Raw genomic sequence first — 57671 nt, forward strand, 5'->3', positions numbered from 1 at the left:
CGTCCGGCACCGGGTTATCCGGCATGCCCCGACCACACGGTGAAAGAGGATATGTTCAAGGTGCTGCAAGCTACCGAGATCGACATGCAGCTCACCGATAGCTACGCCATGCTGCCAGCGGCAGCAGTAAGCGGCTTTTATTTTGCGCATCCTGAGTCCAGGTATTTCAGTGTGGATAAAATAGGCAATGACCAGCTGGAGGATATGGCGAAACGGCGCAATGTGGATAAGGATTGGCTGGAGCGGTGGTTAGCGCCAAACTTGGGTTAATGTATGTTGGGTCGAATGAAAAGGGCGTGCTGAGAGGTACGCCTTTTTTATTTGATGCGCTGGGAAGGTAATTCTTTAGTGTTTTGTTTTGGTGTCGGGATTGGGATCGGTTGCTTTTCGCCTTGATGGCGAGTCACTTTCTGGTGCTTGCCCCCCAGAAAGTAACCAAAGAGGAGGGCACCCAGCCATCACGGCCTAAAGGCTCCCTTGCGTTGCTCGGCAAAGTGGGCGTCCATCGAAACTCGCCCTGACAAGCCACACAAAACGTGGCTTGTTGCGGAACTCGAACAGCCGATGGCCGAAACCTCCCACTTCGCCTCCGCTACTCAGCGTGATGGAATGGGATTTATCTCACCAAACTCACAGCGTAGAAATTTAAACGATTCAAAAAACACATTGGTTTATGAAAGTAACAAATGGTGGCATCCGGCGGATGTTTTGGGTCCCTATCTGCCGCGCCGAGTAGCGCAGCCAAAATAAGGAGAAAGGGAGCGACTGTCCGAATCCCGCAGTAGCTCACGTCGTGTGTGAGCTACCAGGTTGAGTTTCGTGACCGCTTATTTTGGCGAGCAACGCAGGAAACAAGCGGAAGCTAGGGTGTCTTGTTCTTTGCCTTCTTTCTTATGGACAAGCATAAGAAAGAATGGTCGCCGAAAGGGCGAAAAAAATCGCCACAATAATGAGTGTGTATTGAAGTGCTCATTAGTACTTCGCTAAAGAATTACTTTTTTAATAGCGGCTCAATTGCTACCATCAATCTCTGTGTCGTCCCTCTATGCTGCAACGTAAATCCCTTCGCTGCCTGCGCCATGGCTTGCACTTTCATGCTATCCGCTGCCAGGGCCGCAATCATGCCATGCAACTCAGCCACATCACTTAATTGCACCGCGGCATTCGCCGCGACCGCCGCCTGCGTCACTTGCGCAAAATTAAACATATTCGGCCCCAATATCGTTGGCACGCCCATGGCCGCTGCTTCAATCAGGTTCTGCCCCCCCAGCGGCTGCAAACTGCCACCCATCACCGCGAAATCACTCGCGGCGTAATAGGTGTACATCTCACCCATGCTATTGCCCAGCACCACCTGTACATCGTTATTCAAGGGTTGCACCAGTTCTGTACGCAATACATAACGCAAGCCGCGTGCCTTTAGTAGTGATTCCACTTCGGCAAAGCGTTGCGGGTGGCGCGGCACTAACAGCGTGAGCACGTCCGTGCCTTGCACGGCATCGAGGATTAATGACTCTTCACCTTCACGCGTACTGGCAGCCATGAACACGGTGCGGTCTTTACCTAGCAATTGGCGCAGCGAGGCGCCTTTTTCTGCACTGTCTGCGGGCGGCGTGACATCGAATTTCAAATTACCGCAGATGATGGGATGTTGTGCCCCCAGTACTTGCAGGCGCTCGGCATCGGCAGCCGTTTGTGCGGCGACCAGCGAGAGTTGTTGCAAACCGCGGCGTGTCAGGCCGCCGAGTTTGGCGTAGCCAGCGGCCGATTTGGGTGAGAGGCGGGCACTCAGCAATGCCATGGGGATGCCTAGCCGCGTGGCCTGATTAATGAGATGGAACCATAGCTCGGTTTCCATTAACAAACCTAAGTCAGGGTTGAAGTGCGCCAGAAAACGTTTGCTGGCACCCGGCGTATCTACCGGCAGGTAGGCTTGCAGCACACGGCCATTGGCAATTTCCTGCTTAAAGAGCTGACTGCTGGTGTCGCGGCCGGTGGGCGTGCCGTGGGTGATCAAGAGCTGGTGTTGCGGATAGTGTGCCAGCAGGGCTTGAATCAGTGGTTGTGTGGCGCGTGTTTCACCCACCGAAACACAATGCACCCAAATGACAGGTGCATTAACGGATTGTGTGTAAAAGCCGTAGCGTTCACCCACATGCTGGCGGTATTCAGGTTGCTTGAGGCCGCGCCAGAATAGCTTGAGGGGCAGCAGGGCGGCTACCGCGAACATGAGCAGGGTATAGACGAATCTTGGCATGGCGTTATTCTCGCATATTTGCGCTGACATCTTGTTGGCACGCACCAATGAAATGCATGCAAAACACGAGAGTGATGACTCACCTATGCCTGAGGCCTTGTAGTAAAAGTGATTGCAAGAATGCAAGCAATACGCACCAAAAAAAGGCGTAAAAAATGGGTTGACGTCAACAAAATATAGGCATAAATTACTGCCACCAACACAAGATGTTGTGTTTGATTGGGGCTGCAACACAAGCCATCGTGTGCGGCAAAATAAGCCCGCAAATGCTTGTTTCAAGCCAATCTTCGTGCCAACGCGTTGTCAGCCGCAGGGGTTTTTTCCGGTTCACAGCGCGTTATCAATTAATAAGAATCACCAAAGGTGGGAGAACTCAATGCTGAAAGCCGTTGAACAAAAGAAAGTCCATTCAGAAGAGGTCGCCGTCGATATTCCGGTGCAGCCTGTCTCGCTTGATATTTGGGACAAGAAATACCGTCTCAAAACTAAATCTGGTGAGCATGTTGATCAAGACATGGACGACTCTTACAGCCGCGTGGCACGCGCATTGGCTGATGTTGAAACCACCGAAGCCAAAAAAGCCGAATGGCACGAAAAATTCCTGTGGGCATTGCGTCGTGGCGCGATTCCGGCAGGCCGCATTACCTCCAACGCTGGTGCGCAAGAGCACAAGCCAGCCACTTCTACCATTAACTGTACTGTTTCCGGCGTGGTCGAAGACAGCATGGACAATATCCTGGGCAAAGTACACGAAGCTGGCCTGACCCTTAAAGCCGGTTGCGGTATCGGTTACGAGTTTTCTACCTTGCGTCCAAAAGGCGCATTTGTGGCCGGTGCCGGGGCTTATACTTCCGGCCCGCTGTCGTTTATGGATATCTACGACAAAATGTGTTTCACCGTCTCATCTGCCGGTGGCCGCCGTGGTGCACAAATGGCCACCTTTGATATTTCGCATCCTGACGTGACGGACTTTATTAAAGCCAAACGTGAAAACGGCCGTCTGCGCCAGTTCAACCTGAGCTGCCTGATTACCAAAGAATTTATGGAGGCCGTGAAAGCCGATGCTGAATGGCGTTTGGCCTTCCCGGTCACCGAGAAAGAAGCCATTATTGATGGCCTCAATGTGAATGACGAGTCACAAGTGGTGTGGCGTGACTGGCCGATCAAAGGCAAATACCTGACCAAAACTGAAGGCCCTGAGGCCGGTAAAGTCGCTTGCCGTATCTACAAAACCATCAAGGCGCGCCGTCTGTGGGACGTGATTATGTCTTCCACCTACGACTTTGCCGAGCCAGGCTTTATCCTCATCGATCGCGTCAACGAGATGAACAACAACTGGTTCTGCGAAAACATCCGCGCCACCAACCCATGTGGCGAGCAACCATTGCCACCTTACGGCGCCTGCCTGCTGGGTTCCGTCAACCTTACCAAGTTTGTACGCCAGCCATTCACCGACGACGCGCATTTTGACTGGGACGAATACCGCGAAGTGGTCGGCGTGTTCACCCGCATGCTGGATAACGTGGTGGAAATCAACGGCCTGCCATTGGAGCAACAGCGTCAGGAAATCGCCCGCAAACGCCGTCACGGCATGGGCTACCTGGGCCTGGGTTCAACCCTGACCATGCTCAAAATGAAATATGGTGAAGAAGACTCAGTGAAATTCACTGAAGAAGTCACCCGCATCATGGCCGAAGTGGGCTGGGAAGTTGGCGTGCAACTGGCTGAAGAAAAAGGCCCGGCACCGATCATGGACGAGAAATTTGAAGTCACCGCCGACATGCTGCGCGTACGCCCGGAAATGGCCGCCGATGGCATCAAGGTTGGCCAGAAACTTGCCGGTAAAGTGTTGCTGGGTAAATACAGCCGCTACATGCAGCAATTCCCTGAAGGCCTGCGTAACCAGATCGCGACCAAAGGCGTGCGTTTTACCCACCACAGTTCCATCGCGCCAACCGGTACGATTTCACTGAGCCTGGCCAACAACGCCAGTAACGGTATCGAGCCTAGCTTTGCCCACCACTATGCCCGTAACGTCATCCGTGAAGGCAAAAAGTCCAAAGAGAAAGTAGATGTATTCAGCTACGAGCTGCTGGCTTATCGCGAACTGGTGAATGCCAACGCCATGCCGTTCAGCGACAAGCCGGAAGAGCAATTGCCGGATTACTTCCTCGATTCATCCACCATCATGGCGAAAGCGCACGTCGATATTCAGGCCGCCGCACAAAAATGGATTGATAGCTCCATCTCCAAAACCATTAACGTGCCGACCGATTACGACTTTGAGGATTTCAAAAACATCTACCTCTACGCGTATGACAAAGGCCTGAAAGGTTGTACGACTTTCCGTTTCAATCCTGAGGCATTCCAGGGTGTATTGGTGACCGAGAAAGACCTCGAAAGCACCACGTACAAATTCACCTTGGAAGATGGCACTGAGATTGAAGCCAAAGGTAATGAAGAGATTGAATACGACGGAGAAATCCACACAGCGGCCAACTTATTCGACGCCTTTAAAGAAGGCTATTACGGAAAATTTTAGTGTTTGCCTGCTGCGCTCGCCATTGCGGCGTTAAAAAGCAGTTTTAAATCCTCATGTACTATTTGTACACTCCGGTTTAAAACCGCTTTTCGCCTGGCACTGGCTTCGCTCGCAACGGCAACCATCTAAAATTTGAGAATGTTAAAAGATTGAATTTATTGAAAAATTAAGCTCCAATAGGGAGAACAACATGGCAATCAAAATCGACAAAAAAATCACCGCCTACAAACTGGTGACCGATGAAGACAAAAAAGCAGCCGAGGCCGCAGCAGCGCCTGTCGCAAACATCATTCAAATGGGTGAACCATTGAGCCGCCCAGATATGCTCGTGGGTAACACCTACAAAATCAAAACGCCGGTGACTGAGCACGCGCTCTACATCACCATCAACGACGTCATCATGTACGAAGGCACGCCACAAGAGCACCGCCGTCCGTTTGAGATCTTCATCAACTCCAAAAACATGGAGCACTTCCAGTGGATAGTCGCGCTGACCCGCGTCATGTCCGCCGTGTTCCGCAAAGGTGGCGATGTCACCTTCCTGGTAGAAGAATTGAAAAGCGTGTTTGAACCTTCAGGCGGTTACTTCAAAAAAGGCGGCAAATTTGTGCCTAGCCTGGTAGCAGAGATTGGTGAAGTAGTGGAAAAACACCTGCAAGAAATCGGCATGTTGAAAAAGCCAGGCTTAGACGAACATCAGCAAAAACTGGTGGAAGAGAAAAAAGCGGAATACCTGGAAAAACACGCCAAATCAGGTGAAGAATCAAACGACGAAGGCTTCCCAAAAGGTGCGCAGCTTTGCAAGAAGTGTAATACCAAAGCCAGCATCCTGATGGATGGATGCATGACTTGCTTGAACTGCGGCGATAGTAAGTGCGGTTAATCGTTAATTAAATAAAAGGAGCTTCGGCTCCTTTTTTATTACCTATGCATAAACCATTAATAATCTACTTGGATAGTTCTGATATATCCAATTTATCTGACGATACGAGACGTACTCGAGAGTTAGTAGAAATTGAAAAAGAGCTTTTTTCTTTAAAAGATGAGGGGTTAATAGAATTCAGATTTAGCCATGTACATGTTATTGAGGCCGCGCCAACAGAGCCCCTGTATGTTGACTTAGCGCATAAGCGATTTTCTTATATCAAGAAATTATGTGGGTACAAATGCTTCGTTACTCCTATAAAAATTATAAAAATGGAAGCATTGAGATTAGGTGCAACTAATGAGTCCTTGATTGAAATATTAAATGATGAGGGAGTTTGGTTTCCCCCGCTTGATATGGAAGATGGATTTGTGGATTTTGCAAGCGAGTTTAGACAGAGAATTGCATCTGAACCGGATCGCAAGAACCGGAGAATAGCAGAGAGAAAGTTTTTCGAGAAAAATGGTAATTTCACTGCGTTTGCAAAAAAAACTATCAAAGATGCAGCACCAGCATTCGTAGAAGAGCTTTGCTCTAAATATCCTTTGCGGCCAGAAAATATTGAGCGCGCCAATAAAGTTTTCTTAGAAACGGGTTCAATTAAGTATTTATTAAATGAGGCAAAAAAGTCGTTAGTTGATATGGAATCTATTGGTCATTGGTATGCTAAACAATGGGATTTGTTAATACCAAACTCAGCGTATCTTCGAGAAATTGGAATGAATTTAAAAGAGCAACTCGTAGACTTTAATAGAAACCTTAAATCTTCAAATGATAATCTGAAGAAGTTGGCTTTGAAGAGTATTGATACAGCTAAAATGGCAGAAGAAAACTTTTCTAAGCTCTCTCAGAGTTTGCCCTTGAGCATTGCACAGAAAATTGCGAGTGATCAGAAAGTCGAATTATCCCAAATTCCAAATTGGGACCTTACGCCATCATTGTTATCTATGACTTGTACCTATGTAAGCTTAATTAAATCAATCGTACAAAGTGGTCAAAAGCCAAGAGCGAGTGATTTTGGTGATGTTTACCATGCTTCATTCGTTCCACATGTTGATTTTTTCCGTGCTGATGGAGCGATAGCTTCCGCTATAGCCAAAGCAAAAATGCCTTTGAAGACTGTTATTGTCCCCAAGCTTGAAAATTTGCCAGAACAAATACGATTGAAGTTAAAAAACAAATGAATCCTGATGTTTGTAAAATCAACTGTTTAAGGAAAAGTGATGCAAGATTTTTTAGATAAGCTGACATCCTATAATTTATTCAACAATTTATTGCCTGGAGTCATTTTTTTGACATTTTTCAATGAGTTGCTGAGTATTGATTTGTTGGGGGAAAACCTCGCAAAAGCTTTTTTTATTAGCTATTTTGTCGGGCTGATAATTGGCCGAATCGGTTCTCTAATAATCGAGCCCATTTTAAAGAAGGTTGGCTTTATAAAGTTTGCTTCCTATGAGAACTTTGTTGAAGCATCTAAGAAAGACCCTAAAATCGATATTCTTTCTGAGTCCAATAATATTTACAGAGTAATAATCGCAACCTTCGTTCTAATCCTCATCGCAATTGGATATGAAAAATTAGCAAATGAGTGTGTATGGTTTTATGAACACAGATTAATCATTTTTTCAGTTGCTGTTTTATTACTATTTCTATTTTCTTATCGTAAACAAACTGCATACATAAATAAAAGAGTTGCTTCTGCTAAGTAAGGGGAACGTAGTTATGGCGGATTATTTTGAGATTGATTTCCTTGGAGTAGAGACGGCGAAAAGTGGAGATGCAATCACTTTGCGCTACTCTGTAAACGGTGCTTCGGCTATTCATGTGGTTGATGGTGGATACGTCGAAACAGGAGATCAAATTATTGAGCATTTAAAAACATACTATGGCACTACTGTTGTCGACCATGTAGTCCTAACTCATCCAGATCGTGATCATGCAAATGGTTTAAGGGCAGTGTTGGAACGATGTACAGTTCGCAATTTATGGATGAATAGGCCATGGATTTATGCGGACAGGTTGATTGAGCAGTTTGAGGGATACAGTTCTGTTGATGCGTTAAGAAGAAAGTTACGCTCAACTTATGATGCTACAGCTACGTTAGAAGACATTGCTATGGCAAGGAATATCCCGATACATGCCCCTCTTCAAGGGCAAGCGATTGGCGCATTTCTTGTGATGGCTCCTACTTTGACGAGATATTTAGAGCTTATTGTAGATTCGGAAAAAACACCGGAGAAAGTGGATGAGCCTATTTTTGACAGTGCTGTAAACGGGCTTTGGGGGGCGGTAAAGAAGGCAACGAGCTATGTAAAATCATTGTGGGGAGAGGAGTATTTTCCACCAGAACCTACAAGTCGTGAAAATGAAATGAGTGTAGTTCAGGCGGCGTATTTAAATGGCAATAAAATTTTATTGACTGGCGATGCAGGAAGGGAGGCTTTGCAAGAGGTCATTGATTATGCGCCTTATGTTGGACTTACTTTACCTGGGATAGATAAATTTCAAGTGCCGCATCATGGTGGCCGACATAATGTCTCTACTGAAATACTAGATCAGCTAGTTGGGCCCAGGTTGAAATATCAAACAGGTCAATCAACGTGGAGTGCTTATTGTAGTTCCGCAAAAGCAGATAAAGATCACCCTAAAAAGTCGGTACAAAGGGCTATGATGCATCGAGGCGGAAATTGGTTTGAAACTGAGGGTAAATGTGTCAGAACTGGCGTGGGGATTGAACGAGCGGGCTGGGTTGCTATTCAACAACCTGCTTATCCGGAAGACCAAGAAGAATAACCACCCTAAGGACTTAGCGGTTAATGATGGTTCAGTTAAACGGTTGGAGTTAAAAGTTCAGTGTGTAATAGCGCTTGGAATAGCCTGCGAATATCAACTAGTACAACAGAGTCAGAGCGATACTTAGTAAATTTTGCAAGAAAAGTATTTTTATCTTTGTGGAGCTTTCCAAATGTCTATACAGATGAGGGAAAGCATGGCAAAGGTAATGGAAAAGAGCTTTGTGATTTATTAGTGGTTTTTGGTAATGACATCATTCTTTTTTCTGATAAGGCTTGCAAATTTACTCCTCACAGTGACATAGAGATTGCTTGGTCTAGATGGTTTAGAAAAGCAATTGAGAAGTCTGCAAAACAACTGAGTGGGGCAGAGTCATGGATAAGGCGTTTTCCAGATAGACTGTTTCTAGATCCTGCCTGTACATCTACCTTACCTGTTCAATTACCAAGGCTATCAGACTGCAGAATTCATTTAGTGGCGGTCGCTCGTGGATCACGTGAATATGCTAAGAAGTACTGGGGAGAAGGAGGCTCTAGTAGCTTATTTATTAATACGACATTAGTTGAAGATGACCATAAAAACTCACCATTTTGTATCGGTTGGTCTTTACCTAATAAACGATTAGTACATGTTCTAGATGAAACAACACTAGATATCCTTTTAAATGAATTAGATACGATATCTGACTTCGTTAGTTACTTAACCAAGAAAGAGAAGATTTTTTGTAATCATGAGCTAGATTTTATTGTTCCTGGTGAAGAGGAGTTGTTGGCCTTTTATCTTTCTCATTTCGACTATAAGAAAAATGAACATCATTTTCCTGAGATACCTGATGGCGCCTTAGTTGCACTGAATGAAGGGGATTGGCAGCGATTTATTAATAGCAAAAGTTATGCATCAAGATATGAGGCTAATGAAATTAGCTACATCTGGGATGCTTTAATTGAATTTCAAAATCGACATATTATTGACGGGAGTGCTGAATCTCTTACTGGTGATGATTCACCGGAAGTTTATGAACGCGTGATGCGTATCATGGCTTCGGAAAATAGATTGACTAGAAGGGTATTGGGTGAGAGTTTCTACATAGCAAATAATCTTGATAAGAAAGGCAAGCGGTACACACGCACAGTTATGAGTTCCGCCAAAAGTGGAAGAGCTTATATTTTTATGGCGCTATCAAGCCCAGATGGATGCAGTGTTTCAGATTACAAGGCTATGAGAAGGTCTGAATTGATGCTCTATATCCAAGGTTGTAAGTTAAATTATAAGAAAGTTGATGAAGTTTTAGGTATTGTTTTTGAGCCTGGGCAAAAGCATCTTAGTTCCGTTGATTTTCTTTATGTAAACTTTGGACTCGATGAAATTGACACTGATTTTGTGAAAGAGATTAAACGAGACTTAAAAGACTTCAATATGTGGCAAACGGGAGCTATTAAGTTAAAAATGATACGTAACTTACCTTTCCCTCATATTGAATCTCTAGTTTTAAGAAGAGTCCTTTGGTTTATGAGTCGATTGAATCAAACAATTAGAAACATATGGAATAGAATTCAAAAGCAAGAGTGAGAGTTTTTTGAATTGAATGATCTTATCTTTCACTTATCACATGGAGATCAAGATATGTTGAGTTCAAAAACGAAAGATGCAGCAGAAGAGAAAACGCTAAACGACCCTCGCTGGCAACAAGTGCTGGCGAGAGATACTCAGGCAGATGGTCAGTTTTATTATTCAGTCAAAACCACGGGTGTTTATTGTCACCCATCATGTGGCGCTCGCCCGGCATGACCTAAAACGGTCGAGTTTACTTGACCACCGATGCAGCAGAAGCTGCCAGGTTTAGAGCCTGCAAACTTTTCAGGCTTATTCGTACTTAACACCCTTGTAGTTGCTGACTTTTACACTGTGCCGCCAATTGAGTAGCAGAGGCCTCTTGCTCATCGGTCATTTGCGCCAAAAGATAATTAAGCATTTTGGTGTGGCGATTCAACAAGTGCTTGTCTTCGTTTTGCGTCGCCAGCAGTAACCACATCGCCGCTTTAACGGTATCTTGTCCCACCCCAACCCCTTGCTGGTATAAGTCGGCTAGATAACCTTGCGCTTCACTATTGTTGTTGCTTGCGGCCAGGCTTAGCCATTGCACGGCGGCGGGTATGTCTTGCGCAATCACATCACCGCGCAAATATAGCATGCCCAAATTAAGCTGCGATTTCACATGCCCTTGCTTGGCCGCTTGCTCGTAATAAGTCACCGCTTGAGGGTAACTGATGCTTTGAATCTGGCGCTGAAACACCAGTGAGGCCAGCGTGTATTGCGCCTCTTTGTAATTTAACTCTGCCGATTTTGTGTACCACTTGACCGCTTCGTCCATGTTTTTGGCCACGCCATCGCCATCTTGATACATCAGGCCCAGGTTGTAGCAGGCTTTGGCATCGTTTTTATTAGCGAGTGACAGATAAATCGCATGGGCACCGGCATAGTCTTTTTGCGATAGCTTTTGTTTGGCTTCTTCTAAGGTGTTTGCCTGCGCCAGGTTGGCCGAACACAGCGCGAACAGCACCACTCCAGTGAACATCGTTTTGGTGAGTAACTTTGCCAAAAAGCCGCTTTCTATTTGCGCCATGCCTGTTCCTTGTGTGTGGGTATGCGTCGAATGAATAATCTCAGACTTGAGCGCTTTTGATAAGTGCTTTATTCAGCCAAGCCCATCCATTCTGCTGCGCCACGTGCCGAGGCTTGTACGGCTTGTTGATAGGTCGCTGTGGCTGGCAAATGGTCAGCCAGCTGGTTTAGCGAAATATAGCCGGGGTCTAAGCGGACATCTTTTTCGCGGAAGATGCTGTGCTCTTTAGCGTAGCTTTCCGCAAGCGCCCTGAGCGATTCGGCCAGAGGCTTGTTCGGGTCGCTGGGGGTAAAGTCGCCCAACAGCCACAGGTGCACATCTTCCTCTTGGGTATAACCCGCTTTCGGGTCTGCCAGCATAAATGCATGGTCTATCCTGGCTTGGTTTTCTACCTCTGCCGGGTCGCCATATGCTACTTCGTAATACTTCACTTCATTTGTTAATAGTGAGGTGGGGCAGTCAATTGGCACGTTGCCAACGGCATAATAGCCAGCAATGGCGCGCAGGCTTTGTAAATGATGCTCTTTGCCCACAAAGTGGATGGTTTTACCGCGTGTCTGTAGTTCTTTAATGCCCGTCGCCATGTCTTTAGTGGCGGCGTAAATAAGCGCTGCATAGCTGGGGAAGGAATGATTGTCGGCCTCTTTTTGGGCCAGGCTGTAGTTGATCATGGCTGTGCCATTGTCATACAACTCCAGTGCGCTGGTGGCGGCCACTTCTTTCTGCGCATCCAGCACTACCGAGACCGCCATTTTTGTACCATTCTCATTGCCACCACCCAAAGCATTGAGCCAGTTTTGCACTTGCTCTGCAGGCCATTCGGGATACTGCTCTCTGGCAAGCGCAAATACTTGCGGCAGCAGCCTGGTTTGTTCGTCCACGCTTAGATTTTGCAGTCTCAGCGTGGTGTATGTTGGCGGCAGGGTAAAGTCGTAGGCCATCTTTTGGGGCTCGCATTGAATCATGAGAGTGCGATCTGCCTGAGCGATTGAGAAATCCAAGATTGGATCATTAATTCGCGACTGCGGACACTTCAGACTCTTCGCTTATTTTGATTTCACCGCATTTATTCATCTTGGCAGTGGCACAGGCGTATTTTTCTGTTTTTGCTAACTCTCGTGCTTTTGACATATACATATCACCAACCGCATTATTCTGCATGCCGTACGCGGCCTGCGCCAAGTAGTAATAGGAGAGGTCAAACATGTAGTTGATGTTAATGACTTTATGCACTAAACCTCGCCAGTCTTGTTTGCTGTGCAGCCCCTTTAAGTCACTTTGATTCATATAAAACTTAAGCCCACAGGTTTCGCATTTCATTTCGAGCGTGCCTGCCTTAAAGGCTTCAAAGTCACTGGAATAAAATGCGATGGCCTTGGTGGCGTCTATGGCTGGTGGGTCAACCAGGCTGGATTTGCCTTCTTCAATGACCCTGACATTAGATGAGTTTTCCAGCCAATCATTTTTGGCTGTTCGCACATAGATGTACTCAGATTTGTAGTCAGCATATACCGGCAATCTATCTGTATAAATTTTCAGCATGGGCTCTTGCAGTGCTTTTAATGCTTCGATGCGGTTAGGTGGGGAGGGGTGTGTGCTTAAAAAATCGCCTTTGCTTTTATTGCCGGTGGCCTCCATCATTTTTTCCCACAATGTGACTGAGGCGGCCGGGTTGTAACCTGCCTGTGCAGCAATTTCGATCCCCAGCTTATCTGCCTCGGTTTCTGCGCCACGACTGTTAGGCAGCGTCACAAATGCGCCACCAGCAAGAATGGCTAACTGGTTGGCTGTTTGCACATTGTTATTATTTTGTTGTTGCGTGCCGTTGCTCGATGCGGCGACCGCCACGGTGACTGTTGCGACGGCAATTTTGGTCAGGATATCGACCGACATTTTTTCTGCGGTGTGGTTAGCCAGTGCATGTGCAATTTCGTGGCCCATGACTTGCGCTAACTCGTCGTCGGTTGGTTTGACCTTCTCAAGCAGGCCGGTATAGACCGCCATTTTGCCGCCAGCCATGCAAAACGCATTAATCTCGTCGGACTCAACCACGTTAACTTGCCATTTCCACTTTTGTGATTCTGGCTTATATAAAACGGCACGCTCCACCAGCCGGTTAGTGATTTTTTGCACACGCTGATTCGTTTCAACGTCACCACTGAGTTTCTTTTCTTTATCGTAAGCATCAATCATTGAGCTATACAGTGAGGAGCTTTTATTGATGGCTGCATCTTCAGACACAATCATCAATTGCGATCTGCCCGTCATATTATTAGTAACGCAGCCCGAAAGAAGCGTGACTAAAGCAAACAAACACCCGACTGAAATAGCTTTCATTCATTAAGCCTTATAAGGATTTTTTAAGAACTATAACTAAATCTGATTGAAATTAAAATGCCGCGAAATAGTCAGGCATTTTTATGCAGTTTTGATCACTGCTCAATGATGGATAAGCAGAGGTGAGTGGAAGAGATGTTCAGTGTGAGGTAGAAAGTTTTTAGGACTAATGGAGATAGTCGACAGTGGGTAATTGAGCGTCAAATGCACGAGGTTTTCTGGGAGGAGGCTCCTTGTTATTTAGCTCGAACCTTATTGGCGCAATCACTACCGACTGACGAAATACATCATCTAACGATGCAGGTGAAAATTTCCAGCTTTGAGCTGATTGAATAGCAGCCTCATTTAAATTGTTATTGGTCGATTTATATATCAAAGCATCAATAACGTCCCCTGTTTCACTGATTAACAGAATGACCTCAACACGGCCCTCCTGCCCAGAGCGCCTTAATTCTCGTGAGTATACGGGGGCGCTGACAGAGAGCATCTTTGGGGATTGATATTTCTTATTAGCTTCTTCTGGATCGGGAAGGTTTGTTGCATTTGGAAAGGTCTTTTTGTTACTTGCAAATAACTTTGCTAACTTTTCGCTTTGATTGATTTTCTTATCGTAATCCGCACTTGTCTCATCAAATTGAGCTTTGTCGAATATTAGCTCGGCCTCCGCTTTCGCAAAGCCTAGAATCATGAAGGCAACGATGAGTATGATGATATAAGGCATTAAGAAGATATTTTTATTTAGATTTTTTCGGATTTACTTCGCATGCAACCTGGCATTCAACTGATCTATCACCTCTGCCCAGTCAGCATCTTTCAAAATCTCTTCACGCAAAAAGGCGGCTTGTGCTGGTGTCCAGTATGGTGCGTCAGCCAGTGAAATGTAGCCTGCCAAATGACTGTGCGTTTGAATAAAGCTTTCGATTTCGGCATCAGTATTCGGCAAGCCGAGTTGGGCGAATAGGTTGTTCAGTGTGTGTAATGAAGCTTCCATGATGCTGACTCCTAAGGTCGTTATTTCAAAGTAACTCTTCCACGTGCTTTTGAATGTTTGCGGCCATTTTTGGCGTGGGCAAATCATTGGTATCGGTGCCAAACGGGTCTTCAATTTCTTCGGCGATCAGCTCCAGGCTGGCGAGTACATAGAAAATAAACACGACGACCGGAATCACGTAATAGCCGAGGCTGAATACAAAGCCAAACGGCAGCGTCATCACATAAAAGAAGATGAATTTTTTGATAAACGCGCTGTAAGAGTATGGAATAGGCGTATTTTTAATGCGCTCGCAGACGCCGCATACGTCGGTAAACGATTTGAGTTCTTCGTGAATAATAAAAAACTGGTCGCCAGTGATTTTGCCGCTGGTGTAGAGCTCATTGGCTTTTTGGAAGATACGCTGCGCGATCTGGTTGGGGTGGTGTTCGTGGTGGTCGATTTCTAAATCGAGGCCATCAAATAGCATTTTGCTGACGTCTTCATTCATTAAATGTTTCGACAGCACGGCGGCGTAGGTCGGGATGATTTTTTTAAAGAAATCGCGGTCGTTTTCGTCGGTCAAATAAGCCGATAGTTTGATCGACAGGTTGCGGCTGTTATTGACCAGCGCACCCCAGGCTTTACGGCCCTCCCACCAGCGGTCGTAGGCGGTGTTGGTGCGGTAGGCGAGCAATAATGAGAGTACAAAGCCAACAGTGGTGTGGATTAATGAGAGGTTTTTCACATGGCTGCTGTCGGCCAGCTTCCAATACTCGATTTCAAGGTAGGCAATGCCACCGGCATAAGCGCCGATGAGCGCCATCATGGGCATGAGTTGGCGGAAGGTATCTGACTCGTGAAAGCGGAAGATGAAGGTGAGCCAGTCTTTGGGGTTGTATTGAATCATGGTTGTTGCTTGGTTGAATAATGGACTTGAGTGTAGCACGACAGGCGGGCAAGGCCGGTCACTGCGATTGAACTGACGCTGAAATGTTGTGTTTAAGGCAGGCTACGCTGATAAGCGGCAGGGTCGTGCCCGTTTAAAAAGGCGGCAAAGTCATCCGGTGACAGCGGTTTGGCAAACAGGTAGCCTTGCAGCATATCCGCGCCTAGCTCGCGGCACAGGCTGGCTTGTTCCAGGGTTTCTATGCCTTCTACAATCACGTCGAGATCCAGGCTTTTTGCCATGACAATCAGTGCTTTGAGGATGCGGCTGTCGGCTTCACTTTCTGGCACGTTTTGCACAAAAGAGCGGTCTACTTTCAACACAGAGGCGGGCAGGCGTTTTAAATAAGACATGGATGAGTAGCCGATGCCGAAGTCATCGAGCGCGACCTGTACGCCTAAGGCTTTGAGGTCATTTAATACGGCAGACGCTTTTTCAAAGTCTGATACCAGTACGCTCTCGGTGACTTCTATGGACAGGCATGCGCCCGGCAGGCCTGTGGCTGCCAAGTCATTTTGAATGTCTTGGTACATGCTCTCTTGCTGTAGCAGTTGTTCACTGGCATTCACCGCTAATACAAACGCATGGTTGATGAGCCCGTCGTTGCGCCATTGCGCGACCTGCATGCACGCCAGCCGCCTGTTTTGGGCGTCAATAGCCGCTAAAAAGCCAAGTTCCTCAACAATGTCGATAAACGCAATCGGCGGTAGCAGGCCTTTGACCGGATGGTTCCAGCGCATCAGCATTTCAGCGCCGCACACCTGGAAATTTTTTGCATCGATGACTGGTTGATAATATTGCACCAGCTGGTTTTGCAGGCGTTGCGAACGCAGTTCGCTTTCAAGCATGATTCTGTGCAGAATCTGGTCTTGCAGGTCTTCGCTGTAAAAATGAAAGCCATTACGGCCTTCGCGTTTGACCTGGTACATGGCCAGGTCGGCGTGCTTTTGCATGTCTTCTGCAGTGAGTGCACACTTGGGGTAGGTGGCAATGCCTATGCTGCAGGTGACAAAATGTTCGGTGTTGTTGATGATAATCGGCTCGCGCACGCTTTCGAGCACACGTTGAGCCAGCGCGCCGACCGAGGTTTCGGTATCCAGGTCGTGGACGACGATGGCAAATTCGTCACCGCCCAGGCGGCACACCACATCGCCGTCGCGCACGACAGCCAGTAATCGCTGTGCAATCTGCTGCAATAGCTGGTCGCCAGAGTCGTGGCCTGAACTGTCATTGATCAGTTTAAAGTTATCAATATCGAGATAAATCAGGCCGAGCTGGAAATTCAGGCGATGCGCGCGCTGAATTGCGCCGCGCAAATGCTCTTCAAAATAATAGCGGTTGGATAGCCCGGTCATGGGGTCGTTTTCGGCCAGGTATTTGAGGCGTTTATGGGTATCAATAAGTTTGCTGTTGAGGGCATGGCGTGCCTGCGCGTGTACCAGGGCCTTGGTCAGGTGCCGCTCAGACAACTCTTTTTTCAGCAGGAAGTCTTGCGCGCCGGCAAAGATACAGTTGCGCTCTATCACTTCGTTATCTTCCATGCCGGTGAGGATCACGACGGCGGCATGCTTGTCGGTGTGTTGCGTGAGTTGATTTAAGACATCCAGGCATTCCATGTCTGGCAGGCGGTAATCGAGCAGGACGACATCAAAGTGATTTTCATCATAAAGTTTGAGCGCTCTCACAGCGGTATTTGCCTGCACGATGTCTTTAACCAGCTTGGGGTTTTGCAATACGCGGATTACCGCCATCCGATCCAGTTCATCGTCATCCACAAGTAGCAATCGCATTGTTATTCCTTTGTGACCGGGAGTTCGACCAGTCGCCAGTAGTGCTCAATAAAGCCGATGACTTCAAGAAAATCCCGGTCCATATGTTGTTTGAAGACATAGCCTGCGACGTGATTGCGATAGGCAGCGACCAGGTCTTCGTCGGATTTCGAGGTGGTGAGCACAAAGACCACAGCATGGGTCAGCAAAGGGTCGGTGCGCAAGGTTTGCAAAAACTCGAGGCCGTTCATGCGTGGCATATTGAGGTCTAGCAAAATAATATAGGGTGCTGGCACGGCACCAGTACGCAATAACTCCAGCGCTTCGCGGCCATCACGCGCCCGCAGCACGGTGTTTAATAGCCGCAGCTTGCGCAGTGCACGTTCCAGGGCGATGGCGTCAATGTCATCGTCATCCACAATAAGCAGGGTGACTTCTTTATAGTTTTGCTTCTGCAAGATTTGCACGCGTCAGTCTCTCTTCTATATTGATGGGCCAGGTAAAACGGATGGAGCAACCACGGATACCGTCGGACGCAATGCTGGTCTGGCCACCGTAGGTTTCCACAATCTTTTTCACTAGCGCTAATCCCATGCCGCTGCCTTCTACCTCATCGCGCGGCCGCAGGGTTTGAAACATGATGTAGACGCGCTCCTGGTATTCTGGCGAAATGCCTGGTCCGTCGTCGGTCACGCTGAATTCATAGTAGTTTTTACCGGCAAGTTTCCAGCTGAGTTGGATGCGGCCTTGCGACTGATCATGGTGTTTGATGGCATTGGTAAATAAATTACGCAGCACTTGCTCTAATGGCGTGGCGAGGGTGGTCAAGGTGGGCAGGTCTGTGGCGACTTCAAGGGTAAAGCCTTCTGGCGGGGCTTGCAGCTCAAAAATGTTTTGCGCCCATTTGCCGAGGTCAACCTGGCTGACGCTACCTTCCATGCGCCCGGCGCGTGAGTAAGCCAATAGGTCATCCAGCAAGCGTTCCATCCGGCGCAGGCGCCCGCGTAACAAGTTCATGTGTTGTGGAATCGCGTCGACCTGGCCATTGTTGAGATCTTCTTCTATCCAGTGTGAAATCTGGAAGATGCCGCGCAATGGCGATTTCAGGTCATGTGAGGCGACATAGGCAAAAGTTGCCAATTCTTTATTGCTTCGCTCCAGCTCATCACGGTGCTCAGCCAGTTTTTCACTGGCTTTCACGCGGGCAGAAATATCGGTAATGGCCGAGAGTACTTTGACCCCATCATCGGTTTCAATCGGGTTGAGGCCGACCTCTACCGGGAACTCGCTGCCATCTTTGCGGCGGCCGAATAGGTCGCGGCCGGTGCCCATGGCGCGCGGGCTGAGGTCAGAAAAGAAAGACGCTCTGTGATGCGGGTGCTGGTGACGGAAGCGCTCAGGTAACAAAATGTCGATGGTTTTGCCCAGTAACTCGTCACGGCTGTAGCCAAAAATGCTTTCCGTCTGGTTGTTGACCATTTCGATGATGCCGGTTTTATTCACCATCACCATGGCATTGGGAGCGGCTTCTACCACCTGGCGGAAGCGCTCTTCCATGCGCTTGCGGGCGGAGATGTCGGTAATGGCTGATAGCACCTTGATGCCATCATCGGTTTCAATTGGGTTGAGGCCGACCTCTACCGGAAACTCGCTGCCATCTTTACGGCGGCCAAATAAATCGCGGCCGCTGCCCATGGCGCGTGGGCTTAAGTCAGAAAAGAAGGAAGCGCGGTGATGTGGGTGCTGGCGACGAAAACGTTCCGGGAGCAGGATGTCTATCAGTTGGCCCAGAAGCTCGGCCCGGCTATAACCGAAAATGAGCTCGGTCTGGGTATTCACCATTTCGATGACGCCGGTGTTGTTCACCATCACCATGGCGGTCGGCGCGGCTTCCACCACCTGGCGAAAGCGCATATTTGCCCGTTCAATATCCCCAATGTCATCATGCATGACAGACCCCTTTTGAACCAACAAAAACTTGTCTGACGAGTGTGAATTTAACTGCGAATGTTGCTGAAAAACGTGTTACGGATACTTTATTCTATTGATGCTCAAGTATATCCATGTCATCGTTGGAAATGCAATGCGCTGGCCATTGTTTGCCGCGAATTTTTATTAGCAGGGGCGTGCCTGACAGGGGGATTAGGGAATGCCAATAATCTTTAAATACTCTTCCAGGGTCAGGGTGAGCTCCTGTAACGAGTTATTCACTTCGTCCAGGTGCGCATTGCCGTTGAGGTGCAGTTTTTCTAGCAGCGCTTTGTGTTTATCTACAGCTTCTAGGTGCGCTTCCAGTTTGGCTTCTTTGAGTTCGTTGCTCATGATGCATCCCCTTTACAAGATGTGTTTACTCTAACAGGCTTTGACCGGCTGTGTTTAGCTATATCAAGGCCTTGAAGGTTGGAGTCATTTAAAGGCTGCAAAGTTTGCGGCGTGTGTGTCACTTGGCCACAAACAGCACGTCTGGGTTGTTTCAATGATGATGGCTCTTTAAAATGGCGGCATGTCTGCTGCATTGATTCAACAATATCTCCCCGGTTATCCCGCTCATTTGCGCGCGCAAATCACACAGTTGCATGCGCAGGGGCAATTGGGGACGTATATTCAACAGCGTTATCCGCAGGTGCATGCGATTCAAAGCGATAAGGCTTTGTATGATTATTGTATTGAACTCAAACAGCGCTATTTAAAAAATGCGCCTTTGCTCGACAAAGTACATTTCGATAACAAACTGACAATTGAAAAGCAGACCTTGGGATTGAATACGGCGATTTCACGTGTGCAGGGCGGCAAACTCAAGGCCAAGAAAGAAATCCGTATTTCTGCGTTTTTTAAAACGGCACCGCTGGAGTTTTTGCAGATGATTGTCGTGCATGAACTGGCACATTTGAAAGAGCGCGACCATGACAAGGCGTTTTACCAGTTGTGCTTGCATATGGAACCCAACTATATGCAATATGAATTTGATTGCCGAGTATATCTGTTGTCGCTGGTATTGAGTAAGAGTGAGTGACCACTTATGTATTGGCGGTGGCACTGATTAACTGTAGCAGAGTGTCACTTTCAATAGTCGGTTTGTTTACCAGTAACCAGACAGCGGCAATTCTGTCTGCCTGCGCATAAGCGGCTGTAGCCAGCTCCTCGCCAAAAATATCCGGGTCTATTTCTGTGTATTGATAAGTGCATCCTGCGATTTTGGTACTGTGTTTGACTGCCTCTATGAATGGGTCATGCCCGTGAGTGATGGCGACACCGGTATAGAGCATGAGGATGCCGCCCGGTGCCAGCCGGGCTAATGCCGCCTCAACAATATCCAGCGAAAGTTGTGCACCCAGGGGGCCGTGACCATGCCGGTAAGCGCGGGCGGATGGGTCGACCAGGTAAGGCGGATTGGCGATCATGAGGTCAAACTCACCTGGCAGGTCATGCAACAGGTCGCTATATTGGAAATGCACATTGCTAATGCGACAGGCTTGCGCATTGATGGCGGCAAACGCCAATGCCTTGGGATTAATATCTACGCCTATGCTCTCTGCATAGGGCAATGCTTCGGCCAGCAAAATGGCGCCGACACCAGCGCCAGTGCCAATGTCGACACAGCGCCGCACTTTGTCTTGCAACGTGGAGAGTGCACCATACATGGCATGGATAAAACGATAAGTGTCCGGGCCGAAAAATACGGCATCGGCGGCGTCAGTCGGAAAGCCGGAATGTAAAAACAGCTTGTCTTGAATGCTTGAAACGCGCACTTGCGACTGCCAGCCTTGTTCCACTGGCCGCAAAATATCGGCTTCTTGCATGCGTGCAAATAGCCCTGCGTCTAGCGTTTCTCGCTTGAAGGGCCTGTTCCAGCCGAAGATATCCTCAATGCTTTCTGCCCATGCATTGCCTCGCCGCTGGTTTACCAGGTGATGGGTTGCTGGCGTCACCGTCACAAAGCTGTAGTGGCGGTCGTAGAGCGCCAGCAGTAACTGTTCTAATGGGGGATGGAGATGTTTTTCCACGATGCCGTCCTTTAGAGGTGAGTGTTAGTAGCTTAACAGAATGTTACTTTCTGTTTAATCGGCGAATTCCTACATGACGCTCATACATCGTCTGATAGAGCGTTTGATCATATCTGCGTAACTTATGTGTTTTCTACTTGCTATTCCATTTGGGGCTATTCCATCTGGCAGGTTAATGCATTGGAGACCGCAGCGATGTCAGTCATCAGCAAACACATCGGGAAGCATAAGCAAACAGTCCAAGACTGGTCTGCCAAGTCTATGTATTTTTCACTCTTGGCTCCTTCCGGTTTTAGCAAGGGCCGGGCAGATAGTCTGGGTTTTCTGGCTGCCAATTTACAGGAAACCAGCCATCATTTTACCAATGTGCCCACACACCCTGCGCAACTGGAGGCGTGGTTGCTTGAGCAACATGCCGCGGTCGGCCAACAGTACCAGGAGTATCTTGCTGCCAGAAAAGCAGGTGAACCACGCTGGTATTTCAGTAGCAAATCGCACGCCTTGTATTTTCTGCGCGCAGTCGCGCCCACAAAGATGGTTGATGGTGCCTGGTTATATGGCTTTACGCGCCACTGGCAGGACACGCGTTTTACCTCCTTGTTAAAGATTTATCTGGAAGAGTTGGGCAATGGCATTGAGGCCATGAATCATGTGGCGCTATACAGCAAACTGCTGAAAGTGAATGAATGTGATGACTGGCGTACGCTGGACGACAAGTTTTTCACGCAAGGTGCGGTACAGTTGGCGTTGGCGGCAAATGTTGAAACGCATCTGCCGGAAGTGATTGGTTTCAATCTCGGCTATGAACAGTTGCCACTGCATTTGCTGATCACGGCATATGAGCTCAAAGAGCTGAATATTGACCCCTACTACTTTACCTTGCATACCACCATTGATAACGCCCATAGCGGGCATGCCAGGGCGGCGATTGATGCCGTCAGCGAGGCGATGCCTACGTTTGGCTCCGTACACAACTATATGGCGCGGATTGTGGCAGGCGTTAAATTAAATAACGCTGGCCTCGGTACGCTAGACCTGATCAAACATTTTGACCTGCTGGCTGAAGCAGTCCGCGTGTTGCAAAGCAAAGCCAGCATCGGTCAGTATATGCACTCGAATCGTTGTGAGATTGAGGGAAAAACCATCAACGAATGGCTGGCTGATCCTGATCAGGTGGCGAGGTTGCTATACGTCATGCAAAAAACTGGCTGGATTAAACGCCATCAAGACCCTGAGCAGAGCCGTTTCTGGCAAATGATCACGGCGGATAAAGCGCCGATGTTCGGCGTATTCACTGCTTATGAGCGGCAAGTGCTCTATGACTGGATTGCGGGTGAGGCGCTTGAGCGCTTGCCCCGTCTGGCGCGATTAGGCGCGCCTTGGCGGATGGCTGAGAAACCACCTCTGCCCCAAATGCCTGAAGGACGCCTGCATGGCAATATTTATGACTTGCGCTCAGGTCGCCGTGTTGCCGAGGCATTGCATGCGGATAATGACTTTCACCAGGACCAATTGTCACTGGAGCGCTATCTGCATAGCTTGGGGCAAAAGCGTATGGATTTCCTGATTGACTGGTTATCCCCTGCCAAGCACCACACGACACTGGGTTTGTGTGCGACACGTTATTTCAAGGCTTACGTCGAGGGCCCATATGGGCAAGCTGGTGATTGATCAAAACCCATTTGCCTAATGCTGTTGAAAGGCGCTTCAGGCATTAACCAAACAAATCATCCAGCGGGTTTTTGCCGCCGGTCGTGGCAGTCTTGCCGGAGACGCGCCTGGCAGTGAATTCCTCTTCAATATTGTCGCGGTAGTAACTCCAGGGGGTACTGGCGTTTTTTAAGTTGCGCCACAGGCTTTCACCGACATTGGCATATTCCAGTGCACTGCCGTCTTCGAGTTCAACGCGCAACATACGCCTGGCCGTGTCGTAACCCATGGCGCGCAGTTTGCCAGAGTGGGTGTTGATCATTTCCATGCCAAGCCCTTAGCAGCAGCCCCCGGTTTTGCAGCCGCAGGATTTGCCTGCTGGTTTCAAGCCTTTGTTTTGCCAGGCTTTTAAAAAGGCTTCTTTGCTCATGGGCTGGATATTGAGCGATTGTTGCAGTGCGTCATCGACGACTTGTGTCTGGTAGTGTTGAAAGTGCGCCAGGTATTTGGCATAGGCGCGGTCGGCACCACGTATTTTCTGCCATTGCGTCCAGAGCCATTTTTTCAGTGCAAACATACAGCCTCCTGCGAGTTTATTGCGTGACTGACGACATATTAAACTAAATTTTGCCGTCAATTTAATGTGCATAATGATTAGAGCCTGTTTGTTTAGTCGAGTTCATAACGCGTGGCCTGGATGCGTCTGACGGTGGCGGGAATCTCGCTGGCGGGCAGTGGTTCTGAAAATAGGAATCCTTGAGCGCCATAGCAGCCCATGGCGACGAGTTGTTGTAAGCAGGCAACGGCGTGTATGCCTTCGGCAATCACTTCTATCTGCAGGTTTTTTGCCAGCTCCAGCGTCGAGCGCACGATGGCCAGGCTGGAAGCGTCGTGGTGCATTTCGCGGATAAATTGCTGATCTATTTTGAGGTAGTGCAAAGACAATTGTTGCAAGTACAGCAGTGAGCTATAGCCGGTGCCATAGTCGTCAATACTGATTTTGACGCCGAGGGCAATCAGCGCTGACAACAGCTTTTTCACGCGCCTGGGGTCGGCAATTGCGCTGGACTCGGTAATTTCAACCTCTATACGGTTGGCAGGCGTAGCATGTTTTTCCAGCGCTTGTGCCACCTCTTTTTCCAGGTCAAAATTCATCAGGTCGCGGGCGGTGACATTCAAGGCCATGGTGAGGTCCAACTGCTGTTGGTGTCAGTGTTGCCACTGCCGGGTAGACTCATGAAGCACCAGTTTGAACAGGGTATGGATGAGGTCGGTGTTCTCAATCTGCGGCACAAACTCGCCAGGCATGATCAGTCCGCGCACCGGGTGTTGCCAGCGCACCAGTGCTTCTACGCCCATCACTGTGAGTGTTTGCAAACGTACTTTGGGCTGGTAGTAGACCACAATCTGCCGATAATAAATGGCTTGCCGAAACTCACTGATCACCCAGCTTTTGTCGTTTGTTTTATCGCGGATGGCTTGGTAAAACTCTACTTGCGATTGGTTTTCTTTCGCCCATAGGAGTGCACGCTCACTTTCTCTTTGCATATTGGAAAACGTATGTTTGGTGAAAGAGTCTGCGATGGAGATGCCAATGCTGCAACTGACCTTGGCGGTTAAGCCATTGACCACAAAAGGTTGCTCAAGTAAGTGGTGAATGTGCCAGGCCTGGTGTTCAACCATGGCTTTTTCAGGCACATTGAGCATGAGTAAAATAAACTCATCCCCGTCGACGCGGGCAAAGTGGTCACCGTGGATTTTGCTATCATGATGTAGCCTTTTTGCCACCGCTTTTAAAATCAGATCGCCCAGGCCAAAGCCGAAAATATTGTTAAAAGCCTTAAAGCCGTCTATGTCCATCAGCAACATGGCGTTCAGGCTGTGCGGCAATGCGCGCGTGGAATAAAGGCTGTTTTCAACCACCTGCTCAAGATAGTTGCGGTTAGGAATGCCGGTCAGGTAGTCGGTGCGATTTTGTTGTAGCAGTTGCTGTTTCACCTCGATGATATTGCGCATGGTGGTTCTGAGTTGATACCAGCCGATGATGAACACAATAAAAAATCCCAACAGAATGCCGATGGTGGCCGGATGCAGCGCCTGGAAATAGCGCAGCAGCAAGGCGACTGGAAACAGCATTGCCAGTGGTAAGAGTAGTGTCAGGATATGGTTGGCATGACGGTCGTCTTCACTGGCGCGTGGTTGGCCAAGTTGCGCCAGCTCTGGGTGTAGCGCGACACTGCCAAAACTGACATAGCCCAAGAGCCAGAACATGAGGTTGATGTCGTGCGGCACCGCCAGGCTGTTGCTGGTGCCATGAAAAATGCATTCGCCGATGGCAAAAAAAAGGATGGCCAGGCAGAGCTGTATAAACACCCGTGACGCATAGGCAGCACTACTGATCCATAGCCACAGCAACATGCCCAGTTCTACAAATGACAGCGATGGATATAGCATGCGAAAGACCTGTGGCCGGTCTAGCGAAAAGCCATGTTGCAGGATGGTAGGTAAAAACAAAAACTGCCAGCCGATCAGCATGAGGCTGGTGGCCAGAATCCAGCCCTGAAAAAAACCATGGCGCGGAAATTGTGGCTGTTGATGACAGGCCAGCAGCCACAAGCTATTGACCAGCGTCAGGTGCCCGGTGAGCAAGCATATATCTGCCAGCGATAGCTGCATGCCAAAAGCGCCACTGGCGTCGGTGTTGGCTTCTATGAGTCCGCCCAGGCATTGGGCGCTAATGGCGATGGAAAACTGTTGCCATGGCCGGGAGGGCTGCGGGCGTTGTTGCCAGATGCCTAGCCAGATCGCAGCTGCGCTTAATAAAGCGATAAAAAAATACCAGCTATCCCTGAGTCCCAACGGGCTGAGGAGTGGCAGGCAGCCTGTTGCTAGCAGGCCCAGCAGCCAGAAGAGCTTCCAGTCTAACTTCATGGCTGCCAAATACTGCGGCATGATGACTCCCGGTGGTTGGTGCGCAATAGGATAAGAACCTTGGAGCCGCTATTAAACACTGCTTTTATAACATATGTAAATATATGTTTGTTGTGTGTGGCCAACCATTTGTGCATACTGTGCCTGACGAAAGACAATCATGCTATGGGCTGCGGGTTAAACAGGTTTTACCTGTTTAAATCAAACCTCTGCCTATGTTTTCCATTACACTCGTTCAGCGTCTGTAGAGGACGTCAATCTGCCTCATTTATGTGTGTTTGTCTTTGAAAGTATTGCTGGCTGTCCGCGGGTGGATGCCAGCGCATCGCTAATTTATGTCCAACGAATTCTATTTCAATCTGATTTTATTTTTTCTGGTAGCGATTATTGCGCTGGAAGTCTTGGCAAAGAAATTACGCTGGCCACCTGCTGTAGCGCAACTCATCGGCGGGGCGCTGATCGCCTTTATTCCGGGCTTGCCTGCGTTTGAAATTGATCCGGCTCTAGTGTTGGTGGTGTTTTTGCCGCCCTTGCTGATGGCGGGCGCTTATTTCACGGTCTGGCATGAATTCAGGCGACACCTGGTGGGCATTTTGCTCCTAGCGGTAGGCGCGGTGTTATTTACCACCCTGGTGGTCGGGTTGGCGCTGCATAGCCTGACCCCGGCGCTGCCGTGGGCGGCCTGTTTTGCCTTAGGCGCCATTGTGTCGCCGCCGGATGCCATCGCCGCCAAGGCGGTGTTGCAACGGGTGGCATTGCCGCGCAAATTGCTGGTGTTGCTGGAGGGCGAAAGCCTGCTCAATGATGCCACCGGACTGGTGTTGTACAAGTTTTCGATTGTGGCCATGCTCACCGGCGTGTTTTCCATGACTGGCGCGATTGAAGAATTCGCCTGGCTCAGCGTGGGTGGCATCTTGCTCGGTGGCGCGTTTGGTTATCTGGTGTATAAAACCTTGCGCTATCTGCACGACACCGAGCTGATGATTCTCGCCTCTGCCTTGCCGGGCTGGATTTGCTATGTGGTCGGCGAACATATTGGCGTGTCAGGCGTGATCGCTACCGTCACTTACGGCATGATGCTGGGTTGGCACCAGCACGAAATCATGACCGCCACTGCCAGACGTCGTGGTGCTGCTTTTTGGGAAATCATGATTTTTGTCTTTGAGTCGCTGGTGTTTATCCTGATTGGTCTCTCGTTACGTGGCGTGTGGGATCGCATTGCCGAAGGCAGCAAATCAATCGCCGATTACAGCATGGAAGTGTTGCTGGTATTGGCGGTGGTGATTGTGTCACGCTTTGTCTGGGTGTTTGCCGTTGATGGCCTGGCTAGGTTGTTCAGCAAGCGTGCCTCACAGGCGCAAAGTAGCTGGCGCGAATCGTTTGTCACCAGTTGGGCTGGCATGCGTGGCGTGGTCACATTGGCGGCGGCGCTGGCCGTGCCTGCCGAAGTGCCGGGGCGGGACCTGATGCTGCTATGTGCGTTTGCCGTCATTCTAGTGACGGTGTTGTTTCAGGGGACGACCATCGGCTGGATCATCCGCGTGCTCAAATTAAAAGCCACGGCACATGAACGGGTTTATTTAAATGAGCCACAAACCTGGGCGCGCATAGAGCAGGCGCAGTATGCAGTGGTGAACAAGCTGGCTTACGACGAGCAAGGTGTGCTGAAACACCCGCGTTTGCTGGAACAATATGGCTATCGCCAGAGCTTGTCGGACAAGCATAAAAATGACGCCATGTTGCCGGACGATATCCGTAAAGCCCATTTTAATGTGGTGCTGGCCGCGGTGGCTGCTGGGCGCGAGGAGCTGCTTAAACTGCATCGCTCCGGCCAGATTCATGATGAGTTGCTGCATATGATGGAGCGCGATCTGGATATCCAGGAAATTGCCGCGCTGCATAGCCGTGGTTAGTGCATGGCCGCTTATTTCGCTGGCAGGTTTTGATAGTAGGCTGACGGACTGAGGCCGAAGTGCTTTTTAAATACGGCTGAGAAAGCACTTTGGCTCTGGTAGCCTACAGACAGCGCCACATGCAGTAGTTTGTGTCCTTGGGCAATGGCTTCCACCGCTTTAAGCATACGTGCCTGTTCACGCCATTGGCCAAAGGTGATGCCCGTCTCCTGCTTGAAATGCCGGTGCAGCGATTTGTCGCTAATGCCCAGCTGCAACGCCCACGCCTGCGAGGGTCTGGCATCATCCAGTTGTTGCGTCATTTGCTCACACACTTGCTTTAGTCGCGGCGAACTGGGCCAGGGCAAATGAAAAGGCAGGGCCGGGTATAACTGGATTTCATCCAGAATCAGTTGTGCGATCCTGGCCTCGCGCGAATCCTGGGCATAACTTAAACCGGCCTGGGCAATTTCCACAATCAGTGCTTTCATCAGTGGCTGGATATCCAGCACACAAGTGCTAGTGGGCAAGCCTGCCGCTGCATCCGCATCAATAAACAGTGTATGCATGCTGACGTCACCATGCATTTTCACTGAGTGCAACTCGCCTTGTTTGATCCATACCCCGCGTGTAGGCGGTACAATCCAGCGGCCATGGTCAGCATCTATCGCCATCACCCCGCGAATGGCGTACAGCAATTGCGCACGGCAATGGCTGTGGGGCGGAATCAGCCAGCCATTGGCGTAATCAGCACGCATGCCTGTGACCGGCATGGTTGCCAGTTCGTAGGGTTTATGTTGATCGTGTGCTGGTGTCAGTAAGTCCATTTTTAGATAAAGATTGACTGATTGTCGAGAGATGGTGATGGTTTTGCACTTTACCATGTTCATTTTCAACGTGACAGGAAGATGTGCATGAAGGGGATTGCTTTTCCATTGCTGGCTATCATGATGTGGTCGGGGAATGTCCTGGTTTCCAAGTTGGCTGCCGGATTGATCCAGCCGCTGGCGATGACATTTTGCCGTTTGCTGGTTGCCCTGGCCGTGATGGCGACATTTATACTGCCATCCATCTGGCGCGATCGGGCGGTGATTATTCAAGTCTTGCCCAAGCTGGCCGTGCTGGGTTTTCTCAGTATGGCGTTGTATCAGTGTTTGTCTTATCAGGCGGCATCGACAACCACGGCAAATCATATGGCGGTGATGACGGCGCTGAACCCTTTGCTGACGATGCTGGTAAGTGCTTGCTTGCTGGGTGAGGTCCTGACCTTGGGCATGGTCATGGGCGGTTTGACCGCCTTGCTGGGGATTATCGTTCTGGTGGCGCATGGCAACCTGATGTCACTGGTGCAGGAGGGGGCACCTGAAGGGGATGTACTGATGTTGGTGGCCTCCGGGGTATATGCGTTTTATAGTGTGCTGATCCGTAAATGGTCGCTGCCACTGACCGTGTGGCAATCGACATTCATGCAGGCAGTGAGCGCCTGTATATGTATATGTATGGGGTTTGCATTGCTATTTACCCGGCCTGCTATCAGTATCACTTCGCAAACGTTGCCACTGATTTTGTATGCTGGTGTACTAGCATCGGTACTCTTGCCTTATTTCTGGATTAAGGGTGTGCTCTTGATAGGCCCGGCGCGCTGCAGCCTGTTTATGAATGTGTTACCGGTCTTGACGGCCATTCTGTCCAGCGTCTGGTTACAGGCACCAGTAGATGCTTATTTTGTGGCCGGCACCAGCTTGGCATTGGGCGGGGTCATGTTGGCGCAAGTGCTGCAACGCCCGCTGCGGCAGCGGTAAACACAGGGGGTGGTACTTGTGTGCTGTCCACATTTTTTGTGGATAACTTTTTGGTTGTGTTGTGGGTGAGTGCTGTAACCCTATGATTTAATGATTAAAAGCAGTGGTGATTAAAATCTGCACGCAAAAAATAAATAGCAAAAAACCTTGCTGGACGCTATTTTTTGTGTATTGCCAGCCCGCAGTCGGCGGCGTAGCATAGGCTGATCACTGTTGCAAATCAGGAGGCCATGATGAAACGTCTGTTTTATATCGATTATCCGCAAGAGCATTTTGAAGGCCAGGCGCATCGTTATCGTTGTGTGTTTTGCAAGCAGGAAACCACGCAGATCAACGGCCGTCTCGAAGGGCATTTGCCCAGTTGTGAATACCGCGTGACGCTGGAAAATGCAGGCTTTGAATGTAACCGCAACTCGCCCACGCCGCATGAAGATATGGCAGATGAAGTTGATTAGCCAGCTTTTGACATTTAACCATTCATACTGAGTCCCGCATGACCACGTTTACCCCTTTGTCATCGCTGATCGGCGGCTTGCTGATTGGTTTTTCTACCTTGTTGCTCATCCGTTGGCTGGGCCAGATTGCCGGTATCAGCAGTATTGTGGGCCAGTTATGGACCGCAACTGCTGGTGACCGCGGCTGGCGCTTTGCTTTTGTGGCTGGCCTGATGATGGCACCGCTACTGTATGCGCTGGTGACACCTTTGCCTGCCATGCAGATTGTCACCAGTACGCCCGGACTGATTGTCTCTGGTTTGCTGGTGGGGTTTGGTACGCGACTGGGGTCAGGTTGCACCAGTGGTCATGGCGTATGCGGCTTGTCGCGCTTATCGTTACGCTCGCTGGTAGCGACGCTGATGTTTATGCTGACAGCGATGCTGATGGTTTGGCTGGTGCGCCATGTGCTGGTGGCGGGCTAGGGGGCACATGATGGTCATTGTGATGGCATGGTTGGCTGGTGTGGTGTTTGGGCTGGGCTTGATTGTGGGCGGGATGACCAATCCTGCCAAGGTCCTCGCGTTTCTGGATATTAGTGGTGATTGGGATCCCTCACTGGCGTTTGTCATGATGGGCGCGATTGCTGTTGGATTTTTTGCGTTTAAAGCGGCGGCTAAACAATCGCGCAGCTTATTGGGGTTGCCGATGCAGTTACCTGCCATGAAACAGGTGGATCGCAAGTTGGTCATAGGCGCACTACTGTTTGGTGCCGGCTGGGGCCTGGCTGGCTTTTGCCCTGGTCCGGCGGTCGCCTCGCTCTTGGTTGGCGGTTCTGCCGTGTGGATATTTGTCGCCAGCATGTTGGTGGGCATGGCGCTACATACGCTGGCCGTGCGCCGCGGCTGGCTTTAATCACTCGCTTTTCACCGTCTCTCATAAAACTCTCCTGAGGCACTGACGCATGATTTTCCAACAGTTTTTTGAGGCAGAGAGTTGCACGTATACCTATCTGCTCGGGTGTGAGCAAAGCAAACAGGCGGTGTTGATCGACCCGGTGGAAAGTGAGGTTGCGCGCTATATTGAAACCTTGAATAGCCTGGGGCTCACGCTGGCCTATACGCTGGAAACCCATGTGCACGCTGATCATGTGACTGCAGCGGATGCACTACGCCAGCGATTGGGTAGCCAAAGTGTTGTCCACCGTGATGCGGGGGTGCTTTGCGGTGACCTGCTGGTGACCGATGGCATGCATTTGGGCGTGGGGTCACTGAATATCGAGGTGCGCTACACACCTGGCCATACCAACGGTTGTGTGAGCTACTACCTGGGTGACCGTATTTTTACCGGTGATGCTTTGCTGATTAATGGCTGTGGCCGGACTGACTTTCAGCAGGGGGATGCCGGTCAGCTATACGACAGTGTACATCGTCAAATTTTCAGTCTGCCGGATGCCACCCTGGTCTACCCCGGCCATGATTATCATGGCCAAACGGTATCGACGGTCGGTAAAGAAAAGCAGTATAACTCGCGCCTGGGTGGCCAAATTTCGCGTGCCGCGTTTGTACAGCTCATGGCTAACCTCAAGCTGGCAACGCCAAAACAAATGGCGGTGGCACTGCCAGCCAATCAGTCCTGCGGCAGGCAAGTGATTAATCAATCGTCATGATGTTTTGGCGATAGACAGACAATCCATCGCGATTAAAACATTAAATTTGCAGACAGATTTTGCCAAAGTGCTGGTTAGTTTCCTGGTATTGAAACGCCTGCACGATTTCCTCTATAGCAAATACTTTATCTACCACAGGCTGCATGCCGTTAGCATCAATCGCTTTGATCATGGCCTGTTGCTGCGCACGATTGCCGACCAGCACACCTTGCAGGCGTAATTGCTTGATAAGTGCGGTCACCAGCGGAAAATCGCCTGCCAGGCCAGTCAATATGCCGATGACCGACACATGGCCACCGACGCGGGCCGCAAGCATGGATTGTTCCAGTGTTGCCGGACCACCCACTTCGACGATATGGTCGACGCCGCGACCGCCCGATATTTCACGCGCCAGTGTGCCCCATTGCGGCGTGCTTTTGTAATTAATCAGGTGGTCTGCGCCCAGGGCGTTGAGTTTCTCCAGTTTGGCGTCGCTGGACGACGTGGCAATCACGGTGGCACCAGCCAGTTTGGCAAATTGCAGCGCAAAAATAGACACGCCGCCTGTGCCTTGCACGAGTACGGTATCGCCCGGTTTCAGGTGGTCATCTGCCATCAGGGCCCGCCATGCGGTAAGGGCCGCAGTCGTCAGGGTGGAGGATGCCAGATGGCTCCAGCCTTTGGGGGCTAGGGTAAAGGATGCTACCGATGTGGTGACCAGCTCGCGGGCGTAACCATCAATGCCATCACCCGGCACGGTGGCAAAGCCTTCAACCAGTGGCTCACCTGATTGCCAGGTGGGAAAGAAGGTGCTGACTACAGCATCTCCTATTTTAAATTCAGTGACGTCTGCGCCTACGGCAATCACTTCCCCGGCGCCGTCGGCCATCGGAATGCGTGGCTCAGTCGGCCCCCACATGCCACTAACCACGGCAAAATCATGATAGTTCAGCGAGTTGGCATGTAGCCTGACCGTGATCTCGCCTGCTTTGGGGGCGGCCGCTTCACAGTTGCCTATAGTCACGTTTTGGTAGCCGCCGCCGGGTTGCACAATGATGGCTTTGCTCATTGTTGGTCTCCTCAATGAATGTGATGATTATCATCATCGGATGCGTGTGATAGTTGGATTGTGCCGTGTTGTGATGACGATGTAAATTCTCAGCCCCTTCGTTATATACAGCCTTATATAGCGTGCCTGTAGATAAAATTTAACATCGTTAAATTTCCTGTTTTATCGTGCATGAAACACACATACATACAGATGTGTATGTTAGTATATTTTTCATCATAGCCAACGTTCAGATTGGTTTAGCCCCCAGGCACAACAGATATTCACAAGGAACCTACCCGATGAAACTAATGATTAATGGCAAAGAAACCGAGTTAAATGTCAGTGAAGACATGCCTATTTTGTGGGCGATTCGCGACGTGGCTGGCATGACTGGCACCAAGTTTGGCTGTGGCATGGCGCAGTGCGGTGCCTGTACCGTGCATCTGGATGGCCAGGCCATCCGTTCATGCGTGACGCCGGTGAGTGCTGCAGTGGGTAAAAAGATCACCACGATTGAAGCCATGCAGGAAGACAAAGTCGGGCAAGCCGTGCAGGCTGCCTGGCAGCAGATTGATGTGGTGCAATGTGGCTACTGCCAGTCTGGCCAGATCATGTCTGCCACCTCATTACTCAAACAAAATCCCAAGCCCAGCGATGCCGATATCGACGCCGCCATGAGTGGCAATATCTGCCGTTGCGGGACTTATCAACGTATCCGCACAGCGATTCACGAAGCTGCTGCCAAACTGGCTTAAGGAGAGACACCATGAACGATATGATTAATCTCTCGCGCCGCAGCTTTATTAAAAGTACCGCGCTGGTCGCTGGTGGCTTGGTGGTGGCTTTCAGCATTCCGCAGGCCAAACGTTTTATGGGTGTGGCCAATGCGGCCGAGGCTATGCCGTTGCCTGCGCCCAATGCATTCTTGCGCATAGGTGCCGATGACAGTATTACGGTGATGCTGGCGCACAGTGAAATGGGGCAGGGCGTGTGGACGACGCTACCGATGCTGATCGCCGATGAGCTGGATGCCGACTGGAATACGATCAAGGTTGAGCATGCGCCTGCGGCACCGGCTTATATTCACACCGCTTATGGCATACAAATTACCGGTGGCTCGTCTACCACCTGGTCAGAGTTTGATCGCTACCGTCAGGCTGGCGCTTTAACGCGTGCGCTGTTAATGCAGGCGGCTGCCAAACAATGGAACGTGCCTGTGGCTGGGTTACGCACTGAAAACGGGGCGGTGATCAACGGCAGCCAAAAGTTGCGTTATGGTCAGTTGGTAGAAACCGCCAGCCAGTTGCCAACACCGGCCAGCGTCACGCTGAAAAAACCGGAAGAGTGGAAGTTTATTGGCAAAGCCACCAAACGCCTGGATAGTGCAGAAAAAATTAATGGCACCGCCAAGTTTGGCCAGGATGTGCAATTTGACGGCCTGAAAATTGCCATGGTGGCACGTGCACCGGTATTTGGTACCAAACTGAAAAGTGTCGCTGACGGTGATACGCTGAAAGTACCGGGTGTGATCAAGGTGGTCAAGGTGCCGACAGGTGTGGCGGTGATTGCCGAGCATTACTGGGCGGCCAAGCAAGGCCGCGAAGCACTCAAACTGGAGTGGGATTTGGCCGGGCATGATAAACCGGATTCTGCGGCCTTATTAAAGCAATACCAGGCGTTGGCACAACAGCCAGGCGTGCAGGCCGCCAAGGCGGGTGATATTGCCAGCAGCAAACAGGCCAAGCAGACCGTGACCGCCGAATATGTATTGCCTTATTTGTCACATGCGCCCATGGAGCCACTCAATTGCGCGGTAAAAATTTCTGAGCAGGGGTGTGACATCTGGACCGGAACGCAAATGCAAACCACGGACCAGGCCTCTGCGGCCAAGATCCTGAGTCTCAAACCGGAACAAGTGAAAATTCATACCCAGTTTTTAGGCGGTGGCTTTGGCCGTCGCGCTAATCCGCGCGCGGACTTTGTGTCTGAAGCCGTCGAAGTTGCAAAAGCCGCTGGCTTGCCAGTGAAAACCGTGTGGAGCCGTGAGGATGATGTTAAAGGCGGTTTTTATCGGCCGATGTTTGTGCACCGCGCAACGGTATCCCTGGACAAGCAGGGCAAACCATTGGCCTGGCAACACACCCTGGTCGGGCAGTCCATCATCAAAGGCACGCCGTTTGAAGGCGTGATGATCAAGGATGGCATTGATGCCACCTCGGTGGAAGGAGTGGCGGATTCACCTTATGTCAAAGGCACGGCCAACCATCTGGTGCAATTACATTCGGTGCAGAGCGATGTGCCAGTGTTGTGGTGGCGCTCGGTTGGGCATAGCCACTCCGGCTTTGCTATGGAAAGCCTAATCGACGAGCTGGCGCATGCCAGTAAACAGGATCCGCTGGCTTACAGACGCCAGTTACTCAAAGACCATCCACGTCATCTGGCAGCGCTCAACCTGGCCGCCGATAAAGCTGGCTGGGGCAAACCATTAGCTAAGGGCGTGTTCCGCGGCATTGCCGTGCATGAATCATTTGGCAGCTATGTGGCGCAAGTGGCTGAAGTTTCGGTCAAAGAAGGCGAAGTCAAAGTGCACCGTGTGGTGGTGGCGATTGATTGCGGCCTGGCGGTGAATCCGGATGGCGTGAAGGCACAAATGGAATCTTCAGTGGCTTATGCCTTGGGCGCCGCACTGAGCAGCGAAATCAGCTTTAAAGATGGGCAAGTGGTGCAATCGAATTTCCACGATTACCAGGTGTTACGCATGAAAGACATGCCTAAGGTAGATGTACATATTGTAGCCAGCACCGAGAAAATGGGCGGTGTTGGTGAGCCAGGCGTACCGCCGTTGGCGCCTGCGGTGGCCAATGCCGTATTTGCCGCTACTGGTAAACGTATCCGCCGCCTGCCGATAGGCGACCAACTGGCTTAAGCATATGCAATCGTCAGATTGGGAAGTGCTGCAACGTGCCAGCGATTGGCTGCAACAAGGCTATCGCGCGCACCTGTTCACCGTGATCCAGACCTGGGGCTCGGCACCGCGTTTGCCGGGCGCCATTCTGGTGGTGCGTGAAGATGGCCATCTGGTTGGCTCGGTGTCCGGCGGCTGTATTGAGGACGACCTGGCGGATAAGGCACAGCACCAGCAATTGCCTGCCCAACCCGCCATTCTTGAATATGGCATTCACCAGGATGAGGCGCAGCGCTTTGGGATTCCGTGTGGTGGGCAGCTGAAAATCTTTGCCGAGCCGCTGACACAGGCGGCGCAACTGGCACCCATGCTGCAAAGCCTGGCACAACGCCGTTTGTTAAAGCGTTCGGTCAATTTGCAGAGTGGCGAAGTACGCCACCAGCCTGTGTTGCCAGAGGGCTTGCCTTACCTGGATAACGACTGGTTCCACAGTTATTTTGGGCCACAGTGGCGCTTGCTCATCATCGGCGCCAACCAGTTAGGGTCAGTGCTGGCAGCCATGGCGCAAGCGCTGGATTTTCATGTCATGATCTGCGACCCTCGTGAAGAAATGCGTGCCGAATGGCATGTGGAAGGCGCGGACTGGTTGCCCGGTATGCCGGATGATGTGGTGCTAGACATTGCACCAGATCCGCACACGGCGATTGTGGCGGTGACGCATGACCCTAAACTGGATGATATGGCTTTGCTTGAGGCGCTCAAATCAGATGCGTTTTATATCGGCGCGCTGGGCTCAGTCAAAAACCAGGAGAAGCGCAAGCAGCGTTTGCGCAGTTTTGATTTAAGCGAGCAGGAAGTGAATCGCCTGCATGGCCCGGTCGGTTTGCGCATAGGCAGCCGCACGCCAGCCGAAATTGCCGTCTCTATTCTGGCTGAGCTGATTCAGGCGCGGGCACAATTGCAACAAGTCGGACTCGCTCAAGCCAGTGCCAATCTGGCTGCGGCTTGAGCGAAATTGGCTCACGCCAGGTCTGCAGGGGTATCGATATCCTTTAAGATGCCTGCATCCTGGCATTCAAATCTTAAAATCTCGGCCTGATGCGCGCGCAACACTTCACGCGCGCCCTGGTCTCCCTCGACCAGCAGTAATTCCGGTATCAGGTCACTGGTAAAGCCAACCGGGTGCCCGGGTTGGCCCTGAAACATGGGCTGCACCAGTCGTGCTTGCGTCAGTTGTTGCGCGACGCGCGTAATGGTTGCTGCCTGAATGTATGGCATATCTGCCAGCGCAATGACCAGTCCGGATAGGTGTGGAAAGTGCGTTTGTGCCGTGACAACCCCTAATTTCAGGCTGTCCGCCATCTGTTGATGCTGTTCTTCACAAGTCACTACCTTAAATCCCAGTGACATGAGCTGGCCAGTGAGCGGCGACGCATAGGCACGTATCACCGCAATGCTGTTCGGCAACGCTTGAATTAAAGCTTGCGCAGCACTCAGCGCCATTAATTGTCCATCGGCGAGTGGTTGTAGCAATTTGTTCTGCGCGCCAAAGCGGCGTGAAAAGCCACCTGCCAGCAATAAGCCGACGACCGGTTGTTGTATGGGGGCAAGTGGTGTCATATTTCTGTTCATGCATCGATTGAGCTCAAGCGGTCAACAACTCACTTCACTGGCGCGTTCATGTATGCTTTCCATACGCCTGTCTGGAGTATCTATGATGTTGCCTAAACGATTATATTACCCTGTGTTGCTGGGCTTGCTGACTTTTCCTGCGCTGGTGCGGGCCGGTCTTGCGGCGGGCGATGATGAATTTGCCGTGACTGTGAACGGAGACCAGCGTCCTTATCTGGCCCATGTGCCCAAGCAGGCACTGTCTGGGCAGGCCTTGCCTATGGTGCTGGTGCTACATGGTGGCCTGGGTAATATGCAAGTGCAGGCCAATGAGCGTTTTTACCACCAGGTGTCGGCCGCTGAAAAATACGGTTATATTGTGGTGTTCCCCAATGGCTACAGCCGCCTGCCGGGTGGCAAGTTTGCGACCTGGAATGCGGGCAATTGCTGTGGCCCGGCGGTTAAAAAGCAGAGTGATGATGTTGCTGTTATCCGTGCCATCATCCAGGACATGCGGCAACGTGCCAATGTCGATGCCAAACGCATTTTTGTCGATGGCATGTCGAATGGCGGCATGATGAGCTACCGATTGGCTTGTGAGCTATCTGACACCGTGAGTGCCATCGCCTCGGTCGCTGGCACCGACAATACCCAACGCTGCCAGCCAGCCAAGCCGGTAGCGGTGCTGCATATCCATGCCAAAGACGATGACCATGTGCCGTTTAATGGCGGCAAAGGTCAGCAGTCCATGGTTGATGTGAGTTTTAACTCAGTGCCAGCGACGATACAGAAGTGGGTGCAGCTCAACCAGGCCAATAGCCAGGCCGAGCGCATCCTAGATGTGCCCGGCGCTTATTGCGAAATCCACCGTGGCGGACTGGCCCCAGTGCAGCTGTGCGTTACGGATACTGGCGGCCACTCCTGGCCCGGAGGCAGTAAACCGCGTGGTGGGCAGGCTGGTTCGGATGCGATCTCTGCCAATGATGTGATCTGGCAGTTTTTTAACGCTAACGGCCGCCGCTAGCTGAGTTAAAAACAGGTGAGTTAAAAAGGAATACTGTAGCCGACATAGGCCATCGGCTGGATTCTGGTTTCGGTAATCGGGCTGTTATGTTGTGCGTTGCTCAGTCGCGTCACAAAGGCGCCAAATAAAAGGGAGTGGTCTTTAAAGGCAGGCATCATGCCATTGACACCCGCCTGCCATTCTACGCCAGAGCCTGCGCGGTAAACCGGGCGGCTGGCAGTCGCTTCGCTGTTGTCGACGCCGAAATAATAGTCGTTAAATTTCTGGTTGTTCCAGGTGGCGCCAACCACCCCGTTCAAGCGTAGTTGCGGAGCGCGCACCAGGCTTTTAATGTATTGCAACTGAACCTGTTGGCCATTGCTGTTGCCGCTGGCATCTGTGGTCCATTGCGCATTAAACGTGCCATAGTCTGTTTGCCAGCGTAGCAAGGGGCCGACAAAAATCGAAAAGTCGCGGTCATGCATGCCACGGGTGCGATCACCTTTGCTGGCATCCCAGCCAAATTTGGCTTCAGCAGACAGCCCAAAGCGCACACGCTGGTCATCGCTGTCCAGCAGCCAGACACCTGCTTGTAATGCATTGATGAAAAAGCGATCACCATAGTTGGCATTGATAATTGGCAATGCAAGTACGCGGTACTCATCAGAGCCTGAGGTCTTGGGCAAGACGCCTACGCCTATGCCGTATAAGTTTTGTGCTCTGGGCACGGCCGTTTCAGTTTGGCGGTCTATGCGAGACTCAGCTTCTGCCATGGCACTAAGTAAGGCGATGGTCAGCCCGGTGGTGGTGCGTGTTACTGCGTGTTTCATCATGTGTGTATCCATTATTGTTATGCGCTGCATGCTTGAACAGCATTTGCCTGAGAGAGTTCCCGCAAGCAAGATATTTTCTGGCCTGTTTCACCAGCTTAATACGGCGTGTTAACTGCCTTGTTTCAGTTGAATAATTTGCTGCGTGACTTTTTCGCCCTGGTCTTTATCCACTGCGCTGATCGCCGGTTGCAGTGACTGCAAGGTAGTCAGGTCTTTTTGCGTAAATGCCACGCGTGACAATGCCAGCATGGCGTCATAGTCGCGCTGGTTCAAGTCATAAGCATGCTTGAGGTCTTGCTCAGCCTGCGCAAACTGTTGCAGGCCTTCTTCTGCCAGGCCGAGAAAGTACCACGCATCGGCTGAGCTGGGCTCTTTATGCGCCCATTCGCTGGCAATCGACTTTAAATTAGCCCAATCTGCATTCTGGTAAGGAATCACCACCTGCATAAAGTAAGGCCGTTGTTCGAGTGGCAATGCCCAGAACGGTACCTCATTGGTTTTGAGTGAGATAATTTCAGGTGCCTCCATGAGCTCTTTGATCCACTCCACTGGCAGGCTGTAGTAAAACGCCTGGTGGCCCGGGCTCTTGAAGGTGGTGAGCCCGATCAGGTTGAAATTTTGGTCAAACAGGGCACCGCCACTGGAGCCCATTAAGAACGAGGCGTTCGAGCGCACAATCATGCTGCCATCGTAAGGGTAAATACCTTTGATATTGCCATAAGACAGTTGTGGCACCGGCGCGGCCGCTGGAAAACTCAAACTAAACACTTCTTCTTCGTATTGCAGGGTTTTGCTATCGCGCATGGGGAGTGGCTTGAACGGCAGCGGGTCAAACTTGAGCAGGCAGACATCGCGTTTCCAGTTGGCCTTGAGCGCAATAGGGCGGTAACCATCACGGAACTTGGCAATATTGGCGCCATTGCTATTGGCAATGACATGGCAGTTGGTGGCCACGTATTCCGGGCTCACCACCACACCAGAGCCGCGGCCATTAGAGCCGCCAGGCATATCGGTCGTGACCATGACAATCGAGTGGCCAAGCTCCAGTGTGTCGACGATGCTGGGCTGTGCCTGCACCTGCCCAACCCCTGTCCACATTATCAGCAATAGCAATAACCGTTTCATACAGGCTCCCATCGACAAAGGCCAATCATTCTGATCATGCATCATGCACGAGTATGAGCACTCTGACCAGAATATCGCGTAAATGTTTTCTGCGGTAGCTATTTTGTAAGCATTATCTGACAAGTAAATCGGCACCTGCCTACTTATTCAATCCATTTCGACTCTCTACTATAGCGCATGAGATCGCCTGAGAAAAATCGAGTATTAAACATGCAACGAACCAAGTCCTATATGTTACCCAAGCTGATTTTGTTAAACATGCTTGCCTTGATGATGATTACTTTCGAGCACGAAGTCCCCGCTGATAATAATCCTTTACTGAGTGCAACTCAGTCCGGGCAGGTGGTGGCACCGGAGGCCGCTGAAACCGTGGCCGCCGCCAATGCATCGCCGCCTGCGGTAAAAGTGGCAGCGGTAGATGAAGCGAAAGTCGACGAAGATAAACAGACTGCCATGAAAAAACCGGCTGTTTATAAAAAACGTGTGCAACAAAAGCATTCGGCGAACAAATCATCTGGCATGGTGTTAAATGCTAATTACACCGCCAATACGCCGTTGGGCTGCTGCTTCCGCGGTAACCGCATCTAGCATTCATACACGTGACAACACATAAAGCCTCCTCACGGAGGCTTTTTTGTTGCAGGTCTTTTCAAGAGCCAATACACTGGCAGACAATTACTTTCCCCACAAACATCCAAACAAAAATCGTCAAAGAAAGCGCTATGTTTAAATCTTTTTTCCCTGATTCTCGCTGGTTCTGGCCTTCTGTCATTGTGTGGGCAACCGTGTGTTGTGGTGTCTGGTTTGAGTTTTCTACTGCTATTGGTGCCATATTTGGCTTATCCGTGGCTGAGGCGGAACCTGTCATTGGCCTAGGTCACTTTGTCACCGATTCATTCAAGTTGTTTTATGGCTACTATGCCGTGAGCGTGGCCCTGTTTGCGCTGGCCTGGTTTCAGTTAAAGCCTACACGCTGGCAGTGGTGGTCTATTGTCGGTTCGTCGTTTATCCTGTTTTCGACCTATTACTCGGTGCAAGTATCCGTGGCGATTAATAACTGGCGCCGACCATTTTTTGACGGCGTGCAGGCAGCCTTGTCACCCAACTCCAAAGTGACCACAGCCGAGTTGTACACGCTGATGTTGCAGTTTGCCGAAATTGCGTTTGTGGCGATTTTTATCTACGTCATCACGCGTTTTTTTGTCAGCCATTATATTTTCCGTTGGCGCACGGCGATGAACGATTTTTATACTAGCCAGTGGTCACAGGTGCGCCGCATTGAAGGTGCTTCGCAGCGGGTGCAGGAAGACACCATGCGTTTTGCCACCATTATGGAGGGCCTGGGTGTGTCTATGGTGGAGGCGATCATGACGCTATTCGCGTTCTTGCCTGTGCTATGGAGCCTGTCTTCTTATGTCAGCGAATTGCCGGTGTTTGGCACCGTGCCTGCGCCACTGTTTACTTCCGCGATTGCCTGGTCGGTATTTGGTACTTTATTACTGGCTGCTGTAGGGATTAAGTTGCCGGGGCTGGAATTCAGGAACCAGCGTGTGGAAGCCGCCTACCGTAAAGAGCTGGTGTATGGTGAAGACAATATTGAGCGCGCACAACCGGCAACACTCAAGTCATTGTTTATGGATGTACGTAAAAACTACTTCCGCCTGTATTTCCACTATATGTATTTCAACGTGGCGCGCAGCCTGTATTTGCAGGCAGACAATATTTTCGCTTACCTGATTCTGGTGCCGACGATTGCGGCTGGCCGGATTACCTTTGGTATTTTGCAGCAGATCCTGACTGCATTTTCACAAGTCAGCAACTCGTTCCAATACCTGGTGAATTCCTGGACGACGATTGTTGAACTCTTGTCGGTATACAAACGGTTGACCGCATTTGAAGCGGCCATTAAACACGAGGCGTTGCCTGACATTGAAGTAGAGCAGGCCGCGGTTTAACCAGAAAGCACTGTGGCCAGGATTACCTGGCCACCTGCTGAAAATGATCGAATTTTGGCTGCTGTTCGCGCATAAATTGCGCCAGCGCTTCATCCGATAATGGTCGGCTGTAATAGTATCCCTGCCCGACATCACATCCACTATGCAGTAAAAAGCGGTGCTGGTATTCGGTTTCTATGCCCTCGGCAGTGACTGATTTATGCAAGCTTTTGCCCAGATTAATCAGCGCCAGCAAAATGTTGCCGTTGGTCACGCTCTGCTCCAGGTCCTGTACAAAGGCCTTGTCGATTTTGAGCTCATCAATCGGGTAGTTCTTGAGGTAGGCCATGTTCGAGTAGCCGATGCCAAAATCATCAATCGCGATGCACACGCCCAGTCGCTTTAGCTGCTCCAGCGTGCGCGTGAACATGGCCTCATCCTTGAAGCGGGCATTTTCGGTGACTTCCAGCGTAATCAGGTGCGGCGGCACGCGCTCCTGCCGCAGTACGCGTTGTACGGTTTCAACCAGGTTGCCGCGCAAAAACTGGATAGGCGAGACATTGACCGCAATCGGCACCATATAGCCCCACTCGGTCTGCATGGACTTGATCTTCTGGCAGGCGGTTTGCAATACCCATTCACCAATGGCAAAAATGTGGCCGGTTTCTTCGGCCACCGGGATAAACTGGTCGGGCGGGATCAACCCGCGCTCAGGATGTTGCCAGCGGATCAGCGCTTCCAGTGCGCTGATATTGCCATGTTGCATATTGATTTGCGGCTGGTAATACAGCATCAATTCTTGCCGTTGCATGGCATGGCCCAAGCCATATTCAATTTCGTTGCGTTCGCCCAGTTGTTGCGCCAGTGTGCCGCTAAACATCTGCACCTTGTTTTTGCCAGCGTTTTTTGCACTGTAAAGTGCTGAATCGGCACAGCTCAGCAAAGCGTCTATCTCTTTGGCATGGTCGGGGTAAATACTGACGCCGACGCTGCAGGTCATGTTAAATACATAATCGCCAATGGCAATCGGTTGTGAAATGGCTTCCATCACGCGTGCTAGCAATGGCTCGGCATCTTCCGCCACGCGCAGGCCGGGGTAAAGCATGACAAATTCATCACCGCCAAAGCGCACAATGGCATCGGTTGGGCGCGTGCTTTGGATCAGCCGTTGTGCGACATTCTCCAGCAGTTTGTCACCAGCGCGATGCCCCAGTGTGTCGTTAATCAGCTTGAAATGGTCGAGGTCGATAAAAGCAATGGCAATCTTGTTTTGTGTTTTATCGGCTTCGGCAATCAGGCTGGCCAGTTTGCCACTGAAGGCATGGCGGTTGAGCAGGCCGGTCAGGTTGTCGGTGACAGCCAGTTGGCGGATTTGCAGCTCATGGTTCTTGCGGTCGGTAATGTCTTCTACCGTGCCTTCGTAGTAAAGAATCTGGCCTTGCGGGTCGCAGACGGCATGGGCGTTTTCTGAAATCCAGATGGTTTCACCATTGAGCCGGTAAACCTCAGATTCAAAATTATGTACCCGGCCTTGCGCGCGGATGGCTTCGGTAAATTCACCGCGCCTGCTTTCGGCCACGTAGAGCTGGGTGCTGATATTGTTGAGATCGCTGATGAGTGCTTCCGGCGACACATAGCCATACAATTTGGCCAGTGCCGGATTGGCGTTGAGGTAGGTGCCGGACTCCGTGGTCTGGAACATGCCCAGGGTGGAGTTCTCAAACATCGAGCGGTATTTTTGCTCGGTGCTGAATAGCTCGTGTTCGATGCGTTTGCGGCAACTGATGTCTTGGATAATGCCTTCCAGCGCCACTGGTTTGCCCTCACTATCAAACACCGCACTGCCGCGCTCGGCCACCCAGGTGATGTCGCCATTGGCGCGTATGATGCGGTACTCCAGCTCGAAACGCTCGCCTTTTTGAATCGCCGCATCAATCGTGGTGCGTGCTTTTTCCCTGTCATCTGGATGGGTGATGATTTCGTAAGAAGTGGTTTTGTTGAGCAGCAAGTCTGGTGCCGGATAGCCGGTCAGGGTTTCGCAGCCCTTGCTCACGTAAATCATGGTCCAGTTGCTGTCGTACAGGCAGCGGTAAATCATGCCATCCAGATTATCCAGCAGCGTATCCAGCAATCGCTGTTGCTGCGCGGTGAGTAAGGATTCCATGATGTCGTTTTGCATGACTCCAAAAAGGGTCGTCTGACTATTCATCAGGCATACACCTGTTCAGCGGATTGTGAACGCACGGAAAGCACTTTGTCCCACAGGCTTTGTGCGGTGATCAGGGTCAGCATGCTGTTTTGGGCGATATTGGCAATGGCAATGCCCGGGTTGTGGCTGGCACCCCGGAAAAAGGTATTCATCGGCTGAATTTGCGTTGGCGCCAGATAAGGGATTTCGCCCAGGGCTGAGACAAACAGGCCAAATCTGAGCGAGGCGGTTTTGTCTTCAATGACGATGATTTGCCGGTAATCCGTGAAATAGTGCGGATGTCCCAGCATGCGTGCCAGGTCAATCACCGGAATCACCTCTCCCCGGTAGGCGTGCATGCCTGCGATAAACGGTGCGGACTCAGGCAAGGTGCGCAGCTGGTCTTCATCAATCGCCTCGCGCACAAAGCGTGCTTCTATGCCCATCCACGAGTCACCCACATAGAAGGTGGCATATTCCTGGCAGTCCTGCCCGGACTGGGCAAACAGGTTGGGGTTAAATTTGTTGTGGATGACTTGCGCCTCGGCGTGGATACGCTGATTGATTTCATCCTCCTTGCCCAGAGGCGTGAAAATCAGCGCAACCACCTTGTTGCGGTAGCTATCCTGCTCACTCTTGAATTCACGGTAGCCATAGGCTGCGCGCGCGCCAACGGCATAATAGGTATTCTGGTAAATCGCAATATCAAACAGCTGCTCGCTTTCTTTCAGTTTGCTAATGGCGGGCATCAGCTCAAACGGCTCGCCCATGGCAAAGTCTTTATGCGTGCTTGAAATCACATGGAGTTGTTCGTTCACAAACAGGGTGAAGCTGCCATTGACCGGCGTATCGGTCTTGTCACGTGGAATCACATCGCGCAGCATGGCCTGAAATTGCGGTGTGCTGTCAAACACGATGGCAATGCCACCGACGATACTGTTACCATCCAGATGCCGTATAGGCGCGGCATAAATGTAAGTGTGTTTGTTATTGTAGAGAGGGGTGGGTTCAAACGGGGAGACCACATAATCTTGGGTTGAGGCGCAACTGCGCGTTCGGCCTACCCATTCATCCGCCAGCTGGGTGCCGAGCAGATGGTTGTATTGATGGTTAGACACCGCCATCACTTCACCTTTGCGGTCAAACACAATCAGATTGTCATACACGGTATACAGGCTATTGATATAGCGCAGCACCTCTGTCATGGTGCTTTTATCTTCAGCCTGCAAGCTAGCCTTCGCCAGCAAATCCCTGAACACATGCGTCAGTGCCCACCAACGCACATCGTTGGCACGTTCATACAGGTTGCGGTCCATGATTTCTACCGCCAGCTGTGCATAAAAACTGGAGTTTTCCAGCATCACAGACACCACGGTCTGGTAGAGCTCAGAGACCATGTTTTCAATGATCTGCTGCGTTTTGTGGCCGGTATGGCTGATTTCAGAAAGCAGGCTTTTGGAAAAATTTTTCTGCTGGGTATTCACATCATTGCTTTGCCGGATATTACCGTTCCACACTGACTGATTCAGTTTGCTCTGGATATTGGCCGCCTGCTTGGGAATATTCAACAAGCTTTCGGAGAAAATCAGCGGGCTACGCATCACTTTACGCAGAATGTCCGCATCAATATTGTTGACCATGTCGCGAATGCTCTGGTTAAACGCATGTTCTATCGGGATCATGGCCTGGCCCAACCAGCCTGGCCCCAGGTAACCCTGGTAGCCCTCTGACTGTTTGGTCACGCACAGGTATTCGCGCCCGCTAAAACGCGTAATAAACCAGTCCGTGTCGGTATCCACACAGAGCGAAATGCCTAGCGGAATCTGGTACGGATCGCTGGAGGCAATCACGTTGCGTTCTTCGTCCAGCAACACGCCTATGGTCCAGTCATGATGCGGAATCAGGTTGTGAAAGATGGTATCCAGCTCATTGACGAACTTAAAGCACAGGCATAGCACGCCCAGTGTACGCTGGCCGTCTTTGCTGCGTACGGCATGCGCGTAGACCAGAGATTTATGCATCTTGCCGCCGATCTCTGTTTCATAAAAACGCTCTACATATGGTTCTGTCGATTGCCGCGCCAGTGCCACAATCGGGTGGTAATGAAACAAGGTGGTTTGCGTGTCATCCAGTTGATGCAGCAATTGGCCCTCTTCATCAAACAGCACAATGTTGTCGTAGACGGTGTATTTTTTCTGGTATTCCTGGAAACGAAATGCAAGTCTGTCCTGATCGGCATCTTCCACGATGTCCGCAGCCTGTTTTTCGAGATAGTCGCGCACATCATCGTCGGTCGCGAAAAATCCAATGTCAGCCGTACGCTCAAACAGGTTGCGCACCAGCAGGTTGATGATTTCAAATGCTTTTGACGACAGTTGTGCAGCGGTTTTATGCAGGGTTTCCTGCGATAAATGACGTAATACATCATTTGAAATGGTGTTAAACGCGCTGCGGGTTTCTTCCATTTCGGAGCCGGTGCCGGACAGTTGTGCCATCAATGCCAGGCTATCCCAGGCGTGTTGCAGTTGGTAAATATTTGAACGAAAGTCATTGACCTTCTTGAAGTGGTTAGCCAAGTCCTCGGTTAACGGTTGCGGGTGCATCTTGTTGCCTCTTTCCCTATACATATTTTATTGTTGCCAGGGCGTATACAGCAAAAATGGTTCCTGTTTGGGTAGGTCGAATTGAAAAACAATGGCAAGAAAAATGCTTTTATTACAATATTAAGGCCCTAAATGCACTCAATGTGGCTTGAAAATCGCTTATGAATCGTTGAACTAACATTTAAAACGTTATTTTTTCGCAGAATTGTTTTCTTCATGCTTTTTTCTAGTGCATCCAAAACCAAAAGAGTGCGTTTTTGGTGCCTGACTCTCCGTTTGCAAGTACCTTCCTGCCTATGATTAATACCATGATAGAAATCCACAGTGTGTCTGAAGCCATCCGTGATGCGGTAGCGCCGGTGTTTTTATTAACCGGTATCGGCTCGATTTTAGGCGTGCTGATTGGCCGCCTGGGGCGCTCGATAGATCGCGCCCGTTTTTTGACCGATGCACCAGAAGAAAAGCGTGAGCGCTTTAAAGATGAGCTGAGGATTATTGTGCGGCGCACAAAGTGGCTGCGGCGGGCCATTGCTGCGGCCACTTTTGCTGCCTTGTGTATTTGCGTCTCGATTGCCAGTATGTTTTTGTCGGTAGAGACGGGTTTGCGGCTGCCGCACTTGGTGATGGTGTCATTTATTATTTCGATGGCCTCGCTGATTTTTGGCCTGTTATGCTTTTTGCGCGAGATTGTGCTGGCGTCACGTGAAGTGATTGTGCCGTTTCAGCAGCGCGACAAGCCTGCCCAACCTTAACGGTATAACGCACGAATCACGTCTGTTTGCGTCAGAATGCCGACCAGTTTGTTGGATTCATCGACCACCGGCAGCAATTGCAAATGGTGGCTGGTCATGAGCGGGATGGTATGCATGAGATGCATGTGCTCGGTGATGGTGATCGCCGGTGTGGTCATGATCTGGCCGACCACTTCCGGTTTGTCGCTATGCGTGGTAGGTGACCAGCGGATCAGGCGTTTTAAGGCAGGTGCCACTTCGCGGTAGCTCTCTGCCTTGGCGTGGCGCATAAAGTCAGACACGCTGAGCAGGCCTATCACCAATTGGGCCTTGTTCACCACGGGAATCGCTGGCTCGGTCTGTTTAAGTATGGTTTGCCAGGCGGTTTCCAGCGCGTCGCCAAACTCCAGCATGGTTGAGACCGGACGCATAATTTCCCGGCACTCAATCGCTTCCAGCTTGCGCCTGTAAGCAATCAGTTCGGTTTGTTCCAGCAAGCTTTGTAATTGTTCCGGGTGGATATCCAGCACTTCATGAAACTGCCCCAGCGCGGTCTGTAAGTCTTCTGTTTTAAAACCAAACTGGTAGTGCATATGGGTAGGCGAATTGGGCGCATGCTCGTGATGTGTGGCAGGATAGCGGTAGCCGGTCAGCGTATGGTACAGCCAGGCCGTGAGTACCAGTAACACACTATTTGCCAGCACCGGCCACCAGACAAAACTGTAGCCCAGGCTATGAATGGCTTCGCCGCCTAACACGGCAGTGAGGGCGACCGCGCCACTGGGTGGATGCAGGCATCGCAGCGCGAACATGAGTGCGATGGCGCTCAGCATGGCCAGCGCCGCGGCAAACACCAGTTGTTGCGGTAACAGTTGCGTGAAAAATACCCCGGCCAGTGCTGCCAGGGTGTTGCCCGCTAAAATGGCCCAAGGTTGTGCCAATGGGCTGGATGGCAGGCAAAACAGGATGACGGCGGAGGCGCCCATGGGGGCAATTAAAAACACCGCACTATGCCAGTCACCTGGTACCACATTCAGGGCAATCAGCCCGGTACACAAAATCCCTAATCCGGCACCAATAGCCGCCCGCGCATAGTCGCGCAAAGTGCCTGTCATTCGGCGGGGCCAATAGGGCTTTAAAAAAGACGGTAAATCTGTCATTGCACGGTCAAAAAAGCAAAAAGTGCAGTGTATCACGGGTGGTACATATTCCATTTTGGAATATGGCGTCGGCATAGGTATGCCTGGTAGGGTTGCCGATACATGAGGATACAAAAACAGTGAAACTTCGAGGCGTTTTTATCGCTCATATGCGCAGAGGCACTTTGAATGAAGCGCCAATATTAAAAAAGCAAGAAAGGACGTTGTGATGCAATCGTTTTTACAATCAAGACTGACACATTGGGTGACTGTACCGTTGGCGGTGGCTGCTTTGTTCGGCGCTGGTTACTGGATCCAGGGTAATGCGCTGGTGAACCATGCGCAGGCCACGGCGCCGGTATCGGCAAAAGCCATAACGGCGCCAAGCGCCTATATTACCTTGCCTAATTTTGCCAGCATCGCCTCTAGCCAGGGGGCGGCCGTAGTCAATATCAGCGTCACCGGTACGGTGAAAACAGCGGGTATTCCGGGTGTGGATCCTAACGACCCGATGTTTGAATTGTTCCGTCGTTTTCAACCCAACCTGCCACAAACCGAAACGCCCATGAACGGCCTGGGTTCAGGCTTTATCGTCAAGTCTGATGGCGTGATCCTGACCAATGCGCATGTGGTCGACAAGGCGGATGTGGTGACGGTAAAACTGTCTGACAAGCGTGAATTTCAGGCCAGGGTGATTGGCGTGGATAAATTAACCGATGTTGCCGTACTGAAAATTGAGGCCAAAGATTTACCAATCGTGCATATCGGCAGCACCAAAAACAGCAATGTCGGTGACTGGGTAGTGGCGATCGGTTCGCCATTCGGTTTTGATAACACGGTGACAGCAGGCATTATTTCAGCCAAGTCGCGCGCACTGCCAGACGAAGGCTATGTGCCTTTCCTGCAAACTGATGTGGCGATTAACCCGGGCAATTCGGGTGGTCCGCTGTTTAACCTCAATGGCGAAGTGATTGGTATCAACTCGCAAATTTACAGCCGCAGTGGCGGCTATCAGGGCTTGTCGTTCGCGATCCCGATTGATGTTGCCATGGGGATTGAGCAGCAGCTGCTGGAGAAAGGTAAAGTCAGCCGTGGCCGTTTGGGCATCGGTGTGCAGTCGATCAACCAGGACCTAGCGAGCTCGTTTGGTTTGCAGTCGCCGAGTGGTGCGCTGGTCAGCAATATTGAGAAAAATGGCCCGGCCGACAAAGCAGGCCTGGAACCTGGTGATGTGATTGTCAAATTCAATGGCCAGAGCATAGACCGCTCCAGCGATTTGCCACCGATGGTGGCGAATGTGAAGCCGGGCAGCACCGTCAGTATGGAAGTCTGGCGCAATAAACAGTTGAAGAAACTGTCTGTGCGCATTGATGAAATGCAAACGGCTCAAGCCGGTCCGGCGGTCGTGCCAGACAGCCAGCAATCTAAACTGGGCGTCAGCGTGCGTCCGCTGACGTCGCAGGAGCTGGCGCAAACCCAGCTCAAGCAAGGCTTGCTGGTTGAGGAAGTGGCTAAAGGGCCAGCAGCCACCGCTGGGATACAACCGGGAGATGTGATTTTGGCGGTGAACGGCGACCAGGTGAAGAATGTGAGCCAGCTGCACGACAAGCTGTCGCAAAACGGCAAGAACGTGGCCTTGCTGGTGATGCGTGGTGACAGCAAGATTTATGTCCCGGTCAAAATCAGTTAACTTTTGCGTGTGATCCTTCGAGCTTGCCCCGCTTAGGCGGGGCTTTTTTATATGCTGGGTAAATTCAGGCCAGACGTTGCATAATTCTGCTACGCTTTCGTTTTCGCTCGTTAAAATAATTAATTATGCAGACATTTCATATTGAGCCTACTCATGACGCGCTGTTGCAAGCTGCGCTGGTGAATCAGATTAATCAAAAGACCAAACCACTTGGCGCATTAGGCCGTCTGGAAACCCTTGCTTTGCAATTAGGCCTGGTGCAGCAGACCGAGCGTCCTGTGTTGCAGCAGCCGACCATGCTGGTGTTTGCCGGCGATCATGGCATTGTGGAAGAAGGGGTGAGTCCTTATCCGCAGGCAGTCACCGCACAAATGGTGCTGAATTTTCTCAATGGTGGTGCAGCGATTAACGTGTTCGCGCGTCAGCATGGTTTTGATTTGCATGTGGTGGATAGCGGCGTGAATGCTGTGTTCCAGCCGCATCCGTTGCTGATAGATGCCAAAATCGGTATGGGCACGGAGAATTTCCGGCATCACCCTGCCATGACCGCTGACCAATGTACGCAGGCGATCACACGTGGTGCACAAATTGCGCGTAATGCGATTGCGCAGGGCTGTAACGTCATGGCGTTGGGGGAGATGGGCATAGGCAACACGTCCAGTGCCAGCTGCCTCATGAGTGTGCTGTGTGACTTGCCTATGCATCAGTGCGTGGGGCGTGGCACCGGTTTGAGTGACAAAGGTTTGCAGCACAAGCTCTCTGTGCTGACCTCTGCCTTGCAGATGCATCATGTTGCAGCCGATGAACCATTGCAGGCGTTGGCGGCATTTGGCGGTTTTGAAATTGCCATGATGGTAGGTGCATTGCTGGCTGCCGCAGAAGCCAGGACAACCTTGCTGATTGATGGCTTTATTGCGACCTCTGCCTTGCTGGTGGCTGCCAAGCTGTATCCGCAAGTGATTGATTATTGTGTATTTGCCCATTGCTCTGATGAAAGCGGGCACAGCATGATGTTGTCGCACCTCAAGGCACAGCCTTTGCTGCATCTGTCCCTGCGTTTGGGGGAGGGCACTGGTGCGGTGCTGGCGTATCCCTTGTTGCAGTCAGCTGTGGCTTTCCTCAATGAAATGGCCAGTTTTGAAAGTGCTGGCGTGAGTGGGCAGTTGCAGTGAGGCTGGCTGTAGTGAATCTGCAATGGCGCTATTTCGTGTTGGCGGTTGGTTTTTTTACGCGACTGCCTGTGCCTGCGGTGACGGACTTCCAGGAGTCTGACCTCAATCACGCTGCCAGGTATTTTCCGCTGGTCGGTTTGCTGATTGGCCTGATTGCCGCCATCGCCTGGTGGCTGGCCAGTTGGGTGTTTCCGCCAGCCTTGGCCGTCTTATGCAGTATGGCGATGACCATTTACCTGACAGGCGCGTTTCATGAGGATGGCCTGGCAGATAGTGCCGATGGCCTCGGTGGCGGCATGGACCGCGCGCGCAAATTGGAGATCATGCAGGATTCACGCCTGGGCAGCTACGGCGCGATTGCGCTGGTCGGCATGCTGTTGTTCAAATTTCAGGCTTTATCTGCACTCACGCCTGCCATCTTGCCGTTTGCGCTCATTTCCGCGCATGCGCTTAGCCGACTGGCGGCGGTGTACATCATGGCGAGTGCTAACTATGTGCGCTTTGCCGGTAAGTCCAAACCCCTGGCGACCACACTTTCAAAGCAGGATATCTGGTGCGCCAGTGCCTTTGGCCTGGTGTGCTGGCTAGGCTTTTGCCTGATGCTGGGCGTGAATCATTCTGCGCTGAGCACGATACGCTTTGCCCTGATCACTGGATTACCTGTGCTGGCCATCTGGTGGTGGTGGCGTCGCCTGATTTTGCGCCATTTGCAGGGCTACACCGGCGACACCTTGGGTGCAACACAACAATTGACTGAACTGGTCTTTTATTTAGGCTTGCTGGCCTGGGAACATTTAGCATGAAACTGACCTTAGTCCGCCATACCAGTTTGCAAATCGCCGAGGGCATTTGCTATGGTCAGAGTGATATTGATGTTTCGATTAACTTTGCCAGTGAGTTATCACAACTCAAGCAGAAGCTGATTCACGAGCAAATTGATGCCGTCTATGCCAGTCCTCTACAGCGTTGCAGCAAGTTGGCATATGCGTTGGGTTTCGACGGCATTACGCATGATGAGCGCCTGAAAGAACTGCATTTTGGCGATTGGGAAATGCAGTCGTGGAACGACATTCCACGCGAGTTGTTTGATGTGTGGGCACAGAATTATGCTGAGCTGGCGCCACCCAATGGTGAAACGTTTGCCGGGTTGCAGCAGCGTGGTGTGGACTTTTTGCAGGAAGTGCAGGCGCGTCATGCAGGCCAGCACGTACTGGTGGTCACGCACGGCGGCATGATACGCGCCCTCATTGCGCACGTGCTCAATATGCAGCTCAAAGGCCTGTTCCGCTTTCACGTCGACTATGCCAGTCTGACTCGGCTGGATCTGTCTGGTGCGATTCCCAAAATTGAGTTTGTGAACCGCTAAGCTTTTCTCAATAATTCAAATACCTTGTCATGCTCACAATGGGCCACGTTAAAACGTAGCCACGACGAAGGTTCCTGATAAGGCCGGAACAGGTTGCCAGGGGCCAGCATAATGTTCTGTCTCGATGCCTCGCTGGCCACCTCCGCAGCATTTTTGTCGTTGGCCAGTTTTGCCCACACAAACATGCCACCGGCAGGCTCGGCATGAATACTCAAACCACATTCTTCCAGGGCACGTATCACCTGCGTCCTTTTCAGCTCCAGCCGGTTACGCACTTTCTCCATGTGCTTGCGGTATCTGCCTTCGACCAAAATCTGGTACATCACGCGCTGGTTAATTTCTGAGCTGGTGAGGCCGGTGAGCAGTTTGAGGTCGAGCAATCGGTTGGCCAGTTCGGCCTGGCAGGCAATAAAACCCACGCGCAAGCTAGCCGAAATGGTTTTGGAGTAACTGCTGACGTAAATGACGCGGTTGAGCTGATCCAGTGCCGCCAGGCGCGGCGCATTCTGCGGGTGAAAGTCACCGTAAATATCGTCTTCCACAATATATAAACCGTATTTTTCTGCCAGTTGTAAGATCTGGTGGGCGACCGCCAGGCTAGTGCTGGTGCCAGTGGGGTTGTGTAATACGGTATTGGTGAAAAACAGTTTGGGCCTATGTTCTTGCAGGAGCTGCTGCAAGGCGCTAACGTCCGGGCCATTCAGGAGTCGTGGCACGCCCATAATGCGCGCCCCCATGGATTTTAAAAATCCAAACAAAGTGTAGTAGCCAGGGTCGTCTACCAATACCACATCGCCAGGTTTGATGAACAGCCGTGCGACTAAATCCAGGCCATGTGAAGCGCCATTGGTCATGAGGATATGTTGCGCCTCTGCATGAATGCCAATGTCGGCCAGGTTCTTTTGTGTCAATTGTTGCCGCAATGGTAAGTACCCACTTACATCGCCATAGCCAGTTAAAAAATACCCCGATTTTCGTGACAGCTCATTCAGGCTTTTTTGAATGACTTTTTCATCCAGCCAGTCTTTGGGTAGCCAGCCACAGCCAGGCCTGATGGCATCGGGCACGTCCCTGAAAGTGTTATGCAGCAGCCATAACACATCGTCAGCCCTATCCAGGTAAGAGGTGCTTGAAACGCTTTCTTCGGGTTTGTTGAGTGGCGCCACATAAAAGCCTGAGCCGCGCCGCGACAGCAGATAACCCAGTGCTACCAGGCGGTCATAGGCATCGACCACCGTAAAGCGACTGATGCCATGTTGCAATGCAAAGTCACGGATGGAAGGCAGGCGTGTGCCCGTGCGCAACACACGTTGCTCCACCAGTTGTTTGATGCCAATGACAATTTGTTCGACCAGTGGTACCGGGTCTTGCGGGTTGATGGTAATGAGTGATTGCGTGACTGGCATGGTATATGGACCTGTACAGTGCTTTATATTGATGTGCAAATTGTACATGTGGTGTACATGTTTGGGGCGATAGTATGTGGTTTATATTTTCAGGATAAACCGTCGATGAAATCCTCACTTGCACTATTCATGTTGGCATTGATGACTTTGCCGCTTTTGTTAAACGGTCAACATAATCCAGTGCATGATGCGCGTATGGAGGCTACCAATCAACCGGTATGCCTGAGTAATCTACATGGCATGGAGGCGTGTGATGCAGCGGTGATCTCACAGCAAACCATGCAGCCTGCCAAGCAACAAACCATGGTGCTGGTGAGAGGGCAGTTGCTGCCACTACAGCCGGATCATCGCTAAATACCGCAATCTTCTCATGTATACACCCAAACATTTTTCTGCCCCCAGTGAGGCGGCGCTACACGAACTGATACGGACATATCCATTTGCCACCTTGATCATGACCACAGGCAGTGATGTGGAGGTGAATCATTTGCCGCTGTATTTAGATGACGAAGGTGTGTTGAGCGGCCACCTGGCGCGTGCAAATCCCTTATGGCAAGCCGTGCAGGCTGAGCAACCGGTGATGGCGGTTTTTCATGGCCCGCATGCGTATGTGACGCCGTCATGGTATGCCACTAAAGCCCAAACCGGCATGGTGGTGCCGACCTGGAATTATGTGGTGGTGCATGTGCGTGGCACGCTGCGGGTAATTGAGGATGTCCATTGGTTACGCGCACATCTGGCAGCGCTGGCGGCGCAACAGGAAGCAGCATTTGAACAACCGTGGCAGTTGGAAGATGCGCCAACGGGCTTCATCGATAAGCTGATGCAGGCGGTAGTGGGCATTGAAATTGAAATCACGCAACTCACCGGCAAATGGAAGGTAAGCCAGAACCAGCCACTGGCCAATCAACTGGGTGTAATACAGGGCTTAAGTGCGAGTGAGGCTGAGCATAGCAAAGCCATGGCTGACATTGTCCAGGCGGTTAACTACTTATCGACTTAGAGGCCTTGTCTAACGCTTGTGCTAGCCGTGACCAGGCGGTGGGTGGCGGTAATCCAAACCGCAGTGCTTGCGGTGCTGCAAAATAACGCGTCCATACGCCTTGTTCAGCCAATGCCTGCTGCAATGAACGGCTGGCAGGATGCGGCACATATTGAAATAAATCTGTGCCGCCTGTTGGTGTCAGCCCATACTGGCTAAGTAGTTGTGCTAACTGTGCTGATTGTGTCGGCAGGTGTTCGCGCATCTGCTGTTGCCAGTGGTGGTCTGCGAGCGCTTGGCTGGCGATAAATTGACTCGGCCCTGTGATGGACCATGGGCCGAGTAATGATTCAAGCCGTGCCAACGCTTGTGGCTCGCCAAGCAGAAAGCCCACCCGTAGCCCGGCCAAGCCAAAAAACTTGCCCAGCGATCGTAACACCCATAACCCTGCTTGCCCGCTATGGCTGGCAAGGCTATGTTGTGGTGTGGTGTCCATAAACGCTTCGTCTACCACCAGCCAGCCACCGTGTGCGGCCAGTTGTGCATGCCAGTCTAACAGCGTGTCGGTTGTATACAAGTACCCGGTGGGATTGTTGGGGTTACACACCAGCAATACGTCAATATTCTGCAACAGAAGGTCGTCTGGCCTTTGGTCAAAGAATTGCACCTGATGCCCGGCACGTTGCCAGGCATGCGCGTGTTCCTGGTACATGATGCGTGGCATAGCGACACGACTCGGCACACGTAAGGTGGGCAATGCTTGCAGGGCTGCCTGTGAGCCTGCGCAGGCCAATACATGCTGGCAACCGTAATAAGCTCGAGCCGCAGCCTGCAACGCATCGGGTGCGGGCGGTAGCCGTTGGAACAGCGCAGGTGATAATGCCGGGATCGGGTAATGCTGTGGGTGAATGCCGGTGGAGATATCCAGCCAGTCTGCCAGTGGCCTGCCAAACTGCTGTGCGGCCTGCTGCAAATTGCCGCCATGCTCAAGCATAAGTCACTGCTCCAAGCAGAACAGCAAGCACCAGCCAAATGAGGATGCCATTGCGTACTAATTGCAACGCGCGGGGAATATCCTCTTTGGTGGGGGCAATGTTAGTGCCCAGGCACGGGCGATCATGCCACTCACCATGATAGCGGGCGCGTCCGCCTAATTGCACATTCAGCGCGCCTGCTCCGGCGGCCATTACCGGGCCTGCATTCGGGCTATCCCATAACGGTGCTTGTTGCCGCCAAGCTTGCCATGCCAGCCGTGTCTGTCCGAGTAATGCATAGGTGAGTGCCGTCAGTCTGGCGGGCACATAATTCAGCGCATCGTCCAGCCGCGCGGCTGCCCAGCCATAATAGAAATAACGCGGTGTTTTATACCCCCACATGGCGTCCAGCGTGTTCACCAGGCGGTAAGCCAATGCACCCGGCCCACCGGCGATAAAAAACCAGAACAATGCCCCAAACACACTATCGCTGCCGTTTTCTAGCACGGATTCAATCGTCGCACTCACCGGCTCAATCGCGTCTACATCACGGCTGACCATATAAGAAGTCGCGCGTTGGGCCTCTTGAAACTGGCCATGTTGCAAAGCATGGTAGACCGCCAGGCCATGCTGACGCAGGCTGCGGTGGCCGATGGCAAAGTACAGCAAGTAGATATGCAAGGCGAGCGCAAGCCACATGGACAGCTGCATGGCATAGATGACCAGCAAGGTAGGTGGCAGCACGAGTAAGACCACCCCAAAGGCACCAGTGAGACGTTGGCGAGCTTGTGGCTGCTGGCTGGGGGGATTCAGGCGCTTTTCAAGCTGTGTCACCAGCCAGCCAAAGCCCACCAGTGGATGCCAGCGCTTGGGTTCACCTAGCCAAAGATCAAGCAGCACAGCGCCGCAGGCAAGCCCGGCGAGTGTGAGATAATTGAGCGATGGATAAACAGGCAGTGAAAACATTAATGATTCAGGGCACCACGTCGGATGCCGGTAAAAGTACGCTGGTGGCCGGATTGTGCCGCGTATTGTACCGCAGCGGGGTGGCGGTGGCGCCATTCAAGCCGCAAAACATGGCGCTCAATGCCGCCGTGACCGCTGATGGCGGTGAGATTGGCAGAGCGCAGGCGGTGCAAGCCATGGCCTGCGGATTGCCTCCGCATACCGATATGAACCCGGTGTTGCTTAAGCCGAATTCTGACACGGGCTGCCAGGTGATTATTCACGGCCAGGTGGTGGGTAACCAGGAAGCGAGTACTTACCACGACTATAAAAAGACCGCCATGCAGGCGGTGCTGCAATCCTACCAGCGCCTGCAACAGCAGTATGACTGCGTGGTAGTTGAAGGCGCTGGCAGCCCGGCTGAGATCAATCTGCGCGCCAATGATATTGCCAATATGGGTTTTGCCGAGGCGGTGGATTGCCCGGT

Annotated in this window: 55 protein-coding genes and 1 pseudogene (2 of these 56 cut by a window edge); 30 read left to right on the forward strand and 26 right to left on the reverse strand. The window is 51.1% G+C overall.

Annotated elements, in window-relative coordinates; translation table 11 throughout:
• Window positions 1-270, forward strand: the 3' portion of a protein-coding gene (gene metH, locus INP79_RS01550; protein WP_194752664.1) for a methionine synthase. It extends 3519 nt beyond the left edge of the window; the window shows 270 of its 3789 coding nt (coding positions 3520-3789); the start codon falls outside the window, past its left edge; its stop codon occupies window positions 268-270.
• A gap of 721 nt (window positions 271-991) precedes the next feature.
• Here metH and waaA read toward each other — a convergent pair.
• Window positions 992-2257 (reverse strand): lipid IV(A) 3-deoxy-D-manno-octulosonic acid transferase, encoded by a 1266-nt coding sequence (gene waaA / locus INP79_RS01555; RefSeq protein ID WP_228519674.1) that lies wholly within the window; start codon window positions 2255-2257, stop codon window positions 992-994.
• A gap of 376 nt (window positions 2258-2633) precedes the next feature.
• Here waaA and INP79_RS01560 point away from each other — a divergent pair, with 376 nt between their 5' ends.
• The 7 genes from INP79_RS01560 (at window position 2634) to INP79_RS15425 (ending at window position 10305) form a co-directional block, all read left to right on the forward strand.
• On the forward strand, window positions 2634-4799 hold the full coding sequence (locus tag INP79_RS01560; protein WP_194752665.1) for an adenosylcobalamin-dependent ribonucleoside-diphosphate reductase: 2166 nt from the start codon (window positions 2634-2636) through the stop codon (window positions 4797-4799).
• 190 nt (window positions 4800-4989) lie between these two features.
• Window positions 4990-5682 (forward strand): NrdJb, encoded by a 693-nt coding sequence (locus INP79_RS01565; RefSeq protein WP_194752666.1) that lies wholly within the window; start codon window positions 4990-4992, stop codon window positions 5680-5682.
• Between the two features lie 44 nt (window positions 5683-5726).
• Window positions 5727-6908: a hypothetical protein gene (locus tag INP79_RS01570; protein ID WP_194752667.1), complete on the forward strand. Its 1182-nt coding sequence runs from the start codon at window positions 5727-5729 to the stop codon at window positions 6906-6908.
• 39 nt (window positions 6909-6947) lie between these two features.
• Window positions 6948-7433, forward strand: coding sequence for a hypothetical protein (locus INP79_RS01575; protein WP_194752668.1), 486 nt, complete (start codon window positions 6948-6950; stop codon window positions 7431-7433).
• 13 nt (window positions 7434-7446) lie between these two features.
• Window positions 7447-8517: a ComEC/Rec2 family competence protein gene (locus INP79_RS01580; protein WP_194752669.1), complete on the forward strand. Its 1071-nt coding sequence runs from the start codon at window positions 7447-7449 to the stop codon at window positions 8515-8517.
• Between the two features lie 60 nt (window positions 8518-8577).
• Window positions 8578-10086 carry a hypothetical protein gene (locus tag INP79_RS01585; RefSeq protein WP_194752670.1) on the forward strand — a complete coding sequence of 503 codons (1509 nt, stop codon included), beginning with the start codon at window positions 8578-8580 and terminating at the stop codon, window positions 10084-10086.
• Between the two features lie 54 nt (window positions 10087-10140).
• Window positions 10141-10305 carry an Ada metal-binding domain-containing protein gene (locus INP79_RS15425; protein WP_228519675.1) on the forward strand — a complete coding sequence of 55 codons (165 nt, stop codon included), beginning with the start codon at window positions 10141-10143 and terminating at the stop codon, window positions 10303-10305.
• Window positions 10306-10390: 85 nt separating this feature from the next.
• Here INP79_RS15425 and INP79_RS01595 read toward each other — a convergent pair whose 3' ends face one another.
• From INP79_RS01595 to INP79_RS01640, 10 genes are all read right to left on the reverse strand, one after another.
• Window positions 10391-11140, reverse strand: coding sequence for a tetratricopeptide repeat protein (locus INP79_RS01595; RefSeq protein WP_194752671.1), 750 nt, complete (start codon window positions 11138-11140; stop codon window positions 10391-10393).
• Window positions 11141-11208: 68 nt separating this feature from the next.
• Complete coding sequence (locus INP79_RS01600; RefSeq protein WP_228519676.1) at window positions 11209-12105, reverse strand: hypothetical protein; 897 nt, start codon at window positions 12103-12105, stop codon at window positions 11209-11211.
• A gap of 46 nt (window positions 12106-12151) precedes the next feature.
• Complete coding sequence (locus INP79_RS01605; RefSeq protein ID WP_228519784.1) at window positions 12152-13387, reverse strand: M48 family metallopeptidase; 1236 nt, start codon at window positions 13385-13387, stop codon at window positions 12152-12154.
• A gap of 256 nt (window positions 13388-13643) precedes the next feature.
• A complete protein-coding gene (locus INP79_RS01610; RefSeq protein WP_194752673.1) occupies window positions 13644-14198 on the reverse strand; it encodes an energy transducer TonB in 555 nt (184 codons plus the stop codon).
• Between the two features lie 33 nt (window positions 14199-14231).
• Window positions 14232-14468, reverse strand: coding sequence for a DUF2789 domain-containing protein (locus INP79_RS01615; protein ID WP_194752674.1), 237 nt, complete (start codon window positions 14466-14468; stop codon window positions 14232-14234).
• A gap of 25 nt (window positions 14469-14493) precedes the next feature.
• On the reverse strand, window positions 14494-15357 hold the full coding sequence (locus INP79_RS01620; protein WP_194752675.1) for a bestrophin family protein: 864 nt from the start codon (window positions 15355-15357) through the stop codon (window positions 14494-14496).
• 92 nt (window positions 15358-15449) lie between these two features.
• The gene (locus tag INP79_RS01625) at window positions 15450-17186 is read right to left on the reverse strand and encodes a bifunctional diguanylate cyclase/phosphodiesterase (RefSeq protein ID WP_194752676.1); all 1737 of its coding nucleotides are present in this window, start codon (window positions 17184-17186) and stop codon (window positions 15450-15452) included.
• Between the two features lie 2 nt (window positions 17187-17188).
• Window positions 17189-17632, reverse strand: a complete 444-nt coding sequence (locus tag INP79_RS01630; protein ID WP_019881049.1) for a response regulator — start codon at window positions 17630-17632, stop codon at window positions 17189-17191.
• Window positions 17604-19115 (reverse strand): PAS domain S-box protein, encoded by a 1512-nt coding sequence (locus INP79_RS01635; protein ID WP_194752677.1) that lies wholly within the window; start codon window positions 19113-19115, stop codon window positions 17604-17606. Before INP79_RS01635 ends, INP79_RS01630 begins: the two co-directional genes overlap by 29 nt.
• Window positions 19116-19307: 192 nt before the next feature.
• Entirely contained in the window at window positions 19308-19487 is a 180-nt protein-coding gene (locus INP79_RS01640) for a hypothetical protein (protein ID WP_194752678.1), read from the reverse strand.
• A gap of 181 nt (window positions 19488-19668) precedes the next feature.
• Between INP79_RS01640 and INP79_RS01645 the strand changes: the two genes are divergently transcribed.
• Window positions 19669-20178 carry a YgjP-like metallopeptidase domain-containing protein gene (locus INP79_RS01645; protein WP_194752679.1) on the forward strand — a complete coding sequence of 170 codons (510 nt, stop codon included), beginning with the start codon at window positions 19669-19671 and terminating at the stop codon, window positions 20176-20178.
• A 4-nt stretch (window positions 20179-20182) separates the two neighbouring features.
• Here INP79_RS01645 and INP79_RS01650 read toward each other — a convergent pair whose 3' ends face one another.
• Window positions 20183-21169, reverse strand: a complete 987-nt coding sequence (locus INP79_RS01650; RefSeq protein ID WP_194752680.1) for a class I SAM-dependent methyltransferase — start codon at window positions 21167-21169, stop codon at window positions 20183-20185.
• A 195-nt stretch (window positions 21170-21364) separates the two neighbouring features.
• On the opposite strand from INP79_RS01650, the gene INP79_RS01655 reads away from it, so the two are divergent.
• On the forward strand, window positions 21365-22840 hold the full coding sequence (locus tag INP79_RS01655; protein WP_194752681.1) for an iron-containing redox enzyme family protein: 1476 nt from the start codon (window positions 21365-21367) through the stop codon (window positions 22838-22840).
• A 43-nt stretch (window positions 22841-22883) separates the two neighbouring features.
• Here the strand turns inward: INP79_RS01655 and INP79_RS01660 are convergent, their stop codons facing one another.
• The 3 genes and pseudogenes from INP79_RS01660 to INP79_RS15615 all read right to left on the reverse strand — a co-directional run bounded on the left by INP79_RS01660 (window position 22884) and on the right by INP79_RS15615 (window position 25771).
• Entirely contained in the window at window positions 22884-23147 is a 264-nt protein-coding gene (locus INP79_RS01660) for a KTSC domain-containing protein (protein WP_194752682.1), read from the reverse strand.
• A gap of 9 nt (window positions 23148-23156) precedes the next feature.
• Window positions 23157-23396, reverse strand: a complete 240-nt coding sequence (locus INP79_RS01665) for a hypothetical protein (RefSeq protein WP_194752683.1) — start codon at window positions 23394-23396, stop codon at window positions 23157-23159.
• Between the two features lie 92 nt (window positions 23397-23488).
• Window positions 23489-25771: pseudogene (locus INP79_RS15615) on the reverse strand (putative bifunctional diguanylate cyclase/phosphodiesterase).
• A 314-nt stretch (window positions 25772-26085) separates the two neighbouring features.
• On the opposite strand from INP79_RS15615, the gene INP79_RS01675 reads away from it, so the two are divergent.
• Window positions 26086-27663, forward strand: a complete 1578-nt coding sequence (locus INP79_RS01675; RefSeq protein WP_194752684.1) for a Na+/H+ antiporter — start codon at window positions 26086-26088, stop codon at window positions 27661-27663.
• An 11-nt stretch (window positions 27664-27674) separates the two neighbouring features.
• On the opposite strand, the gene INP79_RS01680 is transcribed toward INP79_RS01675, so the two are convergent.
• Window positions 27675-28526 (reverse strand): helix-turn-helix transcriptional regulator, encoded by an 852-nt coding sequence (locus INP79_RS01680; protein WP_228519677.1) that lies wholly within the window; start codon window positions 28524-28526, stop codon window positions 27675-27677.
• 30 nt (window positions 28527-28556) lie between these two features.
• Between INP79_RS01680 and INP79_RS01685 the strand changes: the two genes are divergently transcribed.
• From INP79_RS01685 to INP79_RS01705, 5 genes are all read left to right on the forward strand, one after another.
• A complete protein-coding gene (locus INP79_RS01685) occupies window positions 28557-29444 on the forward strand; it encodes a DMT family transporter (RefSeq protein WP_228519678.1) in 888 nt (295 codons plus the stop codon).
• Window positions 29445-29674: 230 nt separating this feature from the next.
• Complete coding sequence (locus INP79_RS01690) at window positions 29675-29899, forward strand: hypothetical protein (RefSeq protein WP_228519679.1); 225 nt, start codon at window positions 29675-29677, stop codon at window positions 29897-29899.
• 38 nt (window positions 29900-29937) lie between these two features.
• Entirely contained in the window at window positions 29938-30363 is a 426-nt protein-coding gene (locus tag INP79_RS01695) for a YeeE/YedE family protein (RefSeq protein WP_194752686.1), read from the forward strand.
• A gap of 10 nt (window positions 30364-30373) precedes the next feature.
• Window positions 30374-30793: a DUF6691 family protein gene (locus INP79_RS01700; protein ID WP_194753812.1), complete on the forward strand. Its 420-nt coding sequence runs from the start codon at window positions 30374-30376 to the stop codon at window positions 30791-30793.
• 49 nt (window positions 30794-30842) lie between these two features.
• Window positions 30843-31547, forward strand: a complete 705-nt coding sequence (locus INP79_RS01705; protein WP_194752687.1) for an MBL fold metallo-hydrolase — start codon at window positions 30843-30845, stop codon at window positions 31545-31547.
• A gap of 40 nt (window positions 31548-31587) precedes the next feature.
• Here the strand turns inward: INP79_RS01705 and INP79_RS01710 are convergent, their stop codons facing one another.
• Window positions 31588-32595 carry an NAD(P)-dependent alcohol dehydrogenase gene (locus INP79_RS01710; RefSeq protein WP_194752688.1) on the reverse strand — a complete coding sequence of 336 codons (1008 nt, stop codon included), beginning with the start codon at window positions 32593-32595 and terminating at the stop codon, window positions 31588-31590.
• 281 nt (window positions 32596-32876) lie between these two features.
• Between INP79_RS01710 and INP79_RS01715 the strand changes: the two genes are divergently transcribed.
• From INP79_RS01715 to INP79_RS01725, 3 genes are read left to right on the forward strand one after another with little or no spacing between them, the layout of a single operon-like run.
• Window positions 32877-33332, forward strand: coding sequence for a (2Fe-2S)-binding protein (locus INP79_RS01715; protein WP_194752689.1), 456 nt, complete (start codon window positions 32877-32879; stop codon window positions 33330-33332).
• A gap of 11 nt (window positions 33333-33343) precedes the next feature.
• A complete protein-coding gene (locus INP79_RS01720) occupies window positions 33344-35503 on the forward strand; it encodes a xanthine dehydrogenase family protein molybdopterin-binding subunit (protein WP_194752690.1) in 2160 nt (719 codons plus the stop codon).
• Window positions 35504-35507: 4 nt separating this feature from the next.
• The gene (locus INP79_RS01725; RefSeq protein WP_194752691.1) at window positions 35508-36491 is read left to right on the forward strand and encodes an XdhC family protein; all 984 of its coding nucleotides are present in this window, start codon (window positions 35508-35510) and stop codon (window positions 36489-36491) included.
• Window positions 36492-36502: 11 nt separating this feature from the next.
• Here the strand turns inward: INP79_RS01725 and INP79_RS01730 are convergent, their stop codons facing one another.
• On the reverse strand, window positions 36503-37102 hold the full coding sequence (locus INP79_RS01730; RefSeq protein ID WP_194752692.1) for an NTP transferase domain-containing protein: 600 nt from the start codon (window positions 37100-37102) through the stop codon (window positions 36503-36505).
• Between the two features lie 94 nt (window positions 37103-37196).
• Here INP79_RS01730 and INP79_RS01735 point away from each other — a divergent pair, with 94 nt between their 5' ends.
• Window positions 37197-38117 carry a PHB depolymerase family esterase gene (locus INP79_RS01735; protein WP_194752693.1) on the forward strand — a complete coding sequence of 307 codons (921 nt, stop codon included), beginning with the start codon at window positions 37197-37199 and terminating at the stop codon, window positions 38115-38117.
• A 20-nt stretch (window positions 38118-38137) separates the two neighbouring features.
• Here INP79_RS01735 and INP79_RS01740 read toward each other — a convergent pair whose 3' ends face one another.
• A complete protein-coding gene (locus INP79_RS01740) occupies window positions 38138-38929 on the reverse strand; it encodes a MipA/OmpV family protein (protein WP_194752694.1) in 792 nt (263 codons plus the stop codon).
• A 108-nt stretch (window positions 38930-39037) separates the two neighbouring features.
• The gene (locus tag INP79_RS01745; RefSeq protein ID WP_194752695.1) at window positions 39038-40054 is read right to left on the reverse strand and encodes a serine protease; all 1017 of its coding nucleotides are present in this window, start codon (window positions 40052-40054) and stop codon (window positions 39038-39040) included.
• Window positions 40055-40264: 210 nt separating this feature from the next.
• On the opposite strand from INP79_RS01745, the gene INP79_RS01750 reads away from it, so the two are divergent.
• Window positions 40265-40642: a hypothetical protein gene (locus INP79_RS01750; RefSeq protein ID WP_194752696.1), complete on the forward strand. Its 378-nt coding sequence runs from the start codon at window positions 40265-40267 to the stop codon at window positions 40640-40642.
• A gap of 134 nt (window positions 40643-40776) precedes the next feature.
• A complete protein-coding gene (gene sbmA / locus INP79_RS01755; protein ID WP_194752697.1) occupies window positions 40777-42009 on the forward strand; it encodes a peptide antibiotic transporter SbmA in 1233 nt (410 codons plus the stop codon).
• Window positions 42010-42031: 22 nt separating this feature from the next.
• On the opposite strand, the gene INP79_RS01760 is transcribed toward sbmA, so the two are convergent.
• A complete protein-coding gene (locus tag INP79_RS01760) occupies window positions 42032-44167 on the reverse strand; it encodes a bifunctional diguanylate cyclase/phosphodiesterase (RefSeq protein WP_194752698.1) in 2136 nt (711 codons plus the stop codon).
• Window positions 44168-44196: 29 nt separating this feature from the next.
• Window positions 44197-46779: a chemotaxis protein CheW gene (locus INP79_RS01765; RefSeq protein ID WP_194752699.1), complete on the reverse strand. Its 2583-nt coding sequence runs from the start codon at window positions 46777-46779 to the stop codon at window positions 44197-44199.
• A 260-nt stretch (window positions 46780-47039) separates the two neighbouring features.
• Between INP79_RS01765 and INP79_RS01770 the strand changes: the two genes are divergently transcribed.
• Window positions 47040-47531, forward strand: a complete 492-nt coding sequence (locus INP79_RS01770; protein WP_370583242.1) for a DUF2721 domain-containing protein — start codon at window positions 47040-47042, stop codon at window positions 47529-47531.
• Here INP79_RS01770 and INP79_RS01775 read toward each other — a convergent pair.
• Window positions 47528-48625 carry an HPP family protein gene (locus INP79_RS01775; RefSeq protein WP_228519681.1) on the reverse strand — a complete coding sequence of 366 codons (1098 nt, stop codon included), beginning with the start codon at window positions 48623-48625 and terminating at the stop codon, window positions 47528-47530. The genes INP79_RS01770 and INP79_RS01775 overlap by 4 nt on opposite strands.
• Window positions 48626-48878: 253 nt before the next feature.
• Between INP79_RS01775 and INP79_RS01780 the strand changes: the two genes are divergently transcribed.
• The 4 genes from INP79_RS01780 to cobC all read left to right on the forward strand — a co-directional run bounded on the left by INP79_RS01780 (window position 48879) and on the right by cobC (window position 52877).
• Entirely contained in the window at window positions 48879-50339 is a 1461-nt protein-coding gene (locus INP79_RS01780) for a DegQ family serine endoprotease (RefSeq protein WP_194752701.1), read from the forward strand.
• A gap of 125 nt (window positions 50340-50464) precedes the next feature.
• The gene (gene cobT, locus INP79_RS01785) at window positions 50465-51511 is read left to right on the forward strand and encodes a nicotinate-nucleotide--dimethylbenzimidazole phosphoribosyltransferase (RefSeq protein ID WP_194752702.1); all 1047 of its coding nucleotides are present in this window, start codon (window positions 50465-50467) and stop codon (window positions 51509-51511) included.
• An 11-nt stretch (window positions 51512-51522) separates the two neighbouring features.
• Window positions 51523-52314: an adenosylcobinamide-GDP ribazoletransferase gene (locus INP79_RS01790; protein ID WP_194752703.1), complete on the forward strand. Its 792-nt coding sequence runs from the start codon at window positions 51523-51525 to the stop codon at window positions 52312-52314.
• Window positions 52311-52877, forward strand: coding sequence for an alpha-ribazole phosphatase (gene cobC, locus INP79_RS01795; protein ID WP_194752704.1), 567 nt, complete (start codon window positions 52311-52313; stop codon window positions 52875-52877). The genes INP79_RS01790 and cobC overlap by 4 nt, the downstream gene beginning before the upstream one ends.
• Here the strand turns inward: cobC and INP79_RS01800 are convergent.
• A complete protein-coding gene (locus INP79_RS01800) occupies window positions 52874-54283 on the reverse strand; it encodes a PLP-dependent aminotransferase family protein (RefSeq protein WP_228519682.1) in 1410 nt (469 codons plus the stop codon). The two genes, cobC and INP79_RS01800, sit on opposite strands and share 4 nt — an antisense overlap.
• A gap of 105 nt (window positions 54284-54388) precedes the next feature.
• On the opposite strand from INP79_RS01800, the gene INP79_RS01805 reads away from it, so the two are divergent.
• Both INP79_RS01805 and INP79_RS01810 read left to right on the forward strand, forming a co-directional pair.
• Window positions 54389-54637, forward strand: a complete 249-nt coding sequence (locus INP79_RS01805) for a hypothetical protein (protein ID WP_194752706.1) — start codon at window positions 54389-54391, stop codon at window positions 54635-54637.
• A gap of 16 nt (window positions 54638-54653) precedes the next feature.
• The gene (locus INP79_RS01810; RefSeq protein WP_194752707.1) at window positions 54654-55286 is read left to right on the forward strand and encodes an FMN-binding negative transcriptional regulator; all 633 of its coding nucleotides are present in this window, start codon (window positions 54654-54656) and stop codon (window positions 55284-55286) included.
• On the opposite strand, the gene cobD is transcribed toward INP79_RS01810, so the two are convergent.
• Together cobD and cbiB are read right to left on the reverse strand one after the other, a co-directional pair.
• Complete coding sequence (cobD, locus tag INP79_RS01815) at window positions 55267-56259, reverse strand: threonine-phosphate decarboxylase CobD (protein ID WP_194752708.1); 993 nt, start codon at window positions 56257-56259, stop codon at window positions 55267-55269. The genes INP79_RS01810 and cobD overlap by 20 nt on opposite strands.
• Window positions 56252-57205 (reverse strand): adenosylcobinamide-phosphate synthase CbiB, encoded by a 954-nt coding sequence (cbiB, locus tag INP79_RS01820; RefSeq protein ID WP_194752709.1) that lies wholly within the window; start codon window positions 57203-57205, stop codon window positions 56252-56254. Before cbiB ends, cobD begins: the two co-directional genes overlap by 8 nt.
• Window positions 57206-57207: 2 nt before the next feature.
• Here cbiB and INP79_RS01825 point away from each other — a divergent pair, with 2 nt between their 5' ends.
• Window positions 57208-57671, forward strand: partial view of a cobyric acid synthase gene (locus tag INP79_RS01825; RefSeq protein ID WP_194753814.1) — the 5' portion only. The gene runs 988 nt beyond the window's last position; the window shows 464 of its 1452 coding nt (coding positions 1-464); its start codon is at window positions 57208-57210; its stop codon lies off the right edge, out of view.

It is taken from the genome of Methylophilus sp. QUAN (assembly GCF_015354445.1).
In the GTDB taxonomy this organism is placed as follows: domain Bacteria; phylum Pseudomonadota; class Gammaproteobacteria; order Burkholderiales; family Methylophilaceae; genus Methylophilus.

Coding starts and splice junctions, on each gene's coding strand:
- INP79_RS01595 (WP_194752671.1), bottom strand. CDS start 11,140: ATGGCGCAAATAGAAAGCGGCTTTTTGGCAAAGTTACTCACCAAAACG.
- INP79_RS01720 (WP_194752690.1), top strand. CDS start 33,344: ATGAACGATATGATTAATCTCTCGCGCCGCAGCTTTATTAAAAGTACC.
- INP79_RS01765 (WP_194752699.1), bottom strand. CDS start 46,779: ATGCACCCGCAACCGTTAACCGAGGACTTGGCTAACCACTTCAAGAAG.
- INP79_RS01565 (WP_194752666.1), top strand. CDS start 4,990: ATGGCAATCAAAATCGACAAAAAAATCACCGCCTACAAACTGGTGACC.
- INP79_RS01685 (WP_228519678.1), top strand. CDS start 28,557: ATGAAGGGGATTGCTTTTCCATTGCTGGCTATCATGATGTGGTCGGGG.
- INP79_RS01710 (WP_194752688.1), bottom strand. CDS start 32,595: ATGAGCAAAGCCATCATTGTGCAACCCGGCGGCGGCTACCAAAACGTG.
- INP79_RS01745 (WP_194752695.1), bottom strand. CDS start 40,054: ATGAAACGGTTATTGCTATTGCTGATAATGTGGACAGGGGTTGGGCAG.
- INP79_RS01625 (WP_194752676.1), bottom strand. CDS start 17,186: ATGCGATTGCTACTTGTGGATGACGATGAACTGGATCGGATGGCGGTA.
- INP79_RS01800 (WP_228519682.1), bottom strand. CDS start 54,283: ATGCCAGTCACGCAATCACTCATTACCATCAACCCGCAAGACCCGGTA.
- INP79_RS01730 (WP_194752692.1), bottom strand. CDS start 37,102: ATGACACCACTTGCCCCCATACAACAACCGGTCGTCGGCTTATTGCTG.
- INP79_RS01570 (WP_194752667.1), top strand. CDS start 5,727: ATGCATAAACCATTAATAATCTACTTGGATAGTTCTGATATATCCAAT.
- INP79_RS01735 (WP_194752693.1), top strand. CDS start 37,197: ATGATGTTGCCTAAACGATTATATTACCCTGTGTTGCTGGGCTTGCTG.
- INP79_RS01695 (WP_194752686.1), top strand. CDS start 29,938: ATGACCACGTTTACCCCTTTGTCATCGCTGATCGGCGGCTTGCTGATT.
- INP79_RS01620 (WP_194752675.1), bottom strand. CDS start 15,357: ATGATTCAATACAACCCCAAAGACTGGCTCACCTTCATCTTCCGCTTT.
- INP79_RS01725 (WP_194752691.1), top strand. CDS start 35,508: ATGCAATCGTCAGATTGGGAAGTGCTGCAACGTGCCAGCGATTGGCTG.
- INP79_RS01750 (WP_194752696.1), top strand. CDS start 40,265: ATGCAACGAACCAAGTCCTATATGTTACCCAAGCTGATTTTGTTAAAC.
- INP79_RS01780 (WP_194752701.1), top strand. CDS start 48,879: ATGCAATCGTTTTTACAATCAAGACTGACACATTGGGTGACTGTACCG.
- cobD (WP_194752708.1), bottom strand. CDS start 56,259: ATGCTTGAGCATGGCGGCAATTTGCAGCAGGCCGCACAGCAGTTTGGC.
- INP79_RS01635 (WP_194752677.1), bottom strand. CDS start 19,115: ATGCATGATGACATTGGGGATATTGAACGGGCAAATATGCGCTTTCGC.
- INP79_RS01705 (WP_194752687.1), top strand. CDS start 30,843: ATGATTTTCCAACAGTTTTTTGAGGCAGAGAGTTGCACGTATACCTAT.
- INP79_RS01740 (WP_194752694.1), bottom strand. CDS start 38,929: ATGATGAAACACGCAGTAACACGCACCACCACCGGGCTGACCATCGCC.
- INP79_RS01775 (WP_228519681.1), bottom strand. CDS start 48,625: ATGACAGGCACTTTGCGCGACTATGCGCGGGCGGCTATTGGTGCCGGA.
- INP79_RS01665 (WP_194752683.1), bottom strand. CDS start 23,396: ATGTTTGCACTGAAAAAATGGCTCTGGACGCAATGGCAGAAAATACGT.
- INP79_RS01655 (WP_194752681.1), top strand. CDS start 21,365: ATGTCAGTCATCAGCAAACACATCGGGAAGCATAAGCAAACAGTCCAA.
- INP79_RS01615 (WP_194752674.1), bottom strand. CDS start 14,468: ATGGAAGCTTCATTACACACACTGAACAACCTATTCGCCCAACTCGGC.
- INP79_RS01700 (WP_194753812.1), top strand. CDS start 30,374: ATGGTCATTGTGATGGCATGGTTGGCTGGTGTGGTGTTTGGGCTGGGC.
- sbmA (WP_194752697.1), top strand. CDS start 40,777: ATGTTTAAATCTTTTTTCCCTGATTCTCGCTGGTTCTGGCCTTCTGTC.
- INP79_RS01600 (WP_228519676.1), bottom strand. CDS start 12,105: ATGATTCAATGCGAGCCCCAAAAGATGGCCTACGACTTTACCCTGCCG.
- INP79_RS01810 (WP_194752707.1), top strand. CDS start 54,654: ATGTATACACCCAAACATTTTTCTGCCCCCAGTGAGGCGGCGCTACAC.
- cobT (WP_194752702.1), top strand. CDS start 50,465: ATGCAGACATTTCATATTGAGCCTACTCATGACGCGCTGTTGCAAGCT.
- cobC (WP_194752704.1), top strand. CDS start 52,311: ATGAAACTGACCTTAGTCCGCCATACCAGTTTGCAAATCGCCGAGGGC.
- waaA (WP_228519674.1), bottom strand. CDS start 2,257: ATGCCAAGATTCGTCTATACCCTGCTCATGTTCGCGGTAGCCGCCCTG.
- INP79_RS01645 (WP_194752679.1), top strand. CDS start 19,669: ATGTCTGCTGCATTGATTCAACAATATCTCCCCGGTTATCCCGCTCAT.
- INP79_RS15425 (WP_228519675.1), top strand. CDS start 10,141: ATGTTGAGTTCAAAAACGAAAGATGCAGCAGAAGAGAAAACGCTAAAC.
- INP79_RS01660 (WP_194752682.1), bottom strand. CDS start 23,147: ATGGAAATGATCAACACCCACTCTGGCAAACTGCGCGCCATGGGTTAC.
- INP79_RS01690 (WP_228519679.1), top strand. CDS start 29,675: ATGATGAAACGTCTGTTTTATATCGATTATCCGCAAGAGCATTTTGAA.
- INP79_RS01605 (WP_228519784.1), bottom strand. CDS start 13,387: ATGATTGTGTCTGAAGATGCAGCCATCAATAAAAGCTCCTCACTGTAT.
- cbiB (WP_194752709.1), bottom strand. CDS start 57,205: ATGTTTTCACTGCCTGTTTATCCATCGCTCAATTATCTCACACTCGCC.
- INP79_RS01760 (WP_194752698.1), bottom strand. CDS start 44,167: ATGCAAAACGACATCATGGAATCCTTACTCACCGCGCAGCAACAGCGA.
- INP79_RS01610 (WP_194752673.1), bottom strand. CDS start 14,198: ATGCCTTATATCATCATACTCATCGTTGCCTTCATGATTCTAGGCTTT.
- INP79_RS01675 (WP_194752684.1), top strand. CDS start 26,086: ATGTCCAACGAATTCTATTTCAATCTGATTTTATTTTTTCTGGTAGCG.
- INP79_RS01715 (WP_194752689.1), top strand. CDS start 32,877: ATGAAACTAATGATTAATGGCAAAGAAACCGAGTTAAATGTCAGTGAA.
- INP79_RS01680 (WP_228519677.1), bottom strand. CDS start 28,526: ATGGTAAAGTGCAAAACCATCACCATCTCTCGACAATCAGTCAATCTT.
- INP79_RS01560 (WP_194752665.1), top strand. CDS start 2,634: ATGCTGAAAGCCGTTGAACAAAAGAAAGTCCATTCAGAAGAGGTCGCC.
- INP79_RS01640 (WP_194752678.1), bottom strand. CDS start 19,487: ATGAGCAACGAACTCAAAGAAGCCAAACTGGAAGCGCACCTAGAAGCT.
- INP79_RS01805 (WP_194752706.1), top strand. CDS start 54,389: ATGAAATCCTCACTTGCACTATTCATGTTGGCATTGATGACTTTGCCG.
- INP79_RS01580 (WP_194752669.1), top strand. CDS start 7,447: ATGGCGGATTATTTTGAGATTGATTTCCTTGGAGTAGAGACGGCGAAA.
- INP79_RS01575 (WP_194752668.1), top strand. CDS start 6,948: ATGCAAGATTTTTTAGATAAGCTGACATCCTATAATTTATTCAACAAT.